54 protein-coding genes and 2 tRNA genes (1 of these 56 running past the window's edge) are annotated in these 56,204 nt (G+C 68.4%); 32 read left to right on the top strand and 24 right to left on the bottom strand.

All coding sequences use genetic code 11. The features are described 5' to 3' along the window. Positions 1–77: the 3' portion of a chorismate--pyruvate lyase family protein gene (locus tag ACX40P_RS00280; RefSeq protein ID WP_459124307.1), read on the top strand. The gene continues 391 nt to the left of window position 1, outside the view; 77 of the gene's 468 nt are visible here — the last part of the coding sequence; its start codon lies off the left edge, out of view; the stop codon is at positions 75–77. Here the strand turns inward: ACX40P_RS00280 and ACX40P_RS00275 are convergent. From ACX40P_RS00275 to ACX40P_RS00240, 8 genes are read right to left on the bottom strand one after another with little or no spacing between them, the layout of a single operon-like run. Beyond that, complete coding sequence (locus tag ACX40P_RS00275) at positions 53–445, bottom strand: hypothetical protein (protein ID WP_459124306.1); 393 nt, start codon at positions 443–445, stop codon at positions 53–55. The genes ACX40P_RS00280 and ACX40P_RS00275 overlap by 25 nt on opposite strands. A 55-nt stretch (positions 446–500) precedes the next feature. Further along, positions 501–1,499, bottom strand: coding sequence for a type II secretion system F family protein (locus tag ACX40P_RS00270; RefSeq protein WP_459125188.1), 999 nt, complete (start codon positions 1,497–1,499; stop codon positions 501–503). A gap of 18 nt (positions 1,500–1,517) precedes the next feature. Continuing rightward, complete coding sequence (locus ACX40P_RS00265) at positions 1,518–2,495, bottom strand: type II secretion system F family protein (protein WP_459124305.1); 978 nt, start codon at positions 2,493–2,495, stop codon at positions 1,518–1,520. Between the two features lie 46 nt (positions 2,496–2,541). Then, on the bottom strand, positions 2,542–3,825 hold the full coding sequence (locus tag ACX40P_RS00260; RefSeq protein ID WP_459124304.1) for an AAA family ATPase: 1,284 nt from the start codon (positions 3,823–3,825) through the stop codon (positions 2,542–2,544). 1 nt (position 3,826) lies between these two features. Continuing rightward, positions 3,827–4,456, bottom strand: coding sequence for a CpaD family pilus assembly protein (locus ACX40P_RS00255; protein ID WP_459124303.1), 630 nt, complete (start codon positions 4,454–4,456; stop codon positions 3,827–3,829). Between the two features lie 23 nt (positions 4,457–4,479). After that, positions 4,480–6,216, bottom strand: coding sequence for a type II and III secretion system protein family protein (locus tag ACX40P_RS00250; protein WP_459124302.1), 1,737 nt, complete (start codon positions 6,214–6,216; stop codon positions 4,480–4,482). A gap of 1 nt (position 6,217) precedes the next feature. Further along, complete coding sequence (cpaB, locus tag ACX40P_RS00245) at positions 6,218–7,246, bottom strand: Flp pilus assembly protein CpaB (RefSeq protein ID WP_459125187.1); 1,029 nt, start codon at positions 7,244–7,246, stop codon at positions 6,218–6,220. Positions 7,247–7,295: 49 nt separating this feature from the next. Next, positions 7,296–7,769 (bottom strand): A24 family peptidase, encoded by a 474-nt coding sequence (locus tag ACX40P_RS00240; RefSeq protein WP_459124301.1) that lies wholly within the window; start codon positions 7,767–7,769, stop codon positions 7,296–7,298. 51 nt (positions 7,770–7,820) lie between these two features. On the opposite strand from ACX40P_RS00240, the gene ACX40P_RS00235 reads away from it, so the two are divergent. Together ACX40P_RS00235 and ACX40P_RS00230 are read left to right on the top strand one after the other, a co-directional pair. Further along, a complete protein-coding gene (locus tag ACX40P_RS00235; protein WP_459124300.1) occupies positions 7,821–8,759 on the top strand; it encodes an alpha/beta hydrolase in 939 nt (312 codons plus the stop codon). Then, on the top strand, positions 8,756–9,841 hold the full coding sequence (locus ACX40P_RS00230; protein WP_459124299.1) for an NAD(P)/FAD-dependent oxidoreductase: 1,086 nt from the start codon (positions 8,756–8,758) through the stop codon (positions 9,839–9,841). Before ACX40P_RS00235 ends, ACX40P_RS00230 begins: the two co-directional genes overlap by 4 nt. Here the strand turns inward: ACX40P_RS00230 and ACX40P_RS00225 are convergent. From ACX40P_RS00225 to ispH, 4 genes are all read right to left on the bottom strand, one after another. After that, positions 9,838–10,866 carry a cupin-like domain-containing protein gene (locus tag ACX40P_RS00225; protein ID WP_459124298.1) on the bottom strand — a complete coding sequence of 343 codons (1,029 nt, stop codon included), beginning with the start codon at positions 10,864–10,866 and terminating at the stop codon, positions 9,838–9,840. The two genes, ACX40P_RS00230 and ACX40P_RS00225, sit on opposite strands and share 4 nt — an antisense overlap. A 70-nt stretch (positions 10,867–10,936) precedes the next feature. After that, a complete protein-coding gene (gene rnhA, locus ACX40P_RS00220) occupies positions 10,937–11,377 on the bottom strand; it encodes a ribonuclease HI (RefSeq protein ID WP_459124297.1) in 441 nt (146 codons plus the stop codon). Continuing rightward, the gene (gene thrB / locus ACX40P_RS00215; RefSeq protein ID WP_459124296.1) at positions 11,374–12,345 is read right to left on the bottom strand and encodes a homoserine kinase; all 972 of its coding nucleotides are present in this window, start codon (positions 12,343–12,345) and stop codon (positions 11,374–11,376) included. The genes rnhA and thrB overlap by 4 nt, the downstream gene beginning before the upstream one ends. Before the next feature lie 8 nt (positions 12,346–12,353). Further along, positions 12,354–13,307, bottom strand: coding sequence for a 4-hydroxy-3-methylbut-2-enyl diphosphate reductase (gene ispH, locus ACX40P_RS00210; RefSeq protein WP_459124295.1), 954 nt, complete (start codon positions 13,305–13,307; stop codon positions 12,354–12,356). 108 nt (positions 13,308–13,415) lie between these two features. Here ispH and ACX40P_RS00205 point away from each other — a divergent pair, with 108 nt between their 5' ends. Then, positions 13,416–14,060 (top strand): hypothetical protein, encoded by a 645-nt coding sequence (locus ACX40P_RS00205; RefSeq protein WP_459124294.1) that lies wholly within the window; start codon positions 13,416–13,418, stop codon positions 14,058–14,060. 868 nt (positions 14,061–14,928) lie between these two features. On the opposite strand, the gene ACX40P_RS00200 is transcribed toward ACX40P_RS00205, so the two are convergent. Continuing rightward, positions 14,929–16,719, bottom strand: a complete 1,791-nt coding sequence (locus tag ACX40P_RS00200; protein ID WP_459124293.1) for an ABC transporter transmembrane domain-containing protein — start codon at positions 16,717–16,719, stop codon at positions 14,929–14,931. A gap of 153 nt (positions 16,720–16,872) precedes the next feature. Here ACX40P_RS00200 and ACX40P_RS00195 point away from each other — a divergent pair, with 153 nt between their 5' ends. Then, positions 16,873–18,111, top strand: a complete 1,239-nt coding sequence (locus ACX40P_RS00195) for a polyhydroxyalkanoate depolymerase (RefSeq protein ID WP_459124292.1) — start codon at positions 16,873–16,875, stop codon at positions 18,109–18,111. Positions 18,112–18,177: 66 nt separating this feature from the next. Continuing rightward, a complete protein-coding gene (locus ACX40P_RS00190) occupies positions 18,178–18,603 on the top strand; it encodes an OsmC family protein (protein WP_459124291.1) in 426 nt (141 codons plus the stop codon). A gap of 162 nt (positions 18,604–18,765) precedes the next feature. On the opposite strand, the gene radC is transcribed toward ACX40P_RS00190, so the two are convergent. Further along, complete coding sequence (radC, locus tag ACX40P_RS00185) at positions 18,766–19,458, bottom strand: RadC family protein (protein WP_459124290.1); 693 nt, start codon at positions 19,456–19,458, stop codon at positions 18,766–18,768. A gap of 52 nt (positions 19,459–19,510) precedes the next feature. On the opposite strand from radC, the gene ACX40P_RS00180 reads away from it, so the two are divergent. From ACX40P_RS00180 to ACX40P_RS00115, 14 genes are all read left to right on the top strand, one after another. Further along, positions 19,511–22,672 (top strand): YdbH domain-containing protein, encoded by a 3,162-nt coding sequence (locus ACX40P_RS00180; RefSeq protein WP_459124289.1) that lies wholly within the window; start codon positions 19,511–19,513, stop codon positions 22,670–22,672. Continuing rightward, positions 22,669–22,905, top strand: coding sequence for a YnbE family lipoprotein (locus ACX40P_RS00175; protein ID WP_459124288.1), 237 nt, complete (start codon positions 22,669–22,671; stop codon positions 22,903–22,905). The genes ACX40P_RS00180 and ACX40P_RS00175 overlap by 4 nt, the downstream gene beginning before the upstream one ends. Before the next feature lie 2 nt (positions 22,906–22,907). After that, positions 22,908–23,297 carry a YdbL family probable chaperone protein gene (locus ACX40P_RS00170; RefSeq protein ID WP_459124287.1) on the top strand — a complete coding sequence of 130 codons (390 nt, stop codon included), beginning with the start codon at positions 22,908–22,910 and terminating at the stop codon, positions 23,295–23,297. 435 nt (positions 23,298–23,732) lie between these two features. Then, a complete protein-coding gene (locus ACX40P_RS00165) occupies positions 23,733–24,050 on the top strand; it encodes an AtpZ/AtpI family protein (RefSeq protein ID WP_459124286.1) in 318 nt (105 codons plus the stop codon). A gap of 37 nt (positions 24,051–24,087) precedes the next feature. Next, complete coding sequence (locus tag ACX40P_RS00160; RefSeq protein ID WP_459124285.1) at positions 24,088–24,873, top strand: F0F1 ATP synthase subunit A; 786 nt, start codon at positions 24,088–24,090, stop codon at positions 24,871–24,873. Positions 24,874–24,915: 42 nt separating this feature from the next. Continuing rightward, positions 24,916–25,143, top strand: coding sequence for a F0F1 ATP synthase subunit C (locus tag ACX40P_RS00155; RefSeq protein WP_459124284.1), 228 nt, complete (start codon positions 24,916–24,918; stop codon positions 25,141–25,143). A 51-nt stretch (positions 25,144–25,194) separates the two neighbouring features. Then, positions 25,195–25,686, top strand: coding sequence for a F0F1 ATP synthase subunit B family protein (locus ACX40P_RS00150; protein ID WP_459124283.1), 492 nt, complete (start codon positions 25,195–25,197; stop codon positions 25,684–25,686). Beyond that, a complete protein-coding gene (locus ACX40P_RS00145) occupies positions 25,679–26,308 on the top strand; it encodes a F0F1 ATP synthase subunit B family protein (RefSeq protein WP_459124282.1) in 630 nt (209 codons plus the stop codon). Before ACX40P_RS00150 ends, ACX40P_RS00145 begins: the two co-directional genes overlap by 8 nt. A gap of 342 nt (positions 26,309–26,650) precedes the next feature. Then, positions 26,651–27,358, top strand: a complete 708-nt coding sequence (locus ACX40P_RS00140; RefSeq protein WP_459124281.1) for a PEPxxWA-CTERM sorting domain-containing protein — start codon at positions 26,651–26,653, stop codon at positions 27,356–27,358. A 379-nt stretch (positions 27,359–27,737) separates the two neighbouring features. Then, positions 27,738–29,666 (top strand): excinuclease ABC subunit UvrC, encoded by a 1,929-nt coding sequence (gene uvrC / locus ACX40P_RS00135; RefSeq protein WP_459124280.1) that lies wholly within the window; start codon positions 27,738–27,740, stop codon positions 29,664–29,666. Between the two features lie 42 nt (positions 29,667–29,708). Beyond that, a complete protein-coding gene (locus ACX40P_RS00130) occupies positions 29,709–32,510 on the top strand; it encodes a DUF3857 domain-containing protein (protein ID WP_459124279.1) in 2,802 nt (933 codons plus the stop codon). A gap of 41 nt (positions 32,511–32,551) precedes the next feature. Continuing rightward, positions 32,552–33,280: a DNA repair protein RecO gene (recO, locus tag ACX40P_RS00125; RefSeq protein WP_459124278.1), complete on the top strand. Its 729-nt coding sequence runs from the start codon at positions 32,552–32,554 to the stop codon at positions 33,278–33,280. 390 nt (positions 33,281–33,670) lie between these two features. After that, on the top strand, positions 33,671–34,714 hold the full coding sequence (leuB, locus tag ACX40P_RS00120; protein ID WP_459124277.1) for a 3-isopropylmalate dehydrogenase: 1,044 nt from the start codon (positions 33,671–33,673) through the stop codon (positions 34,712–34,714). Next, positions 34,711–35,814 (top strand): glycosyltransferase family 2 protein, encoded by a 1,104-nt coding sequence (locus tag ACX40P_RS00115; RefSeq protein ID WP_459124276.1) that lies wholly within the window; start codon positions 34,711–34,713, stop codon positions 35,812–35,814. Before leuB ends, ACX40P_RS00115 begins: the two co-directional genes overlap by 4 nt. A 30-nt stretch (positions 35,815–35,844) precedes the next feature. On the opposite strand, the gene ACX40P_RS00110 is transcribed toward ACX40P_RS00115, so the two are convergent. Next, positions 35,845–37,083, bottom strand: a complete 1,239-nt coding sequence (locus ACX40P_RS00110) for a phospholipid carrier-dependent glycosyltransferase (RefSeq protein WP_459124275.1) — start codon at positions 37,081–37,083, stop codon at positions 35,845–35,847. Between the two features lie 47 nt (positions 37,084–37,130). Between ACX40P_RS00110 and ACX40P_RS00105 the strand changes: the two genes are divergently transcribed. The 4 genes from ACX40P_RS00105 to ACX40P_RS00090 all read left to right on the top strand — a co-directional run bounded on the left by ACX40P_RS00105 (position 37,131) and on the right by ACX40P_RS00090 (position 40,182). Further along, a complete protein-coding gene (locus tag ACX40P_RS00105; RefSeq protein WP_459124274.1) occupies positions 37,131–38,339 on the top strand; it encodes a trans-sulfuration enzyme family protein in 1,209 nt (402 codons plus the stop codon). After that, a complete protein-coding gene (gene apaG / locus ACX40P_RS00100) occupies positions 38,340–38,738 on the top strand; it encodes a Co2+/Mg2+ efflux protein ApaG (RefSeq protein ID WP_459124273.1) in 399 nt (132 codons plus the stop codon). 109 nt (positions 38,739–38,847) lie between these two features. Beyond that, the gene (locus tag ACX40P_RS00095) at positions 38,848–39,636 is read left to right on the top strand and encodes a LysR family transcriptional regulator (protein ID WP_459124272.1); all 789 of its coding nucleotides are present in this window, start codon (positions 38,848–38,850) and stop codon (positions 39,634–39,636) included. A 12-nt stretch (positions 39,637–39,648) separates the two neighbouring features. Beyond that, the gene (locus tag ACX40P_RS00090) at positions 39,649–40,182 is read left to right on the top strand and encodes a GNAT family N-acetyltransferase (RefSeq protein WP_459124271.1); all 534 of its coding nucleotides are present in this window, start codon (positions 39,649–39,651) and stop codon (positions 40,180–40,182) included. A gap of 133 nt (positions 40,183–40,315) precedes the next feature. Here ACX40P_RS00090 and ACX40P_RS00085 read toward each other — a convergent pair whose 3' ends face one another. Genes ACX40P_RS00085 through parE form a run of 3 tightly spaced genes read right to left on the bottom strand, consistent with a single transcriptional unit; the run spans position 40,316 to position 44,808 of the window. Further along, positions 40,316–41,617, bottom strand: coding sequence for a serine hydrolase (locus ACX40P_RS00085; RefSeq protein ID WP_459124270.1), 1,302 nt, complete (start codon positions 41,615–41,617; stop codon positions 40,316–40,318). A 36-nt stretch (positions 41,618–41,653) separates the two neighbouring features. Beyond that, on the bottom strand, positions 41,654–42,817 hold the full coding sequence (locus ACX40P_RS00080; RefSeq protein WP_459124269.1) for a hypothetical protein: 1,164 nt from the start codon (positions 42,815–42,817) through the stop codon (positions 41,654–41,656). Then, on the bottom strand, positions 42,814–44,808 hold the full coding sequence (parE, locus tag ACX40P_RS00075; RefSeq protein WP_459124268.1) for a DNA topoisomerase IV subunit B: 1,995 nt from the start codon (positions 44,806–44,808) through the stop codon (positions 42,814–42,816). Before parE ends, ACX40P_RS00080 begins: the two co-directional genes overlap by 4 nt. A gap of 158 nt (positions 44,809–44,966) precedes the next feature. On the opposite strand from parE, the gene ACX40P_RS00070 reads away from it, so the two are divergent. Further along, complete coding sequence (locus ACX40P_RS00070) at positions 44,967–45,809, top strand: outer membrane protein (RefSeq protein ID WP_459124267.1); 843 nt, start codon at positions 44,967–44,969, stop codon at positions 45,807–45,809. Between the two features lie 184 nt (positions 45,810–45,993). Here the strand turns inward: ACX40P_RS00070 and ACX40P_RS00065 are convergent, their stop codons facing one another. After that, positions 45,994–46,617 (bottom strand): DNA-3-methyladenine glycosylase family protein, encoded by a 624-nt coding sequence (locus ACX40P_RS00065; protein ID WP_459124266.1) that lies wholly within the window; start codon positions 46,615–46,617, stop codon positions 45,994–45,996. Positions 46,618–46,680: 63 nt separating this feature from the next. Here ACX40P_RS00065 and ACX40P_RS00060 point away from each other — a divergent pair, with 63 nt between their 5' ends. After that, a complete protein-coding gene (locus tag ACX40P_RS00060; protein WP_459124265.1) occupies positions 46,681–46,998 on the top strand; it encodes a 2Fe-2S iron-sulfur cluster-binding protein in 318 nt (105 codons plus the stop codon). Positions 46,999–47,151: 153 nt separating this feature from the next. Here ACX40P_RS00060 and rlmB read toward each other — a convergent pair whose 3' ends face one another. Both rlmB and ACX40P_RS00050 read right to left on the bottom strand, forming a co-directional pair. Continuing rightward, positions 47,152–47,910, bottom strand: coding sequence for a 23S rRNA (guanosine(2251)-2'-O)-methyltransferase RlmB (gene rlmB / locus ACX40P_RS00055; RefSeq protein WP_459124264.1), 759 nt, complete (start codon positions 47,908–47,910; stop codon positions 47,152–47,154). Further along, on the bottom strand, positions 47,907–49,514 hold the full coding sequence (locus ACX40P_RS00050; RefSeq protein WP_459124263.1) for a M20/M25/M40 family metallo-hydrolase: 1,608 nt from the start codon (positions 49,512–49,514) through the stop codon (positions 47,907–47,909). Before ACX40P_RS00050 ends, rlmB begins: the two co-directional genes overlap by 4 nt. Before the next feature lie 180 nt (positions 49,515–49,694). Here ACX40P_RS00050 and ACX40P_RS00045 point away from each other — a divergent pair. Beyond that, positions 49,695–49,780 (top strand) — tRNA-Tyr (locus tag ACX40P_RS00045). A gap of 232 nt (positions 49,781–50,012) precedes the next feature. On the opposite strand, the gene ACX40P_RS00040 is transcribed toward ACX40P_RS00045, so the two are convergent. Both ACX40P_RS00040 and ACX40P_RS00035 read right to left on the bottom strand, forming a co-directional pair. Further along, on the bottom strand, positions 50,013–50,195 hold the full coding sequence (locus ACX40P_RS00040) for a hypothetical protein (protein WP_459124262.1): 183 nt from the start codon (positions 50,193–50,195) through the stop codon (positions 50,013–50,015). A 200-nt stretch (positions 50,196–50,395) separates the two neighbouring features. Beyond that, positions 50,396–50,469, bottom strand: a tRNA-Gly gene (locus ACX40P_RS00035). Positions 50,470–50,568: 99 nt separating this feature from the next. Here ACX40P_RS00035 and hisS point away from each other — a divergent pair. From hisS to ACX40P_RS00015, 4 genes are all read left to right on the top strand, one after another. Then, positions 50,569–51,897, top strand: coding sequence for a histidine--tRNA ligase (gene hisS / locus ACX40P_RS00030; RefSeq protein WP_459124261.1), 1,329 nt, complete (start codon positions 50,569–50,571; stop codon positions 51,895–51,897). Further along, complete coding sequence (prfA, locus tag ACX40P_RS00025) at positions 51,894–52,970, top strand: peptide chain release factor 1 (protein ID WP_459124260.1); 1,077 nt, start codon at positions 51,894–51,896, stop codon at positions 52,968–52,970. Before hisS ends, prfA begins: the two co-directional genes overlap by 4 nt. Positions 52,971–53,091: 121 nt before the next feature. After that, complete coding sequence (prmC, locus tag ACX40P_RS00020) at positions 53,092–53,895, top strand: peptide chain release factor N(5)-glutamine methyltransferase (protein ID WP_459124259.1); 804 nt, start codon at positions 53,092–53,094, stop codon at positions 53,893–53,895. A gap of 249 nt (positions 53,896–54,144) precedes the next feature. Next, positions 54,145–55,083: a DUF4167 domain-containing protein gene (locus ACX40P_RS00015; protein ID WP_459124258.1), complete on the top strand. Its 939-nt coding sequence runs from the start codon at positions 54,145–54,147 to the stop codon at positions 55,081–55,083. 65 nt (positions 55,084–55,148) lie between these two features. Here the strand turns inward: ACX40P_RS00015 and ACX40P_RS00010 are convergent, their stop codons facing one another. Beyond that, positions 55,149–55,478 (bottom strand): hypothetical protein, encoded by a 330-nt coding sequence (locus tag ACX40P_RS00010; RefSeq protein WP_459124257.1) that lies wholly within the window; start codon positions 55,476–55,478, stop codon positions 55,149–55,151. 79 nt (positions 55,479–55,557) lie between these two features. Here ACX40P_RS00010 and ACX40P_RS00005 point away from each other — a divergent pair, with 79 nt between their 5' ends. Further along, on the top strand, positions 55,558–55,986 hold the full coding sequence (locus ACX40P_RS00005) for a CBS domain-containing protein (protein ID WP_459124256.1): 429 nt from the start codon (positions 55,558–55,560) through the stop codon (positions 55,984–55,986). The last annotated feature ends 218 nt before the right edge of the window (positions 55,987–56,204 follow it).

The following is a 56,204-nucleotide window of genomic DNA, read 5'->3' as shown; positions in this document are numbered from 1 at the left end:
GCGCGCTGGTCGTGCCGGCGACCGGTCGCCCGATCGCCGAAGTCATCGAGAATTATACGCGCGAGGTGCTCGACTGAGTGAAGGCGGGCCGCACGCCGGTCGTGTCGGTTCGCTCGACGGGGATGTCATCCCGCACCGCCGCATCGCGCCGCACGGTTTCGTCGCGCGTCACCGGTGCCACCGGAGCGGTTCGCGCCAGCCGTTCACGGTCCGCCTCGGCGGCGGCGATGCGGGCGTCGGTATCCTTGCGATAGGTGGCGTGCTCCGCCTCCGCCGCCTTGATCCGCGCTTCGGCTTCCTTGCGGTAGATGGCGTGCTCGGACTCCAGCGCGCGCAGCCGCGCCTTGGCCTTCTTGCCGCCGGGGTGGGTGGCGAGGCCGAACAGCCAGCCTGCCAACAGGCAGACGGCCAGGACCGCGAACTGGGTCGGGGTGGTGAACAGCATCGACGTTCCTCCTGTTACGGAGGATCAACGACCCGTCACCACGCTCCGTTCCGCCTCAGCTTCCGCTCAGCAACTGGTCGTTGATGCTGCACGCCGCGGGGCCGAGAATGACGATGAACAGCACGGGGAGGATGAACAGGATCAGCGGCACCGTCATGATCGCGGGCAGCCGTGCCGCCTTCTCCTCGGCGCGCATCATGCGTTCGTTGCGGAACTCCGCCGACAGCACGCGCAGCGCCGAGGCGAGCGGCGTGCCATACTTCTCGGTCTGGATCATGGTCGTGGTCACGCCCTTGATCGCATCCAGGTCGGTGCGTTGCGCCAGATTCTCGAACGCCTGACGCCGGTCGGTCAGGAAACCCAGCTCGATCGCGGTCAGCGAGAATTCGTCGCCGAGCTCCGGATAGGCGCGGCCCAGTTCCTTGGCGACGCGGTGGAACGCGGCATCGACGGTCAAGCCCGCCTCGGCGCAGATCACCAACAGGTCGAGCGCGTCGGGCAGGCCCTTGCGGATTTCCTTCTGCCGCTTCTGGATTTTGTTCTTCAGAAAGATGTCGGGCGCCTTGTACGACATGATGATCGTACCCGCGGCCAGGCCATAGGCCTTCATCGAGCTCCACTCGGCGAAGGTGTCGGTGCCGTAGATCAGGTAGAGCATCGGCCCGCCGATCACGATCGGCGTAACGAGCCGGCCGAAGATGACCGCGACCGCCCATTCCTTGGATCGGATGCCCGCCTGCATCAGCTTCTGCTGCGCCTGCTTGACCTGCGAATCCTGCAGCATCTTGAACGACGTCAGGAACGCGCGGATGCGGTCGGTCGCCTCGTTCTTCTGGACCAGCTTCGCGCGGCGCTTGCTGGTCGAGGCGGTGATGCCCGCCTTCAGCTGCTCGCGCCGTTCGTTCAGCGCCTTGACGCGTTTCGCCATCGGGTTGGACACCGTGGTCGCGGTATAGATCGCGAAGATCACGGCGAGCGCGGCGACGCCCGAGAGCATCGTCGCGACCCAGAGCACGTCGATGCCGAGGAGGGTCGGGCCGCCGGATGTGGTCATGGTCATGGCGCTCCGCCCTCAGATCTCGAAGTTTATCATCTGGCGCATGATGAACGCGCCGATCGCCATCCACACCATCCCGCCGCCGCCGGCGATGATGAGGCGGTCGTCCTGGAAGAAGTTCTGCATGTAGCTGCCGTTCACGAACCAGATCATGCCGAACACGATGAAGGGCAGCGATCCGATGATGTAGGCCGATGCCTTCGATTCCGACGACATCGCCTTGATCTTCAGCTTCATCTGCCCGCGCTTGCGCAGCACGTCGGCCAGATTGGCCAGCGTCTCGGCCAGATTGCCGCCCGTCTCGCGTTGGATAGCGATGGTGATGACGAAGAACTGGAATTCGGGCGTGCCCAGCCGGTCCGACGTGTCCTGCAGTGCCGCGTCCATCGTCCGGCCGATCTTCATCTTGTCGGAAACCATGCGGAATTCCTCGCCGACCGGCCCCTCGACCTCGGCGCCGACGACGCCCATCGTCTCGGTGATCGGCAGGCCGGAGCGCAGGCCGCGGACCAATAGCTCGATCGCGTCGGGAAACTTCGCGGTGAAGCGCGCGATGCGGCGATTGATGTGGAAGCCGACGACGGCATGCGGCACGGCGACGCCGATGAAGAGCCCGGCGAACAGCGCCAGCAGGATCGGCGCGCCATAGAGGGTGAGCGCCAGCGCGGCGAAGATCGCGAGCCCCGCGGTGGCCATGCCGTATTTGCCGACCGTCCAGTCCTTGCCGGTCATCGCCAGCCGCTTCTGCAACTGCGCCGGGTTGGGCAGCAGGCGGCCGACCGTCAGGTCCATCTTGGACGCGCGCGCGGTCGCGATCTTGCGGACCTGCGCATCCATCGTCTGCGTCAGGTAATCGGTGGTCAGCCGTGTTTTCATCGCGCCCAGGCGGCGCGTGCCGGCGCGCTGCGCCGACGGCCCGCTGAATGCGACCGCCACCATCACCAGCACCAGGAAGGCCCCGGCGCATATCATAAAGATCGGCACGATATCCACGGTGGACGCGGTCCTTCCAAATGCCCGGCCAGACGCCAGGACAGACTTACTTCTTCTTGCCGGGCAGCTTCGCGCCGAGCGCACCGAGCTTGGCGATCAGCGAACCGTTGGCCTTGCCCGCATCACCCGCCTTGCCGACACCGTCGTCCGACGCATCGGAGAAGGCCAGCAGCTGCTGCGCGAGATCGTGCAGCGGAGCGAGCGACTTCTGGCCCTTGCCCGCCTCCGCCAGCGGCTTGCCGAGCTTGGCGGCCTGCGCGGCGATCTTGGGCTCGAACGGGATGGCGAAATCGACCTTTCGCTCGATCGAGCCTTCGAAATCCTTGCGGGCGATTTCCTGATTGGCGGCCGGCTGCACGCGGTTGGCGACCACGATCACGCGGGCGCTCGGCGCATTCGTCTTGAACCAGGCGAGCAGGCGGATGGTGTCGCGCGCGGCAGCCAGCGTGAAGTCGGTCGCGATCACCGCGATCTGCACGTCGCCGATCAGGTGCGGGTGATTGACCAGCATCGATCGCGGCATGTCGATCACCGTCGATTCGAACGCGCTGCGCATCTCTTCCTGCAACTGGTGGAAGGCGGTGCCGTCGGTGACGATCGGCGAATGGATCGGCGCCTCCGCCGACAGCACGGCCAGCTTGTCCGACGCGCGCACCATGGCGCGTTCGATGAACAGGCCGTCGATGCGGCTGGGGTTTTCGATCGCATCGGTCAGGCCGCGGCCGGGCTCCAGGTCCAGCGCCAGCGCGCCGGTGCCGAAATGCACGTCGAGATCGAGCAGCGCGGTGGTGCGCTTGCCCTTCTCGCTGGTCAGCCAGGCGAGCGACGTCGCCAGTGTCGATGCCCCGACGCCGCCGCGCACGCCGATGACGGCGATCGAGGTGTGCGGCCGCTCGACCGCGACCTCGGCCACCTTCGGCGCGTTCAGGATCGCGTGCGCGTTGGCGAAGCTTTCGCGCACGACTTCCGGGTTGAGCGGCTTGAGCAGATAATCCTGGATACCGCTCGCGACGAGGTCGCGGTACAGGCGCACGTCGTTGATCTGACCGGCGGCGATAACGACGGTGCCGGGTTCGCACACCTCCGCCAGCGCGTTGATATCGTGCAACGGATCGCTGCTTTCCGACAGATCGACGAACAGGACGTGCGGGCTGGCCGATACGGACAGCGACTGGACGGCGTTGCGCAATCCGCCCTTGGCGATCTTGTCGGCGGTCCAGCCGAGTTCGATCACGATCGGACGGATCGCGTCGGCGGTCACCTGATCGCAGACATAGGCGGCGAAGGCTTCACGCGTGGCGCTGCGCGCCGGATTCCACGGGGCGTTCACGTTAGCGGCTCCTCGTGCTGACGGCTGGCAGACCGTTGGCCCCGGTCGGGGCGGTACGGCGCAGCGTCTCGATGGATTTATAGGCGACGTTCGGGTCGGACACGTCGGTGCCCGCCTGGCCACGGACCAGATCTTCGGGCCGGGCGATCATCGCCGCCAGATTGGCGTTGATCGCGCAGCCGTAGTTCGATTCGGTATGACCCTCCAGATCGACGCCGTTGACACGGCTGTGATCGGGACAGCCCGGCACGCTCGCGCGCATCCGCGATACGACGATGCGGGCCGTGCCCGGCGCGATCTGCCCGGTGGTCACCGGCACCTCGTCCGACACCAGCAGGCCGAAGCGTGCCGCTTGCGCCGCGACGGCCTCGCGCACGCCGGCGTCGGTCGCGCCGGCCATGTCCACCGCCACGCGATCGCCGAAGCCGAGGCGCAGCGCGTTCATCCAGCCTTGCAGCCGCTCGATCTCGCCCGACGCCAGCGCCGAACCGTCGGTCGCGACGTCGAAGGCATAGTCGGCACGCTCGACCACCGGCTGGTGGACCGATTCGAGCCCTCGATTGGGGGTGCCGCACGCCGACAGGCCGAACGCTGTCGCGGCGAGCAACAGGATACGGGCGCTACGAACCATCGTCTTGTCTCCTGCGCGGGTCATCAGTTGAAGCTGAAGCCGGGCATCGCGCCGCCGGCATCCTTCTTGTCTTTGCCCTTGCGCGCCGGGGCGGCGGCGGGCGGCATCATGCCGGCCGCGTCGTTGCGGGCTGGGGCCACCGGACCGGGTACGATCGCGGCGGGCGTCACTGCGCCGATCGACGGCGAGGGCGCGGTCGGCGTCGCCATCTGCGGCTTTGGTCGATCCTCGTCCGTCCGTCCGCTCGACAATGTGCCGAGCAGGACGCGCGACGCGTCGGTCGGCGCGCGATAGCCGTCGGTCGGCAGAACGATGTCGTTCGCGTTGACCGGCTTCACCAGATACGGCGTGATGATGATGACTAGCTCGGTCTCGTTGCGCGAGAAGGCGTTCGACCGGAACAGAGCCCCCAGGATCGGGATGTCGGCGACGCCGGGTGTCTTGCTGAAGCTGTTGTTGTGGCTGTTTTGCAGCAGGCCGGCGATCATGAAGCTCTGGCCGGAGCCCAGTTCCACCGTCGTCTCCGCGCGGCGCGTGGTGATGCCGGGGATGCGCGTGCCGGCCAGCGTCACCGCGTTGTCGAACGACAGCTGCGACACTTCCGGGCGGACGCGCAGCGAGATGCGCCCGTCGGCGAGCACCGTCGGCGTGTAGGCCAGGCTGACGCCATACTGCTTGTACTCGATCGAGATGGTGCCCAGGCCCGATGCGATCGGGATCGGCACTTCGCCGCCGGCCAGGAATGTGCCCGTCTCACCCGACAGCGCGGTCAGGTTGGGATTGGCGAGTGTCGTCACCTGACCCATCGTCTCACCGAGATCGATCGCCGACAGGATGTCGAGACCGGCCAGCTTCGTGGCGAGGCCGACCGCGGTGCGCAGCGGCGTATTGGCGAGATTCGAGAAGTCGAACTTGGTGCCCGTGTTCGGGTAGACGAAGCTGCCCGTCTGCGGATTGAACGGCAGGTTGATGGAGCCCGCAGGCAGGCCGAATTGCGACGATGCGTCGAGCAGCGGGAAGCTGGAGGTGTCGGCCGCCGTAATGTTTCCGACCGTGCGGCCACTGGCGACGTTGAACTGGAAGCCGCCGGTGGTGTCGCGCGTCTGCAGGTTGACGCCGATGTTCTTGATGAAGCTGCGGCTGACCTCGGCGAACTTCACCTGCAGGTTCACCTGCAGCGGCGTCGCCGTGCGCAGCCGGTTGACCACGCCGATCTTCAGCGGGGCGGCGCCCGAGATGTCGATGCCGGGGTTGAGCAGCGACGTGACCAGGCGCTGCGCCTCCTGCGCATCGGTCGGCGACGCGACGGTGCCGGTCAGGACGGCGAGCTGGCCGACCGTCGTCACCTTGATGTCGGCGTCCGGCATCGCGAGCTTCATCATGCGGTCGATCGACGTCAGGTTCTGGCTGACGCGGACGCTGGCCGAATAGATCACCGCGCCGCGGGCGTCGGTGGCGAAGATGGTCGCCTCGCCGAAGTCCTTGCCGAACAGGTTAATCTGGCGGGCGTTGCTGACATAGACGTCGGCGACACCCGGATTGGAGGTCCAGACCGTCGTCACCGCCGCAGGCAGGTTGACGAGCTGGCCCTGGCCGACCGACAGCTGCACCTCGGTGGTGGGGCGCTCGACGCCCGCCGGCTGACCGACGCGAACGCGGCTACCCTGCGCGGATGCCGTCGCCGGCAGAACCGTGGTCAGGACCAGCGCGGCAGAGGCTGTCGCCCCCGACAGGCGCCGGATGAGAGCGTGGCTACGCATGTTAATTCTTTCCCCCCACCGGAACCACGGTGACATCGTTGCCGCGGGCGACCCGGACGACCGGACCCTGCGGGATTGTGCTCGGCGCGCCGCCCATCGGGCCGGGCGTCATCGGGACGCCGGACAGAGCCGGCTGGCTGTTGCCAGGCTTGCCGGGCACGCTGGACCGCTGGAAGCGCGAGACGTCGGCACCGGTCGAGAAGCTGCCCTTGCTCTCCATCGGCCGCGCCGCGACGTTGGCGAGCATCGTCGCCTCCGCCTTGGTGCCGTCCGGCACGTTCAGCGCGCCGCTGGCGATGGCTTCCTCGAGCTCGCCGGCATTGTCGGCGATCGAGCGGAGCGAGAGCGAGAGCGCGCCGACCGTCTGGGCGACGGCGATCTTTTCCGCGATGGCGGGCGTCGCCTCCAGCGTGACCGTCGAATAGGTCGTGACCTGGGTGTTGCCCTTCTCGTCGACCGCCTTGTCGGTCTTCTGGTCGGTGGCGAGCACGCGGACGTTGCGCAGCATCGTCTCCGACGCCTTCAGCGGGGCGCCGTCGCCGCCGCCCGGAACCGACTGGGTCAGGATGACGTCCACGCGGTCACCGGGGAAGATGAAGCCTGCGACCGAGGTTTGCGCCGATACCGGCACGGTGACGGCACGCATGCCCGCACCCAGCGCGGCGGCCAGGAAGCCGCGATCGCCGGGCTTCACGAGCGCGCCCTGCGTCACCGGCTGGCCGGCGGGAATGGCGTAGCGGACGACGGTGCCGACCACGTTCTTCAGATCGGTGCCCTGCTTCAGGAAATAGGCGTTCTCCACCAGATCCTTGGGCCAGGGCTGATACTTCAGCGCGGTGGCGTCGATGATCGTGCCGACGGGCAGCGCCTTGGTCGCGACGAGCACTTCGGGGCCGTCGATGACGACGGGCTGGCCGGCGGCCGCGGCAACCGGTGCGGACGTGCCGCTCATCAGGCTGCGCGCCATGAATGCGGTCACGCCTGCGATCAGCAGGGCCCCTACCAGCAGGATGATCTTGCGTCCGTCCATTATCGTCACGCGCCTTTCGCAGTCGCAGCGGTTGATCTGCCCTTAAGCATCACCCAAACTGGTTAATTATTGGTTCGCGCATCCACAGCATCGCGGCGATCACGATGGCGATGCCGTACGGAATTTCGAGCGGGGCGCTGCGCCGGGCGAGCTTGTGATCGACCAGCATCACGATCGTCAGCACACCGCCGATGATCGACATCGCCACCAGCATCGCGACAAGCGCGAGCGGCGGTATCCACAGCGCCAGTGCGCCGATCAGCTTCACGTCGCCGCCACCCATCTGCCCCAGCGCGAACGCACCGACGAACAGGCCGAAGACGAGGATCGCGACGCCGACCTGCAACGCCGCATCGGGCCACGGGGAATAGCCGCTGACCCACCACCACGCCGGTGCCATTAAAGCGATGACGGCGTTCTTCCAGTTGGCGATCTCACGCGTGCGTGCGTCCTCGATCCCTGCCGACAGCAGCAGGATACCGAGCGCCCCGAGCAGGACGGCAGTGAAGATTGAATCCCCCATCAACCCTAAACCCCTAGACGCAGCCTCTTTCGAAACCGTAACCAGCCAGCGATGACCGACCGCCCCGATCCGCGCCGCAGCTATCCGGCGACCCTGCAAATCGGGGAGTGGCGCGCGCACGATGGCTGGCCGCTGCGCAGCTTCGACTGGCCGGTCGAGGGCGAGTCGCGCGGGTCGATCCTGTTCCAGACGGGGCGCGGCGATTTCTTCGAGAAGTATCTCGAGACGATGGCGCATTGGCACGACCGCGGATGGCGGGTATTCGGGTTCGACTGGCGCGGGCAGGCGGGGTCGGGGCGCACGACGCCCGCCGCGCAGGTCGGGCACATCGACGACTATGGCAGCTACATCCGCGATCTGCGCGATTTCGTCGCGGCGCAGCCGGCGATGGCAGGTCCGCGCGTTGTCGTCGGCCATTCGATGGGCGGACACCTGTTGCTGCGCGGGCTGGTCGAGGGCGCGGTCGGCGCGGATGCGGCGGTACTGGTGGCGCCGATGCTGGGGCTGCGCTCACCGGTCGGCGCACGGGTCGGCGAATCGCTGGCTGCGCTCATCGCTGGGCTCGGCGATCCGGGGCGGGCGGCGTGGAAGGGGAACGAGCGGCCGCATACGCGGATCGACCGGGCCACGCTGCTGACTGGAGACGCGGCGCGTTACGATGACGAGAAATGGTGGCAGGCGCACGACCCGCGGCTGGTGACGGGGCCGCCGAGCTGGCGCTGGCTGGCGCAGGGGTTCGCCTCCACCCGCCTGCTGCGCGAATCGGCCGCGCTGCGGGCCATGAAGGTCCCGGTGCTGATGCTGATCGCGGAGGCCGATCAATTGGTCGACCCAGCGGCGGCGCTGGCGGTCGCAGCGCGCTTGCCCGATGTGCGCGTGGTGCGGTTCGGCGCCGAATCGGCGCATGAGATATTGCGGGAGCGCGATGCGGTACGGAACCGGGCGCTGACCGAGATCGACGATTTTCTGGATGAGAGGACTGCGGCATGACCCGCTACGACATCGCCATCATCGGTGGCGGCATCGCCGGGGCGACCCTGGCTGCCGAGGTGGCGCCGCACGCGTCGGTTGTGCTGCTGGAGGCGGAGGACGTCGCCGGCTTCCACGCGACCGGGCGGTCGGCCGCCTTCTGGTCCGAAACCTATGGCGGGCCCGGGATCCAGCCGCTGACGAGCGCGTCGGAAGCGGCGCTGCGCGACGGCGGCTTCCTGGCGCCGCTGGGATCCCTGCATATCGGGCGGGCGGAAGAGGCGGCGAAGATCGATGCCTTCCTCGACGCGTTCGACGGCACCGGGGTGACGCTGGAGCGGGTCGACCCGCGCGAGCACGTGCCGGGTCTGCGCGACGACTGGGTGCTGGGCGTGATGGAGCCGAGCTGTGCCTATATCGACGTCGCCGGGCTGCATGCCGAGGCGCAGAGCCGGGCGCGGCGGGCCGGAGCGACGATGCTGCTGTCGGCGGGCGTCCGCGCGCTGAGCCGGTCGGGTGGCGACTGGCGGGTCGATACGGCGGCAGGAACGGTGTCGGCGGGTATCGTCGTGGATGCGGCGGGTGCCTGGGCCGATCCGGTCGCCATGATGGCGGGTGCGAAGGGCGTCGGCATCCAGCCCTACCGCCGCACGCTGATGCAGCTGCGCACCGATCCGCCGTGCCCCGAGGGGCTGGCGCATGTCGCGCACATCGGCCAGCAATTCTATTTCAAGCCCGAAGCCGGCGGCAAGCTGTGGCTATCCCCCAGCGACGAGACGCCGGTCGATCCGCACGACGTGCAGCCCGAGGAGCTGGACGTGGCGATCGCCATCGACCGGTTCGAGGGCGTGGTCGACTGGCGGGTGACCGCGGTCGAGCGCAAATGGGCGGGCCTGCGCAGCTTCTCGCCCGATCGCCTGCCGGTCTATGGCTTCGACCCGCTGGTCGATGGCTTCTTCTGGTGCGCGGGGCAGGGCGGCTTCGGCATCCAGACCGCGCCGGCGGCGGGCCGGGTGGCGGCTGCGCTGCTGCTCGGGCGGACGCCCGATGCCAGCATCGCCGGTATCGACCTCGAGCGCTACTCGCCGCGGCGCTTCACCTAGCAGTCGCTGCGCGAGGTGTAGAAGCTGTCGTAGTCGTTGTCCCAGGCGAAGCCGGTGAAGCTCATGCCGATGGTCGTATCCAGCCCCTCGACATAGTGGAACCAGCCGATCGGGATGAACAGCGCCTCGCCGGGTTCGATCACGACTTCCTGCATCAGCGGGCGCACGGCGTCGGGCAGCGCGGCGATGGCGTCGGGGCCGGGCCATTCGCTGAAGCAATGATGCTGGTTGCGCATCCGCGTGACCTCCCAGCTCGGCACCAGGACGACCCGCTTGCGCCCCACCACCTGCAACAGCAGGTTGTTGGTGAGGTCGTGGTGGAACGGCGTGATCGTGCCCTGCGGCCCCATCCAGAAGAAGCCGCCGTCCTGGCCGCCGTCCGACAGGATGCCGGGGATGCCGCCGACCTCGTCCCACAGAGGGGCCAGTGCCTGGCGGTTGTGGCCGCCGTTGCGGGCGGTGAGGTAGAAGTCGTTGCTGGGGCCTTCGTCGCGCAGCCGCTGAATGATCTGGCCGAGCGGCCGTTTCGAGACGAAGCGGTGCGCCTGCGTCTCGTAATTGACGTCGCTTTCGCGGTTCAGCTGCACCTCGACCTCGCGGTCGCCGAGCGTGGCGTCGAGATGGTCGAGCGACCAGAGCCGGCGGGCGGGCCAGTGGTCGATCAGGCCGGTCATCAGCACCGGGCGGTTGGTCGACCAGAAGTCGCGCAGGAAGGTCGCGCCGTCCGGGCGGTGGCGGCGTTCGATGGCGGCGAGGCGCGGCTCCATCGCCGCGGCCTTGGCGATCGCGGCCAGCACCCAGTCGCGCTTGGCGAGGCGGGCGGCGATGCGCTTCCCGCCGGCGACATAGGGGTGCTCCATCGCCATCAGCAGTTCGGCGCGGATGACTTCGGGGTCGAAGCCGTTGTCGAGCAATGTCTCAATCATCCCCTCGACCGGCGCGTCGAAGAGGATGTTCTCCGCGACCCAGCGGCGCCAGTCGTTGCAGAATTCGGTGGCGGGCTCGATCGTGGAAAGGGCGTTCATCGTCAGGCTCCGAACCGCGGCGGATTACCGCGAGACGGGGCCAAGCTGACGCATCATGGTAAAATTCACGTTAACCGCGCACCGCCGCGTCGCTCGCCAGCTTGTCCGCGCGTTCGTTGTCGGGGTGGCCGGCATGACCCTTCACCCATTTCCATTCGATACGGTGCGGCTGCGCGGCGGCGAGCAATGCCTGCCAGAGTTCGGCGTTCTTCACCGGCTTGCGATCGGCAGTCTTCCAGCCGTTCTTCTGCCAGCCGTGAATCCACTTGGTCAGCCCGTCCATGACGTAGCGGCTGTCGGTCGACAGGGTGACGCGGCACGGCTTCGTCAGCGCCTGCAACGACCGGATCGCGGCCATCAGCTCCATTCGGTTGTTGGTCGTCGGGTTCTCGGCGCCCGACATCTCCTTCTCGGTCGCACCGAACCGCAGCAGCGCGCCCCAGCCGCCGCGGCCGGGATTGCCCTTGCACGCGCCGTCGGTGGCGATCTCGACATGCGGGAGCTCGCTCATGCCAGCGTCTTCAGCTGTGCGGCGAGATCCGCATCGTACACCTTCAGTCGGCGCCAGAAGGCGAGCGGATCCTTGCGCATCACTAGCGCGTCGGGCGGGGTGTTCAGCCAGTCCCACGCACGCGACAGGGTGAAGCGGATGCACGCACCGACCGCGAGCGTCGAGAAATGGCGCATGTCCTCGTCGGCGATCGGCTGCCGCTCCGTATAGCCGGCGATCAGCGCATCGCCGACCGCTGCGTCATGATCGCGGCCGGTGGCGTCGAAACTCCACGCGGCGTGCATGATGGCGAGGTCGTAGAGGCGGTAGTCTGTGCAGGCGAAGTAGAAGTCGATCAGCCCGGTGACGTCGTCGCCCAGCATCAGGACGTTGTCTGGGAAAAGATCGGCGTGGATCACACCGCGTGGCAACTCGTCGGCTGTCGGCCAGGTCGCCAGCGTGGCACCCAGCGCGACGCCGATGTCGGCGTGGAAGCCGGGGGCGATGTCGTCGAGGCTGGTGCCGCAGCGGTCGAGCAGCGGGCGCCAGGTGTCGACGCCCATCGAATTCGGGCGGTCCTGCGTGAAGTCGGCGGACGCGCCGTGGAGGTCGGCCAGCGCGCGGCCGGCGGCGTGGGCCTGCGCCGGGGTCGGCGTGCTGAGCGATACGCCGGTAAGGAAGCGGATGAGGCACGCCGGGCGGCCGGCGAGTTCGCGGATTGCGGTGCCGTCCCGCGCGGTCATGGCGGGGGGAACGGCCAGCCCCTTACCGGCGAGGTGATCGAGCAGCGCCATGAAGTAGGGCAGGTCGCCCGCCGCGACGCGCTTCTCGTAGAGCGTCAGGATGAAGCGGCCAGCGTCTGTGTCGACGAGGTAGTTGCTGTTCTCGACCCCCTCGGCGATGCCCTTCGCCGAGACGAGGTCGCCGACGTCATAGTCGGCGAGGAAGACGCGCAGCGCCTCCGCCGACACCTGGGTATAGACCGCCATCGGAAGAGTTACGCGGCGCGCAGTTCGCGCGGCAGCTTGAAGACCAGCGATTCGCGGGTCGTCTCCACCTCGCGCTCATGCACCTCGAAGCGGGTGGCGAGCAGGTCGACGAGCTCGCGAACCAGCACTTCGGGGGCGGAGGCGCCGGCGGTGATGCCGACCGAGCCGCAGCCCTCGAGCCACGTCCAGTCGAGATCGCTCGCGCGGGCGACCAGCTTGGCGGGGGTTCCCTGCCGCTCGGCCACCTCGACCAGCCGGACCGAATTCGACGAATTGGCTGCACCCAGCACCAGCACCAGATCGACCGAGTCGGCGATCGTCTTCACCGCCGCCTGGCGATTGGAGGTCGCATAGCAGATGTCGTCGGCACGCGGTGCGACGATCGAGGGGAAGCGCGTCTGCAGAATATTCATGATCGCCGCAGTGTCGTCGACCGACAGCGTCGTCTGCGTCAGGAAGGCGAGGTTGGCGGGATCGACGGGCGTGAAATGTTCGGCATCCGACTCGCTTTCGATCAGCGTCATCGATCCTTCGGGGACCTGTCCGAAGGTGCCGATGACTTCCGGGTGTCCCGCATGGCCGACGAACAGGATGTGGCGCCCCGTCTCGACCAGCTTTTCGGCCTGGCGATGCACCTTGCTGACCAGCGGGCAGGTGGCGTCGAGATAGGAGAGGCCGCGCGATTCGGCCTTGGCCGGCACCGCCTTCGGCACGCCGTGCGCGGAGAAGACGACGGGCACGCCGTCGGGCACGTCGTCCAGCGTCTCGACGAAGATCGCGCCCTTGTCGCGCAGGCTGTCCACGACGAACTTGTTATGCACGATCTCGTGCCGGACATAGACGGGTGCGCCGTAGCGCTCGATCGCCAGCTCGACGATCTGGATGGCGCGGTCGACGCCGGCGCAGAAGCCGCGCGGGGCGGCGATCAGCAGGTCGAGCACGGGCTTTGGCTGGGTCGTCATCAGGTCCGCCTCTACGCGATTGCTTGCGCGGGGTGAAGGCGCTTGGTAGCGCGGCGAGCGCCGGGCCGCCCCGCCCGCGCGCGTATTTTCTGAAAGGTGCCTCCGCCCGTGACCGCCCGCAGCATCGTCGCCATCGCCTCTTTTGCCGCACTCGGCCTGACCGGGTGCGCCCAAACCGGCGAGATCGATGCGTCCGGCGGCATCACCGCGGTGCGCGGGGTGTGCCCGAGCGTCGCGGTGCCCGCTGCGACCGGAGACATCACGCTGTTCAACCCCGCGAACCGTACCACGGCGGACGCGATCGACGTGACCGCGGTGCTGACCAACGTGCGCTCGACCTGCAATGACGGCGTCGATCCGATCGCGACCAGCATCACCTTCGATGTGCTGGCGACGCGCACCCGCACCGACGGACCGCGTGACGTGCAGCTGCCGGTCTTCACGGTCGTCGCGCAGGGCGGCAGCGCGGTGATCGCCAAGCGCGTGCAGACGGTGACGGTACGCTTTGCCGCCGGACAGGCGCGCGCGAGCGTCGCCGGTACGTCGGCGAGCTTCGTCGATCGGGCGGCGGCGACGCTGCCCGCCGAGGTTCGCGACCAGATTACCCGCAAGCGCAAGGCAGGCGAGCAGGACGCGGCGCTGGACCCGCTGGCCGACCCGACCGTGCGCAGCGCGGTGGCGCGGGCGACGTTCGAGACGCTGGTCGGCTTCCAGCTGACCGAGGCGCAGCTGAAGTACAACGCCACGCGGTGAGGCGGGCGCGGCGCGGGCGGCCTGAGCCTGCGCCAGCAGGATCAGGACTCGCCACGTCGGGCAGCGGTGCCGGCGCAGCCGGCTCCGTCTGACGGCGTGGCGGACCGCCTCGAACGTTGACGAAGTTGAGACGTGCGCGCGCTTGCGTGGCGGGGTAGAAACGAGCGTTTTCAGCATCTTGAACAGATCCGGCGCGGGCGAACGTTGAGGCGCCGTGCGTCGATACTCAACCAGTCGGTTGAGCATGAACGTTGACGAAGTTGAGACGTGCGCGCGGTTGCGCGGCGACGTGAAACCGGTCCTTTTCAACATCTTAACCGGACCTGGCGCGGGCGAACGTTGAGATGCCGTCCGCCGATACTCAACCGATCGGTTGAGCATGAACGTTGAGAAAGTTGAGAGGTGCGCGCATGCGTCAGTGACTGGCGTGCGGTCCGAAATCACGAACGTCGAGGATGGGCGCGGGGCCGTCCGGGGACCATGATCGCGCCGATCTGCGCGCGTGCCTGCTGATGCGGGGTAGAGCAATGGCGAGCGGCCGGACATGGGCTGACTGTGCAGGCGGGACATGATGTAGGACAGCCGCTTCTGGCCCCGGCCCGCACGAGCTTTCGTGCCACGACATTTTTTAGCGGCTGCTGACGGGCCGGCCCCGGCGCGCGGCGAAGTCAGCCCCGACCGCCTCATCTGACCGACCATTGCCGGCGTAGACCGAGGCACGCGCGGCCTCGACCTTGCGCTGCACGAACGACGGAGGACCGCTTTGCATCGCGGAAACCGGTACCTCCGAATCCGCCACGTCGTCAGACGGAGCGGCTGCGCCGCACCGCTGCCCGACGTGGCGAGTCCTGATCCTGCTTGCGCAGGCTCAGGCCGCCCGCTCCCCGCCCGCGCCGAACTGCAACCCCGCCAACCGCGCGTACAGCCCGCCGCCGGCGCTCAAGTCCGCATGAGTGCCGGTTTCGAGGATGCGGCCGCCGTCCATCACGACGATGCGCTGCGCGGCGCGGACGGTGGCGAGGCGGTGAGCGATGACGAGGGTAGTGCGGTCGGTCATCAGGCGTTCGAGCGCGGTCTGGACGAGGCGTTCGCTCTCTGCATCCAGGGCGCTGGTCGCTTCGTCGAGCAGCAGTATGGGAGCGTCGCGCAGCAGCGCGCGGGCGATGGCGATGCGCTGGCGCTGGCCACCCGACAGGCGCGCGCCGCCTTCGCCGAGGAAGGTGTCGAGCCCATCAGGCAGCGCGCGCAGGAAGGTGGCGGCGTTGGCGGCCTCGGCGGCGTCCCACAGTTCCTCATCGGCGGCGTCCCAGCGGCCGTAGCGGAGGTTGTCGCGCGCGCTGGCGGCGAAGATCACGGTTTCCTGCGGCACCATCGCGATGCGCGCGCGCAGGTCTGCCGGGTCAGCCTGCGACACGGGGACGCCGTCGATGCTGACGCTGCCGGCCTGCGGATCGTAGAAGCGCTGGACGAGCTGGAACAGCGTCGACTTGCCGGCACCGGAAGGGCCGACGATCGCGACGGTCTCGCCCGGCTGTACGTCGAGGGAGAAGTCGTCGAGCGCGGCGACGTCGGGGCGGGTGGGATAGTGGAAGGTGACGGCGTCGAAGCGGATCGCGCCGCGCGGCGGCTGGGGCAGGGCGACCGGGTTGGCGGGCGCGGCGATGACCGGCTCGACCGCCAGCAGCTCGGCGAGGCGCGCGGCGGCGCCCGAGCCGCGCAGCAGGTCGCCCCACACCTCCATCAGCGCCTGGAACGAGCCGGCGACGAGCCCGCCGGTCAGCACGAAGGCGAAGATCGCGCCACCCGACATGCGCCCCCGCGACACGTCGATCGCGCCCTGCCACATCACCAGCGTGATCGCGGTGAAGATCAGGCCGATGACGGTCGCGGTCATGACGGCGCGCAGCAGGATGCGGCGCTTGGCGGTGTCGAACACGCGGTCGGTGGTGGCGACGAAGCGGCTGCGTTCGCGCGATTCTTGGCCGAACGCCTGCACGATCTTCATCGCGCCCAGCATCTCGCTGACCGTCGCGCCGACGTCGGCCACGCGATCCTGGCTGGCGCGCGAGACGCTGCGCACGCGGCGGCCGAGCAGGGCGAGCGGCACGATGATGACCGGGATGCCGAGCAGCAGCATGCCGGTCAGTTTCGGCGACAGGGTGAAGAGGTAGACGATGCCGCCGACGCCGATGATGAGGTTGCGCACCGCGATCGAGACGGTCGAGCCGACCAGCTGTTCGATGATCGTCGTGTCGGAGGTCAGGCGGCTCGCGATCTCCGACGGGCGGTTCTCCTCGAAAAAGCTGGGCGACTGGCGCAGCAGGTTCGAGAGCACGGCGACGCGCAGGTCGGCGACGACGCGCTCCCCGATCCAGGAGACGAAGTAGAAGCGGAACGCGGTCGCCACCGACATGACGACGACGATCAGTAGCAGATATTCGAACCAGCGCCCGATGTCGCCGTTGCCCGAGAACCCCCGGTCGATGATGAGGCGGAAGGACGAGGGGATGGCGAGCGTCGCCAGCGCCGCGACCAGCATCGCCGCCAGCGCCGCGGCGATATGGCCGGGATAGCGCGCGGTGATCCTCCAGACGGTGCCGAGGTTGCCCAGGCGCGGGCGGGGCGTGGCGGCAGTGGGGGAGGGTGCGGGATCGGCCATCGGCGGCCGCGTTAGCGAATGACGGGGACCGGGGGAACCTTGGCGCGAGCGGTTCGCTGCGACGATGGATAGTATTTGTCTGGAAACTTGTCGGCGTTATACCACCCTGCGAAGAGCCGCGGGCGGATCGCCCGAGCGGTGGAGGCATACCGAATGCTCTATAACGCCTATGAAGTGCAGCGCTCGATGCTGGCAGGGGCCAGCGCGCTCGCGAATTTCTCCGCCGACTGGCTGAACAATCCGGCGAACCCGTTCTCCTATTTCGGTGGCGGGCCGGTGGTATCCTCCGCGCTGTCGGTGTTCGCGCACGCCGCCGCGCCGCGCGGCAAGCCGGGGTTCGGCCTGACCCACACCGTCGTCGACGGGCGCGAAGTGGCGGTCACCGAGCAGATCGTGCTGCGCAAACCGTTCGGCCAGCTGAAGCGCTTCGTGCGCGAGGGCGTGACGGGCCAGCCCAAGCTGCTGATCGTCGCGCCGATGTCGGGGCATTACGCGACGCTGCTGCGCGGCACGGTCGAGCGGATGCTGCCGGGGCATGACGTCTACATCACCGACTGGCGCGACGCGAAGCTGGTGCCGATGAGCGACGGGACGTTCGATCTGGACGACTATGTCGACTATGTCATCGAATTCCTGGCGCACGTCGGTGCCGAGGGAGAGGGCGGCGTGCGGCCGCACATGCTGGCGGTTTGCCAGCCGTCGGTGCCCTGCTACGCCGCGGCCTGCCTGATGAGCGCGGACGACCATCCCAATCGCCCCGCCACGCTGACCATGATGGGCGGGCCGATCGACACGCGCGAGGCGCCGACCGCGGTCAACACGCTGGCGACCGAGCGGCCGCATGCGTGGTTCGAGCAGAATGTGATCGCCACCATTCCGATGTCCTATCCGGGCGCGGGACGGCGGGTGTATCCGGGCTTCCTGCAGCTCGCCGGATTCATGACGATGAATCTGGGCAGCCACATGAATTCGCACTGGGCGATGTTCAAGCATCTGGTCGCAGGCGACGGCGAGAGCGCGGATTCGACGCGCGCCTTCTACGACGAGTATCGCTCCGTCTGCGACATGACGGCGGAATTCTACCTGCAGACCATCCACGTCGTGTTCCAGCATCATAGCCTGCCCAAGGGCGAGATGATGCACCGCGGGCGCCGCGTCGATCCGGGCGCGATCCGCGACATCGGCGTGCTGGCGATCGAGGGCGAGAAGGACGATATCTCCGGCCTCGGCCAGACGAAGGCGGCGCTGACGATCGCCACCGGCCTGCCCGACGCGCTCAAGAAATATCATATGGCGCCCGAAGTCGGCCATTACGGCATCTTCAACGGCAGTAAGTGGCGGACGAGGATCGCGCCGGTGCTGGAAGAGTGGATCGCCGCCCATCCCGGCTGAGCGGGGAGCCGAACGCGTGCTGCCGCGTTCCTGCGGCTCTCCATTCCCTTCGAAAAGGCTGTTTCCATGACGACACGTACCGCATCCGCCCGCTACGAAGGCCTTGGCAAGGACGGGAAGGGTTTCGTTTCGACCCAGTCGGGCGTGCTGTCCGAGCAGCGCTATGGCTTCGGCACGCGGTTCGAGAATGAGCCTGGCACCAATCCCGAGGAGCTGATCGCGGCGGCGCATGCCAGCTGCTTCACGATGGCGCTGTCGTTCGCGCTGGCGCAGGCGGGGCATGGCAACGGCACTCTGGCAACCGATGCTGCGGTGACGCTGGAGAAGGACGGCGACGGCTTCAAGGTGACCAAGTCCGCGTTGAAGCTGACCGCGACCGTCGACGGCATCGGCAGCGAGGAGTTCCAGCGCATCGCCAACGAGGCGAAGGCCGGGTGCCCGATCAGCAAGCTGCTGAACGCGGAGATCACGCTGGATGCTACGCTGAACTGAGGATCATGGCGGATCGCAATTACGGCTCTCACCGTTCGTCCTGAGTAGCCATTGAGCGAAGTCGAAATGGCGTATCGAAGGACCGCCAGGGGTGCTTCGATACGGGTCTTCGTCTTCGCTCAGCCCCTACTCAGCACGAACGGTTCTGGGTGTAATTCCCCATCAAATCAAACCCTGCGCACGCAGGCTCGTGTGGCCGCTGGTCGCCATGATGATGTGGTCGTGGAGCGTTACGTTCAGCCGCTTGCCGGCCTCCGCGATGGCGCGGGTGATCTCGATGTCGGCGCGGCTGGGGCTGGCGTCGCCCGAAGGGTGATTGTGGACGAGGATCAGCGCGGTCGAGCCGAGCTGGATCGCGCGGCGAATCACCTCGCGAGCATAGACGGGCGCTTCGTCGACGGTGCCCTCGTTCATCAACTCGTCGCGGATCAGGCGGTTGCGGCTGTCGAGGTGCAGGACGCGGACGCGCTCGATCTGGTGATGCGCCATGTCGGCGCGCAGATAGTCGAGCAGCGACTGCCAGTTGGCGAGCAGCGGGCGATCCTGCGCCTGCGCCTTCAGGAGGCGTAGCGCGACGCCGTGCGCGGCCTTGATCGCGGCCGCCGTGGTTTCGCCCATGCCCTTCACGCGCATCAGGTCGGGCGGTGACGCCGTCATGACGCCCGACAGCCCGCCGAATTCGCGCAGCAGCGCCTTTGCCAGCGGCTTCGTGTCGCGGCGCGGAATGGCGAGCGCGAGCAGATATTCGAGCAGCTCGTAGTCGGGCATCGCTTCCCCGCCATGCGCGAGCAGGCGGGCGCGGAGCCGGGCGCGGTGGCCGGCGGCATCGTCGGGCGTGGTTGCGGGAACGTCCATCCGCCGCCAAGGTTAGGCGGAACGCACCTGTCGGTGCAATCGGGAGTGCAGCGTGACGGACGCCGAGGGCGGGACGGGATCGGCGACGGGCGGACGGCGGCGAATGCGCAAGCGCTGGCGTGCCCTGATCGCGCTGCTGATCGTGTTTGTCATCGCCGTCGTCGGGCTGTGGACGCAGCGCAAGCCGATCGCGAGCGACTTCGTGAAGCGCGAACTGGCGCGGCGCGGCGTACCGGCACGCTATGAGGTCGCGAGCATCGGCCTGTCGCGGCAGCGGCTGACCAATGTCGTTATCGGCGATCCCGCCGACCCCGATCTGGTCGCCGACTGGGTGGAGGTCGACACGCACGTCGGGCTGTCGGGCGCGTCGGTGACGGGTCTTGCCGCCGGCCGTGTGCGGATGCGGGCGCGGCTGAAGGACGGGACGCTGTCGTTCGGCGCGATCGACCGGCTGTTGCCGCCGCCCAGCGGCAAGCCGTTCGGGCTACCGAATCTCGATGCTCGATTGGAGGATGTGCGGCTGCGGGTCGAGGCGCCGCAGGGCGTGGTCGGCGTGAAGCTGAGCGGATCGGGGCGGCTCGACGACGGGTTCGCTGGGCGGATGGCGGCGGTCAGCCGGCGGCTGGATGTCGGCGGGTGCCGGATCGACGGGGCGGCGGCGGCGACCCGGGTGCGGGTGAGTGCCGGTCGTCCGACGATCGAGGGACCGGTGCGCGCCGCGCTGGTGGCGTGTGGCGAAACGAAGGTGGCGGGCGTGGCCGCGGATGCGGTGGTGACGCTGGGCGCGGCGCTGGAGCGCTGGACCGGGCGCGCGCGGGTGGCGGCGGCGTCGACGGCGGCGACCGGTGCTAGCGTGGGTCAGGCGATGGGGCAGGTGACCTTTGCCGGTACGGCGGCGGCGACCACCGGGGATGTGCGGTTGACGGTCGCGACGCCACGGTTTGCGCGCGGATCGGCCGAGAGTGCAGGGGTCGAGGGGCGCTATAAGGTCGGGACGGCCGGTGCCGAATTCGCCGGTCGGGCGCGGATCGCGCATGGCCGGGTCGATGCGGAGACGTTGGCTCGGTTGCGCGCGGATGGCGTCGGGGCGGCCACGCCGGTCGCGCCGCTGGTGCAGGCGCTGTCGAAGGCGGTCGTCGCGGCGGCGGCCGACCTGTCGGGCGAGGGTGCGCTGGAGGCGGTGCTGCGCGGCGGCGGCAGCGCGGTGCGGGTGCGCGACCTCGACCTGGCGTCCGGCAGTGGCGCGCGGTTGCGGATCGACGGCGCGCCGCTCAGGTTCGGATCGGTCGAAGTCGGCGGGCGGATCGCGCTGAACGGCGGCGGGTTGCCGGCGGCGGAGATCGTGCTGGCGCAGGCGGCGGGCGGGCTGAACGGGCGCGCGACGATCGCGCCCTATGCGGCGGGCGGTGCGCGGCTGGCGCTGACGCCGGTCACGTTCACGGCGGCGGGTGGCGCGGTGACGCGGGTGGCGACGACGGCGACGCTGTCGGGGCCGCTCGGCGACGGGCGGGTCGAGGCACTACGGGTGCCGATCGATGCGCGGTGGCGGGGCGGCCGGCTGGCGATCAATACGGCGTGTACGCCGGTCGCGTGGCAGCGGCTGGCGGTGTCGGGGCTGGTGCTCGATCCCGCGCGGCTGGCGCTATGCCCGACCGGCGCGGCGCTGGTGACGATCGATGGCGGGCGCATGGGTGGCGGTGCGCGGATCGCGGCGCCGCGGCTGGCGGGAACCCTGGGGGGCAGTCCGCTGACGCTGGCGTCGACCGGGGCGACGCTCGATGTGGGCGGGCGCGGCTTAACGCTCGGCGATGTGGCGGCGCGGATCGGGTCGCCGGGGCGGGTGACGCGGATCGACGCGGCGCGGATCAACGGGCGCATGGCGGCCGGCGGCGTCGCGGGCGAATTCTCGGGCGCGGGCGGGCAGATCGGTGCGGTGCCGCTGATCCTGTCGGATGCGGGCGGCGGCTGGCGGCTGACGGGCGGCGTGCTCGACCTGACCGGCACGCTCGGCGTGTCGGATGCGGCGACCGAACCGCGGTTCAATCCGCTGAAGGGCAACGACGTGCGGCTGCGGCTGGCGGGCGGCGAGATCTCCGCGGGCGGCGTGCTGGCGGCGCCGAAGGATGGGTCGAAGGTCGCGGACGTGACCGTTGTCCACCGCCTGTCGAGCGGCGCGGGGCGCGCGCGTCTGTCGGTGCCGGGCATCGTCTTCGACGAGAAGGGCCTACAACCGCGCGATCTGACGCCGATCGCCGACGGCGTGGTGGCCGAGGTGAACGGGCGCGTCGACGGTGTCGGCGACATCGCCTGGCACCGCGACGGCGTGACCAGCACCGGCAATTTCGGCACGGACGACACCGACCTCGCCGCCGCGTTCGGCCCGGTCACGGGGATCAAGGGACGGATCATCTTCACCGACCTGCTGGGTCTGGTGTCCGCACCCGATCAGGTCGTGACGGTGGCGACGATCAATCCGGGCATCGCGGTCGAGAACGGCACGATCCGATACCGGCTGATGGGTGGCGCGCGCGTCGCGATCGCGGGCGGGCGCTGGCCGTTCGCGGGCGGCACGCTGTCGCTGGAGCCGACATTGCTCGATTTCGACGCAACGCAGCAGCGGCGGATGACCTTCACCGTCGAGCGCGCGGATGCGGCGGCGTTCCTGCAGCAGTTCGACTTCGGCAACCTCAACGCCACCGGCATCTTCGACGGGACGCTGCCGATGGTGTTCGACCAGAACGGCGGTCGGATCGAGAACGGGCGGCTGAAAAGCCGGGCGGGGGGCAGCATCGCCTATCTGGGTGCGATCACCGAGAAGGATCTGGGCGTGTGGGGCAACATGGCGTTCCAGGCGCTGCGTGCGCTCGACTATCGCGAGCTGGACCTGACGCTGAACGGATCGCTGGCGGGCGAGATGGTGACGGCGATCCGCTTCGCCGGCGTCAGCCAGGGGGCGGGGACGAAGAGCAATTTCCTGATCCGGCGCCTCGCGAAGCTGCCGTTCGTGTTCAACATCACCATCCGCGCGCCGTTCCGCCAGCTGATGGACTCGGTGCGCAGCTATTACGATCCGGCGCGGCTGATCCAGCGCAACCTGCCCGCGCTGATGGAGGAGCGGCGGCGGCGCGAACAGGGGCTGCCGCCGACGCCGCCTTCCACCCTGCCGCCTGCGCCGCCCACCGTTCAGCGCCCCGAAAGCGAGACCATGCGATGACCGTTACCGGATTGATCGATGCGCGCGGTTGCGCAAAGGTCCGAGCCATGAAGAAGGCGATGATGCTGAGTGCGGCGATGGCCGGAATGGTGGCAGGCGGCGGGTGCGTGACGGTGAACGCGCCCGACAAGCCTATTGTCATCAACCTGAACATCTCCATCTCTCAGGAAGTCGTTTACCGACTCGATGGCGAGGCGAAGTCGCTGATCCAGAGCAACCCCGGGATATTCTGACCATGAAGACGTTCCATATCGCATTGCTGATCGCCACCGGCGCGGTGCTGGCGGTGGGTGCCTTCGCGGCGACGAGCGCCCATGCCCAGCGCGATCCCGCCTATGCCGCCGCGCGTGCAGCAGGACAGGTTGGGGAGCAGCCGGACGGCTATCTCGGCATCGTCGGCGATCCGACTCCGGCGCTGCGCGCGGTCGTCAACAACATCAATATCCAGCGGAAAGCGGCCTATACCCGCCAGGCAGCGAACGGCGCGACGATCGAGCAGATGGCGTTCGTCGCCGGCTGCAACCTGATCGCGCAGACGTCGGCGGGGGAGAAGTACCAGACGCCCGGCGGCCAGTGGCTGACCCGTGGTGCTGGCGCCCCGACCCGCGACCCGCGCTGCGTGTGAGGGATTGAAAAACGATAGTTTCTGCTATAGATACAATGCACGGTTTCTGGCTCAGAAATCATCTCCGAACCCCGGTCGTTGCAGCGGCCGGGGTTCTTTCGTTTGGAGGCCGGGTTGCAGCCCGACCTCCGCCCGCCGCTACTTGGAACGGGCTACCTCGATGATTTTCAGCACCAGGGTAGTGAAAGCCACCATCAGCATAGCAGTGCCGATGATGGTCGTTACGGTCTCATGGCTCAAAAGGGATCACCTCCTTTGCGCCGCAGGATGCGGTCGCGCGAGTTTGATGGCATAGCGATGCGCCGATCGGAAGCCGATCCCACCGCCAGGCTGGGATTTGGTTGACTCGGCAAACGCCTCTTTCTAAAGCGCGCCTGCCTTGGCGGGCTTGCCGCTCGGCCATTCGTGTCGCCCGCAAATCGTGGGAGAATGCGCGTGGCGGAGAACGAGCCCGGACTGGACCCCATCGCCGAAGACGCACGACTGGCCTCGCTCGACGAGCGGCTGGAACGGGCGAAATCGGACGAAGCGATCCGCAGCGGCGAGGCACGGGATGGATCGGAGGCGAGCTATCGCCTCGGCAATCGCGTGCTGGCCGAGCTGATCGGGGGAATGGTCGGAGGAGCGCTGATCGGGTGGGTACTCGACCGGTTGCTCGATACCTCTCCCGGGTTCCTGATCGGCCTGCTGTTCCTGGGAATCGCGGCCGCTTTCAGGAACATCATCAGGATTTCCAGCGGACGCCCGAAGTGATTTTCGGGCGTCTGTCTTAATTTCGGGAAACGCGCGCGTGTCAGCAGGTTCCGGCAAGATCGATCCGATGCACCAGTTCGAGGTGCAGTCGATCTGGGACGGCTTCCAGATCGGCGGCCACCAGATCGCCTTCACCAACTCGGCCGCGTGGATGTGCGTGACCGTGGTGGTGCTGTGGGCGTTCATGCTGGGCGGGATGAAGCGCCAGGTCGTGCCCGGCCGCTGGCAGATGATGGTCGAGGGCTTCACCGGCTTCGTCAGCTCGCTGCTCACGCAGAACATGGGCAAGGCGACCGGCGCCAAGTACCTGCCCTACGTCTTCTCGCTGTTCATGTTCATCCTGTTCGCCAACGTCCTCGGCCTGATGCCGCTCGGCGTCGTCGGCGTGCATCCCTTCACGCTCACCAGCCACTTCACGGTGACCGGCGTGCTCGCCGTGCTGAGCTTTTCGATCGTGCTGATCGTCGGCTTCTGGAAGCATGGCCTGCATTTCTTCAGCCTGTTCGTGCCCGCCGGCACGCCCATCGCGATGATCCCGGTGATCGCGCCGATCGAGTTCGTCTCGTTCATGGTGCGCCCGTTCTCGCTGGGCCTGCGACTGTTCGTCGCGATGACCGCGGGGCACGTGCTGCTGAAGGTGCTGGCCGGGTTCGTCATCAACGCGGCCAATGCCGGTGCCGGATACGGCCTGCTGGTCAGCGTTCCCGCCTTCACCCTGATGATCGGTATCTCGGCGCTCGAGCTGCTGGTCGCAGGCGTGCAGGCCTATGTCTTTGCGCTGCTGACGTCGTTGTACATCAACGACGCCGAGCATCTGCACTGAGTTTCGTTTCCAACCACAGATAAACACGCAGGAGTTACTACTATGGACGCAGAAGCAGCAAAGGCGATCGGCGCCGGTCTGGCCGCCATCGGCGCGGGCCTCGCCGCCCTCGGCGTGGGCAACGTGTTCGCCAAGTTCCTCGAAGGCGCCTTGCGCAATCCAGGCGCTGCCGACGGCCAGCAGGGCCGCCTGTTCATCGGCTTCGCGGCCGCCGAGCTGCTCGGCCTGCTCGCGTTCGTCGTCGCGATGATCCTGCTCTTCGTCGCGTAACCCTTGCTTTGGCGGGCGCGGGGCCGCGTGGCCCCCGCCCGTAGGATTGCCATGCCCCAGATCGCCCAACTCAGCGCCACATGGGCCAGCCAGGCCTTCTGGCTGCTCCTGACCTTCGGCATCGTCTACCTGGTCGTCGGCCGGGGGATGGTGCCCAAGGTGCAGCAGACGATCGATTCGCGCGATGCGTCGGTCGCCGCCGACCTGACCGCGGCCGAAGCCGCGCGCCGCGAGGCGGATGCGCAGGAAGAGCGCTGGCGCGTCCAGGAAAATGCGGCGCGCGAGCGTGCCCGCAGCCTGCTGGGCGACGCGGGCGCACGGGCGGCGGCATCGACCGAGGCCACGCTGGCCACGGCGGGTGCGCAGGCGCATGCGCAGATCGCCGACGCCGAGGCCCGCATCGCGGCCGCTTCGGCAGCGGCGATGGCGGAGATCGAGGACGTGGCGGCGGATGCCGCCCAGGCGATCGTGGGTCGCCTGTCGGGCGCCGACGTCAGCAAGGCAGAGGCCGCTCAGGCGGTGAAGGCGGCACTTCATGGCTAATCTTTCCGCAGGCTCGGCCGAGGTCGCGCAGAACCTGTCGAACGCCGACCATGCGCAGGGCCTGCCCGATACGGGCGGCAAGGCGCTGACGGTCGAGCACGCCGAAACCGGTGGTGCGGCGCATGCCGATCCGTCGGTGTTCGGGCTCGACGCGACGGTGTGGGTCTCGCTCGCCATGATCGGCTTCCTGGCGATCCTGATCGTCAAGAAGGTGCCGACGCTGATCGCGGCGGGGCTGGATCGCCAGATCGCGGCGATCCGCCAGCGGCTGGAGGAAGCCAAGCAGCTACGCGCCGAGGCCGAGGCGCTGCGCGACGAATATGCGCGCAAGCTGGGCGACATCGAGGCGCAGACGCGCGAGATCGTCGCGCATGCCGAGGACGAGGCGAAGGCGCTGGTCGCCAAGGCCGAGGTCGATGCCGCCGAACTGGTCCGTCGTCGCGGCAAGATGGCCGAGGACAAGATCGCCGCGGCAGAGCGCACCGCGCTGGCCGAGGTACGCGCCAAGGCGGCCGATGCCGCCACCCGTGCGGCGGCGAGCCTGATCGCGGCGCGGCACGATGCCGGCATCGATCGTCCGCTGGTCGATCGCACGATCGCCGGGATCGGCCGTCCGAACTGAGCCGTCGCACGGGACATCCGTGCGTCGCTATCGAGATGCAGGGCGGCGGGCAGATGTCCGCCGCCTTTCGTTCGTGTGCCGGACATCGCGTCGAGTGATTCGAATTTGTCGAGCATCGCAGCGAATCAGACGATTCGCGGCTCAGCGCCCGACCCGCCGGATCGGTCAAAACCTCATTCTGTGCCGTGCAGCCGGGCGATACGCTGGAAAAGGTGACATCAGTCCCGATTTGTGACATTGGTAACCAACCTCTTCACGAGACTTTGTTCGCACAACAGCGGTATCAGGGGTCATCGAGAGTGGCGGCGCGGGGGCGTCGCAGCAGTTTTGTTGGGGGTTACCATGTTCACCAAGGTCATCGGCACTGCCGCGATCGCCGGCGCTATGCTGGCCACCGCACCGGCGCAGGCGGGCACGCTCGTCCTGACGTCGTCGACGAACAGCTCGGATTGGGATGCAACCAAGGTCGGCACGAGCTGGTCGATGGGCACCGTCGACGGCGCCACCGTGACCGCGAGCGCGTGGTCGACGAGCAGCCTGACCGCCAGCCCGGTCGCGGCCTATCTGGGCCGTTACCAGAACGGCCTGGGCGTCACCAACGCATCGACAGATGGCAGCCACACCATCGACAACGTCGGCTATTACGACTTCGTCATGCTGACCTTTTCGAAGGCGGTGCGGCTGACCGACATCTCGCGCTACGGCTATGACGTCGATGGTTCGCCGAACACGATCTCGACCGACGCCTGGATCAGCTATGGCAGCAGCGCGTTCAACACGTCCACGCTGTGGGACGGTTACATCAATCGCGGCGTGAACGTCGGCGCGACCCTGGGCGGTGTCAGCAACAATTTCGGGACGGTGTGGCTGGTGGGCGCGGCGCGCACCGCGACCAGCCGCGACGACGGCTTCAAGCTGACCTCGATCACCGTGACGACGGTGCCGGCGGTTCCGGAACCGGCCACGTGGATGATGATGATCCTCGGCTTCGGCGCGGTCGGCGCGACCTTGCGTCGTCGTCGTGCGGCGGCACGGGTCACCTTCGCCTGATAGCGTCGGGCGGTCATTCCGCCCGGACGAACAACGAAACCGCCGTCCCGGCCAGTGTCGGGGCGGCGGTTTCGCGTTTCGGGCGGGGCGACCGAGGGCCTCGGGTCGCACGGTCGTCGGGTAGCCGCGACGAATGTATTCGCGGTGCTCCCGCGCAGGCGGCAGCCTGGAGTGGCAGGCGTTGTCCTTCGTAACCCTGGGCTCCCGCCTGCGCGGGAGCACGGATAATGGCGGTCGACCGTGCCGCGATCCACATGAGTGGCGAGGGGCAGTCCCGGATCAAGCCCGATGAGCGTTCAGTCGCGCGAGGCGGGCGTGTGGCTCCGGCATCACGTGCCTCCCGTTGTGAAGACCGTCGCCGGACCCTAGATCGAGCGCGATGTCGCGTCCCGATGCTCCCGATCGTTTCAACGAGGAAAAGTCCACTTACACCGTACGGGGCAGCGATGCCCCCGATCTGGAGGCGGGGGTCGCGGCGATCCGCAACGTCGTGCAGACGCTGCCGGTGCGGCCCGGCGTCTACCGCATGCAGGATGCCAAGGGCGACGTACTGTACGTCGGCAAGGCGCGCGCGCTGAAGAACCGGGTGACGAACTATATCCAGGTCCAGCGGCTGTCGAAGCGGTTGCAGCGCATGGTCGCGCAGACGCGGTCGATGACGATCGTGACGACGAACAACGAGGCGGAGGCGCTGCTGCTCGAGGCGCAGCTCATCAAGCGCTATCGCCCGCCGTACAACGTGTTGTTGCGCGACGACAAAAGCTTCCCCTTCATCCTGCTGCGCGCCGATCACGCGTTTCCGCGCATCCAGAAGCATCGCGGCGCGCGGCGGGCGAAGGGCGACTACTACGGCCCGTTCGCGAGCGCGGGCAGCGTGAACAACACGCTGAACGCGCTGCAGAAGCTGTTCCTGCTGCGATCCTGCACCGACGGCTTCTTCAAGACGCGGGACCGGCCGTGCCTACTGTACCAGATCAAGCGGTGCTCGGCGCCGTGCGTCGGGCGGATCGACCGCGAGGGCTATGCCGAACTGGTCAGTGATTCGAAGAACTTCCTCGCCGGCAAGGCGACCGACGTACAGGCGAAGCTGGGTGCCCAAATGACCGCGGCGGCCGAGGGCATGGACTTCGAGCTGGCGGCGGTGATCCGCGACCGGCTCCGCGCGCTGACGTTCATCCAGGGCACGCAGTTCATCAATGCCGAAGGCGTCGGCGACGCCGACATCTTCGCGCTGGCGGCGCATGAGGGGGTGATCGGCATCCAGGCGTTCTTCATCCGCGGCGGGCAGAATTGGGGGCATCGCGACTTCTTCCCCGCGCACACCGCGGAGGTGTCGGAGGACGAGGTGCTGATGCAGTTCCTCGCGCAATTCTATGAGGACGTGCCGCCGGCGCGGACGATCCTGCTTGACCGCGAGCTGGGCGAGGGCGAGCTGCTGGCGCAGGCGCTGGGCGATGCGGCGGGGTACAAGGTCGCGCTGTCGGTGCCGCAGCGGGGGACGCGCAAGCGGTTGATGGAGCAGGCCAGCCGCAACGCGCGCGAGGCGCTGGAGCGGCGGCTGGCCGAGTCGACGACGCAGGCGCGGCTGAACCGCGAGGTGGCCGAGCTGTTCGGGCTGGCCGAGCCGCCGCAGCGCATCGAAATCTACGACAACAGCCATATCCAGGGCACCAGCGCGCTGGGCGCGATGGTCGTCGCCGGGCCCGAAGGGTTCAGGAAGGGGCAGTATCGCAAGTTCAACATGAAGCGCGCCGATACGATCGCGGGCGACGACTACGGCATGATGCGCGAGATGCTGGGCCGACGGTTCGGCAAGCTGGTCGGAGACGGTGCGGAGGCGGATCGCGATTCGGGCGACTGGCCGGACCTGGTGCTGATCGACGGCGGGCGCGGGCAGCTGAATGTCGTAAAGGCGGCGCTGGAGGAGTTGGGCATCGAGGACGTGTGCCTGGTCGGCGTCGCCAAGGGGCCACACCACGGCCGCGACGGGCGCGAGGTTTTCCACATGATGGACGGGCGCGAGCTGATGCTGCCGGTGAATTCGCCGGTGCTGTTCTACCTGCAACGCCTGCGCGACGAGGCGCATCGCTTCGCGATCGGCGCGCACCGGGCGAAGCGCGCCAAGGCGATCGGCGCGAGCCCGCTGGACGAGGTGCCGGGCATCGGGCCTGCGCGCAAGAAGGCGCTGCTGATGCACTTCGGCACCGGCCGCGCGGTGCGCAACGCGAGCCTGAACGACCTGCAGAAGGCGCCCGGCGTATCGGCGGCGGTCGCGCAGCAGGTGTATGACTTCTATCACGCGAAATGATGCGCTAGCGTCGGTCCCTGGGGCGAAATGCGGGGGCAGATGATGCGGAAGACGGCTGTGTTGGCGGTGCTGATGGCGAGCACGATCTCCAGCAATGCACAGGCCGGCGACACGCCGCGCTATGGCCCGGTGCCGGCCTGGGTCGTGGCGGCGCCGCCGCTCGATCCGGCGAAGCTGCCCGCCGACGCGCCAATCCTGCTGGTGTTCGACAACCAGCAGCGCCTGTCGGACGGCACCGTCTCGGTCTACACCGAGACGACGATGCGGATCGCGACGCCCGAGGTGCTGGGGCAATCAGGGACGATCGCGTTGCCGTGGATGCCGGACAAGGGCGACCTGACCATCCATTCGGCCGAGATCCTGCGCGGCGGCGAGACGATCGACCTGTTGAAGGGCACGACGAAATTTTCGGTGCTGCAGCGCGAACAGGCGCTGGAGCAGCGCATGATGAACGGCATGCTGACTGCGACGATGGCCGCGGAGGGGCTGCGTATCGGCGACCTGCTGCGCGTCCGCCTGACCGTCACGCAGCGCGACCAGGCGTTGAAGGGGCAGATGCAGACGATGGCGCCGGTCATGGCCGCGCCGTTCCGCGCGGGCTTTGCGCGCGTGCGGATGTCCTGGCCGGTCGCCGATGCCGTGCAGGTCCGCAGCTATTTCGATGGCACGGCGCCAGTGCCGCGGACCGAAAACGGCTTTCGCGTCGTCGAGCTGACCATGCCCGTCGCCAAGCAGCCCGACCTGCCCGGCGACCTGCCGATGCGGTTCCAGCGCCCGATGCTGATCGACGCGGCCAGCTTCGGCGGGTGGAGCGATGTCGCGAAGACGATGGCGCCCATGTACGCGACCGACGGGCTGATCGCACCCGGCAATGCGCTGGCTGGCGAGGTCGAGCGCATCGCCAAGGCCGAGACGGTGCCGCTGCGCCGCGCGGCGAAGGCGCTGCAACTGGTGCAGGACGAGGTCCGCTATCTGCTGATGGGCATGAATGGCGGCAACTACCTGCCCCAGTCCCCGGCGCAGACGTGGTCGCTGCGTTATGGCGACTGCAAGGCGAAGTCGCTGATGCTGCTCGCCATGCTGCGGTCGCTGGGCATCGAGAGCGAGGCGGTGCTGGCATCGGCGCAGGGGATGGACCTGGTCAGCCGGCGCCTGCCGATGCCGGGCGCGTTCGACCATGTGATCGTCCGCGCCTTGATCGACGGCAAGGACTATTGGCTCGACGGGACCAGCGCCGGCACGCGACTGGAGGATATCGGCGATGCGCCGCCGTTCCGCTTCGTCCTGCCGCTGCGCACCGCTGGCGCCGAGCTGACCCCGCTGCCCGTCCATGCCAACGCCCGCCCCAATGTGACGGTGACCACCGATTACGACCAGCGCGCGGGCCTGTCGTTTCCGAGCGTGTTCCGCACCACGATGCGGTTCCGCGGACCGATGGCGGCGATGCTGAACGCCGGTGCGGCACAGGCATCGGCGCAGCAGAAGATCGACATGATCCAGGGGATGGTCACCGAAAGCATCGGCGAGGCGCAGCTGGCCGATTCGTCGTTCGCCTATGATCCCGCGTCGGGCACCGCGACGGTCGAGGCCACCGGCATCGTGACGACGCCGTGGCGGCGCGAGAACAAGCGGATGCGCTGGGGCGTCGACAAGGCGGTCGACGCGATCGGCTTCGCGCCCGATCGCTCGCGGCCGGCGTGGCGCGAGATGCCGGTCGCGACGGGCGTGCCGGAGAGCATATCCTATCGCACTACCGTGTCGCTGCCCGCCAAGGGCAAGGACTTCGCGCTGGAAGGCGACAATGCGCTCGGTGCGACGATCGCGGGCGTGGCGGTGACGCGCAAGGCGAGCCTGCAGGACGGCGTGGTGACGCTCGACGAGCGCAGCGACCGGACCGGCGTGGAGATCGCGCCTGCGGACGTCGCCGCCGAACGTCAGCGGCTGGCACTCGCGCAATCGCGGGCGTTGCGGATCGTCGCGCCGGCAATCGTGCCGCCGCGCTGGCAGGACGTGAAGACCGCCAAGGCCGAAGGTCGCTTCGCCCCGATCGAGGCGGTGCTGGCCAAGGCGATCGCGCGCGAACCGAGCGAGCCGACCGGGTACGAAAGCCGGGCGAGCTTTCGCGCAGGCATCTACGACCGTCGCGGCGCGATCGCCGATCTGACGAAGCGGATCGAGCTGGGCAACGAAGGGTCGTTCCTTTTGCGGCGGTCGGGGCTGTATCGCGACCTGGGCGAACTCGACAAAGCCTATGCCGATGCAAAGGCGGCGCTGACGCTCGATCCGGGATCGGACGTCGCGCTGGTCGCCGTGGCCGAGCGCGAGGCGGATCGGGGCGCGGCGAAGGCCGGTATCGCCCTGTTGCAGGAGCGGATCGACGTGGGTGGCAAGGACCGGTTCGGCTTCATCGCAACCAAGGCAGGGCTGCAGGCGGACGCAGGCGATGCGGATGGCGCGATTGCGACGCTGGACGCGGCGCTGACCGAACGGCCGGGCGATCCCGACCTGCTCAATGGCCGTTGCTGGATCAAGGCGACGCACAAGCTGAAGCTCGATACCGCGCTGAAGGACTGTACCAAGGCGATCGAGCTCGCCGACCATCCGGCGGCCGCGCTCGACAGTCGGGCGATGGTGTATTTCCGGCTCGGCCGGACGGAGGAGGCGCTCGCCGATCTGGAGGCGGCGCTGGACGCGGTGCCCGATCAGCCGAGCAGCCTGTTCCTGCGCGGCATTATCCGCAAGGCGGCGGGCGATGCGGCCGGCAGCGCGTCCGATCTGGAAGGCGCGCGCATCATGTCCCCGCGCATCGACGGCGAGTACAAGCGCTGGGGCATCACCGCCTGACGCCCCTCCCCGCCGGCAGGCGGGTCTGGTAGCGTCGCGGGATGCACCTGCGCGCGCCCGCCATCGTCCTGTCGATCCGTGCGCATGGCGAGCATGGCGCGGTGGTGCGGGCGTTGACGCCGGATGACGGCGTGCAGCCGGGCTATGTCCGCGGCGGGCACGGGCGGCGGTTGCGGCCGGTGTTGCAGCCCGCCAACCGCGTGCTGGGCGAATGGCGGTCGCGCACCGACGATGCGCTGGCGGGGCTGACCGTCGAACTGCTCGACAGCCGCGCGGCGCTCTATGCCGAGCCGCTGGCGGCGGCGGCGCTGGAATGGGCGACCGCGCTGACTGCGGCGGCGCTGCCCGAGGCGCAGCCCTATCAGCGGCTGTATGCTGCGCTGGACGGAGTGATCGCGGCGATCGAGGCGGCGCCGGGCGCGCGCGGCTGGGCGGTGGCGCTGGTACGGTACGAGTTGCTGTTGCTGGCGGAGCTGGGATTCGGGCTTGATCTGACGACCTGCGTAGTGACGGGAGCTGGCGACGAATTGGCGTTCGTCAGCCCGAAGAGCGGTGGGGCGGTGAGCCGGGCGGCGGCGGTCGGGTATGAGGCGCGGTTGCTGCGGCTGCCGCCGTTCCTGATCGCGGGCGGCGAGGCGGAGTGGGGCGCGATCGTCGACGGGCTGGCAGTGACGGGCCACTTCATCGCGCGTGACCTGCTGCACGGACGCGCGGCGGATGCGCTGGCGGCGCGCGAGCGGCTGGTGGATAGGATCGCGCGGGCGGTGTGACGTTGTGTTCGTACGGCTTTTTGCCGGTGCTCGCGCGCAAGCCGGAGCCCAGAGTCACAAACATCGCCCTTTACGACTCTGGGCTCCCGCCTGCGCGGGAGCACGGTGTTTGTCGTCGAAGAGCATGGCGCCAGCTTGTCGACGTGGGGGCGAGCTGACCGGAGGCACGTGCATCGCCTGCCCCATGCCGACCCACCCCCGGCCCCTCCCTTGACCAGGGAGGGGAGGGCTTTTGCTGTCCGGTGACCGGATCGCGCGGGCGGTCTCTTGACACTCCCCTCCCTGACAAGGGAGGGGGCGGGGGTGGGTTGGCCCGAGGCATGCGCATCGACCGCCCCACACCGACCCACCCCCAGCCCCTCCCTCGATCAGGGAGGGGGGAGTCTGCCGATGCCCTTGATCGCCCTGCTGCCCGGAGACGGGATCGGACCCGAAGTCGTTGCCGAGGCGCGGCGGATGCTCGATGCGCTCGATCTCGACTTCACCTATGAAGAGGGGCTGGTCGGCGGCGCGGCCTATGCGGCGACGGGGCATCCGTTGCCGCCAGAGACGCTGGCGCTGGCGGATCGCGCGGATGCGGTGCTGTTCGGGGCGGTGGGCGATACGCGGTTCGACAACCTCGAACGCGCGCTGCGGCCCGAGCAGGCGATCCTCGGGCTGCGCAAGGCGTTGAACCTCTATGCCAATCTGCGCCCGGCGAAGCTGTTTCCGGGGCTGGAGGATGCGTCCGCGCTGCGGCCCGAGGTGGCGAGCGCGATCGATCTGGTCATCGTGCGCGAGCTGACGGGCGACGTGTATTTCGGCGAGAAGGGGCGGCGCGAGACGGCGGACGGCCTGCGTCAGGGCTATGACATGATGGCCTATGACGAGGCCGAGGTGCGGCGCATCGCGCGCGTCGGGTTCGAGACGGCGCGCGGGCGGACGGGCAAGCTGTGCTCGGTCGACAAGGCCAATGTGCTCGACACCTCGCAGCTGTGGCGCGACGTGGTGATCGAGACGGCGGCGGACTATCCCGACGTCGCGCTGACCCACATGTACGTTGACAATGCCGCGATGCAGCTGGTGCGCAATCCCGGCCAGTTCGACACGATCGTGACGGGCAACCTGTTCGGCGACATATTGTCCGATCAGGCGAGCATGTGCGCGGGGTCGATCGGGATGCTGCCGTCCGCGTCGCTCTCCGACGGGGGCAAGGGGATGTACGAGCCGATCCACGGCTCCGCCCCCGACATCGCCGGCACGGGCAAGGCCAATCCGTGCGCGACGATCCTGTCGGCGGCGATGATGTTGCGCCACTCGCTCGATCGCGCCGACGTCGCCGACCGGATCGAGGGTGCGGTGATCGCGGCGCTGAAGGGCGGGGCGCGGACGTTCGATCTGGGCGGTACGCTGACGACGCGGGCGATGGGCGACGCGGTGATCGCGCGGCTGTGAGCGATTTGCTGGAGATCGCTGTTGTCGTCCCCGTCTTCAACGAGTCGGCGAACGTCGCGACGTTGGTCGCGAAGCTCGACGCGGCGCTGGCCGGGCGGCGGTGGGAAGCGATCTTCGTCGATGACGATTCGCCCGACGGTACCGCGGATGTCGCGCGGGAGCTGGGCCGGATCGATGCGCGGGTGCGGGTGATCCAGCGGATCGGGCGGCGCGGCCTGTCGTCGGCGTGTATCGAGGGGATGTGCGCGACCGCGGCGCCGGTGGTGGCGGTGATCGACGGCGATCTGCAGCATGACGAGACGCTGCTCCCGCAGATGCTCGACACGCTGGCGGGCGATGCGGCGCTCGATCTGGTGATCGGGTCGCGTTTCGTCGACGGCGGCGGGACGGGGGACTGGGACCGGGACCGGGTGGCCAAGTCGGCGTTCGCGACGCGGCTGTCGCGGCGGGTGCTGAAGGCGGAGCTGAGCGACCCGATGTCGGGGTTCTTCGCGATCCGTACCGAGCGGTTGCGCGAACTGGTGCCGGTGCTGTCGGGGATCGGGTTCAAGATCCTGCTCGACATCATGACGGCGAGCCCGCGACCGCTCGCCTTCCGCGAGCTGCCCTATACGTTCCGCGTGCGCGAGGCGGGGGAGAGCAAGCTCGATCACGTCGTGGCGATGGAGTATCTGATCGCGCTGTATGACCGGATGTTCGGCAAGGTCATCCCCGTGCGCTTCGCGATGTTCAGCGGCATCGGCGCGGCGGGGGCGGCGGTGCATCTGTCGATCGTCTGGTTCCTATACCGCGCAATCGGGACGGGCTTCATCGCGGCGACCGTGGTGGCGACGATCGTGGCGATGACGTTCAACTTCTTCCTGAACAACGCGCTGACCTATCGCGACCGGCGTCTGAAGGGGGCGAAGGTGCTGTTCGACGGGTGGGTCAGCTTCTGCCTGGTCTGCGCGGTGGGCGCGGCGGCGAACGTCGGCGTGGCGGCATTCCTGCACGACGCGCAGGACGGCGGCTGGGCGGTGTCGGCGCTGGCGGGTATCTTGGTGGCGGCGGTGTGGAATTTCGCGCTGTCTTCGCGGTTCACGTGGGGGCGGTACAAATAGGGGGGGAAGTGACCGCCTGACGTCTACCTTCTACCGCCAGCTCCCGAACCACATCCACCGATTGAACCCCTGCGCATCCGGCAGGGCGGCGGCGGAGATGATCGGGTAGAAATAGGCGAACAGCCCGATCACCGCGCAGGTGAAGAGGAAGATGGCGTCGTCGCGTCGCCCCTTCGCGCGGATGTGGAAGGCGGCGGCGATCGCGATGGCGAGCCAGATGCCGCTGAGGTGGTAATAGTAATAGAAGCCCAGGCTCTTCGGGATCGCCGCCCACATCGCGAGGCTGGCGATCCAGAGTAGCGCGATGCTGCCCGCCTTCCGGTCGCGTGTCGACCACCAGCGATCCGCCAGCCAGATCACCGCGACCAGCCCGCCCCACATCACCGCCGGATTGCCGACGTAGAGGATGCCGCGCACCGCGCCGTCGACGGGTTCGTAGAGATACCAGATCGGCCGGATCATCAGCGGCCACGTCCACCAGTCGGACTGATAGGGGTGGGGGGCGAGCACCTGCGTCTGGCGCTCGTACATCTCCCACTGGAACGGCAGCAGCCGCGCAAGCGTCAGCGGCTCCTCGGCATAGGCGAAGGCTGGAGCGAATGTCAGGAAATAGGCGAGGATGCTGACACCGCCGAGCGACAGGATCGCATTGCGCGGGCTCAATCCCGGCCAGAGGTCGGGGCGTCTGTGGCAATTCGCCAGGAAGGCGATGGCGGCAAACGCGATATAGGGCGCCGCGGTCCATTTCACCGCGGTCGCGAACCCGAGCAGCGCGGCGCCGAGCATCCAGCGCCACAGCACGTCGCGCGGGGCGCTGCGCATCGACCACAGCAGCGCGGCCACGCCCAGCGTGACGAACGCGCCCAGGAACGGCTCCAGCATCGCGATGCGTGCATGGACATAGAGCGTGATGTTCAGCATCGCGAACAGCGCGCCGTACCCCGCCGTGCGCGCCGATCCGAACAGCAGCAGCAGGATCGCAAAGACGCCCAGCACCGTCGCGGTCCCGGCCAGCGTCGACATCGCGCGCCAGCCGAGCGGCCGGTCGCCGATCGCCTGGATCCCCCAGCCGATCAGCGTCTTGCCGAGCAGCGGATGTTCGATGTTCACCGGTCGCTCCCGCGCGATCAGCGTGCGGGCGGCGGGGACGTAGTGGACCTCGTCGAACACGGGCTTCGACGGGCGCGCGACGTTGACCGAGAACAGCAACTGGGCGGCGAGCGCGATCAGCAGCGCGAGCAGGGCGGGGCGGCGGATCAGCGTCGACATCGCCCGCATGGTTGCGTCAGGCGAGTGCGTCCGGCAAGGCATATGACATGAAACGCCGTACCGGACAGGACCCGTCGATCACCCGCAACTGGCGCCCGGCGACGCGCGCCGTGCGCGGGGGCACCGCGCGCAGCGAGTTCGGGGAGACGAGCGAAGCGCTGTTTCTCACCTCGGGCTATGCCTACGACTGCGCCGGCGACGCCGCGGCGCGCTTCGCCGGCGAGCAGCAGGGCATGACCTACAGCCGACTGCAGAACCCGACGGTCGAAATGCTGGAACAGCGCATCGCCCTGATCGAGGGGGCGGAGGCGTGCCGGACGATGGCATCGGGCATGGCGGCGATGACGGCGGCGCTGCTGTGCCAGCTGGAACAGGGCGACCATGTCGTCGCGGGCCGCGCGGCGTTCGGGTCTTGCCGCTGGCTGACCGACACGCTGCTGCCGAAGTTCGGCATCGCCACGACGATCATCGATGCGCGCGACGCCGACCAGTTCGCGGCGGCGACGCAGGATAACACGAAGCTCTACTTTTTCGAGACGCCGGCCAACCCGACGATGGACGTGGTCGACCTTCGTGCGGTCTGCGGCATCGCGCGCGAGCGTGGCATTCGCACCGTCGTCGATAACGCCTTCGCCACGCCGGCGCTGCAACGTCCGATGGAGTATGGCGCGGACGTCACCGCCTATTCGGCGACGAAGATGATGGACGGGCAGGGCCGCGTGCTGGCCGGCGCGGTGTGCGGAACCGAGGATTTCATCACCAACACGCTGTTGCCCTTCACCCGCAATACCGGTCCGACGCTCAGCGCGTTCAATGCATGGGTCGTGTTGAAGGGGCTGGAGACGCTCGACCTGCGCATCCGGCGGCAGAGCGAATCGTCGCTGACGGTGGCGCGCTTCCTGGAGGGGCGCGTGCCGGAGGTGCTGCACCCCGGCCTGCCGAGCCATCCCCAGCACGCGCTCGCCATGTCGCAGATGGACATGGCCGGGTGCATCTTCGCGCTGCGGCTCGATGGCGGGCGCGCGCAGGCGCACGGCCTGCTCGATGCGCTGCAGCTGATCGACATATCGAACAATATCGGCGATTCGCGCTCGTTGATGACGCATCCGTCCTCCACCACCCATTCGGGCGTGAGCGAGGAGAAGCGGCTGGAAATGGGCGTGACCGAGGGGATGCTGCGGCTGAACATCGGGCTGGAGGATCCGCAGGACCTGATCGACGACCTCGACCAGGCATTGCAGGCGGTCGGGCTCTAGATGGACCTGCTGTTCGGCCATGCGGCGGAGACCGACGGCGTGGTCGTCCGCGTCGCCGCGAGCTATCTGGCCGACCAGTCGGAGCCGGGGCGCGGACGCTGGTTCTGGGCCTATCATATCCGGATCGAAAACGGATCGGCGCGCACCATCCAGCTGCTGACCCGCCACTGGATCATCACCGACGGCCGCGGCGCGCGCCATTCGGTAGAGGGCGAGGGCGTGATCGGCGAGCAGCCGGTGATCGCGCCGGGCGCCAGCTACGACTATGTCTCGGGCTGTCCGCTCTCCACTCCGAGCGGCACGATGCAGGGCAGCTATCGCATGATCGCCGAGGACGGCGAGCGCTTCGACGTGGCGATCCCGAAATTCGCGCTGCTGGCGCCGGCGGTGGGGGCGTGAGTGTGTCACCCTCACCCTTCCGGCGCTGCGCGCCTCCCTCCCTCTCCCAATGGGAGAGGGAAGAGGCCCGCCCGGCGCAGCCGGGTGGGAAGGGTGAGGGTGACAGAACATGAAGCGTACCCACCTTCCCCTCAACGGCCTGCGCGTGCTCGATGCCGCCGCGCGCCACCTGTCGTTCACGCGCGCGGCCGACGAGCTGGCGGTGACGCCGGCGGCCGTCGGCCAGCAGATCCGCGCGCTGGAGGATACGCTGGGCACCGTGCTGTTCCGGCGCACGACCAAGGGGCTGGAGCTGACGCCCGAGGGTGAGGCCGGGCTGGTCGCGCTGCGGTCCGCGTTCCTCCAGTTCGAGGAAGCGGTACGGGCGATGCAGGCCGGCCAGTCGTCGAAGGCGCTGACGATCGCAGCACCACGCGATATCACCGCCAAGTGGCTGATGCCGCGACTGACCGCGCTGACCGCCGCCGATCCCGACCTGCGCTTCCGCATCGTCGGCGACGAGGATGTCGACTTCGCGCAGGCGAACCTCGACCTCGCGATCCGATGGGGCGCGGGGCCGGGCGAGCATGAGGGCGAGGGACTCGAATCGGACGGGATGGTGACCGTCGCGGCGCCGGCGGGCGGGCGCGACGTCGCGATCGGCTGGCCGGGCTGTCCGGGCGAGGACGAGGCGGCGACGGTCGCGGTCGCCGATGCGGGACTCGCGGTCGACGCCGCGGCGGCGGGACTGGGCCGGGCGTGCGTGCCCGAACTGGTTGCGCGCGCCGACATCGCCGCCGGGCGCGTGGTGGTGATCGGCGAGCCGACCGCCTCCGCCCACGGCTATTGGCTGGTCGCGCCGTTGCCGCAGTGGCGGCAGAAGAAGGTGAAGGCGCTGGTCGACGCGCTTGCCCAATGATGGGGCGTCTTGATGCGTGACCTGTCCGACGTTCGCTTCGCGAGCGAACGGCTGCGGATGCGAAAACAGGCGCCCGAGGATGCCGCCGCGCTGTTCGAAGCTTACGGCGACGAAGGGCTGATGACCTGGTGGTCGAGCGGGCCGCATGCCGACATCGCCGAGACGCGCGCCTATCTGCGATCGCGCGGGCCGTCTGCGGGGTGGTGCGGATGGGTGATGGCGACGGCGCGCGATGGGCGCATCGTCGGTTCGCTCGCGGCGCACGAGACGCGGCCGGGGGTGTGCGAGATCGGCTATATGGTGCTGCGCCGCGACTGGGGCCGGGGCTTCGCGCGGGAAGGCGTCGGGCGGCTGATCGACCTGCTGTTCGCCGAAGGGGCGCGGCGGATCTATGCCGATACCGACCCGGACAACGACGCGTCGAACGGGCTGCTCCGCCGGCTGGGCTTCATGCAGGAGGGGCGGCTGCGCGCCGAATGGGAGACGCATATCGGCGTGCGCGACAGTTTGATCTGGGGGCTGCTGAAGGACGAGTGGCGGCGGTAGGGCTGCCTATTCCTCATCCTTACTTGCCTGCCCCATTTCCCTTAAGTGCTGAGCGCAGTCGAAGCACCTGACGGGAAAATGCCCTTCGACTTCGCTCAGGGCGAACGATTAGGTGATCGATCGGCACGCCGCATCACCGCGCCGCGGCGAGGTCGGCGGCGCGCTGCATCAGGGCGGCGAAGCGTGTTTCGTCGACGGGCTTCGCCGGATCGTTCCAACTGCCCGACAGCGCATACCAGCCGCCGTCCTGCGCCTGGAGCGGCCAGCTCATCGCCATCACGCCCGGCTCCGACCCGCCCTTGTAACCGATGTAGCGCCATTTGGCGGCGGTGGCGGGCGGCAGCGCGGGGTTGATCGAGAGGATCTTGCGGATGTCGGCGGCGGGGCCGGCCTCGGTGTTGCGGCGAATCCAGTCGAGCGTGCGCGCGACGTCCATCGGCGAGAAGAACCATTCGAGGCTGTCGATCCGCACCGGCTTGCCGTCCGCGAACAGGCCGGTCGCGACGATGAGCGGCGTGCGGGCGATGTCGCCGGCCAGCAGCGCGCGGCGCCCGGCGTCGTCGGCGGCGAGATATTTGTCGGCTAGCGCCGGTACCGCCTTCAGCTTGAACAACTCGCCGGTCGAGAGGAACGGGCGCGACCGCGCCGGCGCGGCGATGCCGACCGTCGTCATCATCCCCTCCACCTCGCGGCGGCCGAGCGTGTCGAGCAGGATGTCGGTGGCGCTGTTGCCGCTGACCGAGATCATCTTCGCGGCGAGATCGCGTAGCGACACCTGCGTGCCCTTCGCCGCGGTCGACCAGCCGCCGGCGGGGCGCATCGCACCGTCGAGCGTCACCATGTCCTCGAGGCGGCGCCTGCCCGCGGCGAGATCGCGGACGAGCGTGGCGAGGATGACGAGCTTGAATTCGGAGCCGATCGCGAATTGACGGTCGGCGTTGCGGGCGACCAGCGGTTCGGGCTTCGGTCCGCCTAGGCGGGTCAGGAGAAGGCCGGTGGTGCCGGGAAGTGCGGCGAGCGCGGCGTCGATCGCAGGCAGCGTCGCTTCCGCGGTCGACACGCCGACCAGCCGCAGACCAATGATCCGGTGAGGCGCCGCCGCGTCGAGCGCGATGACGAAGGATGCGGTGGCGCGTTCGTAGCGGATGTCGATCGATCCCGCGAACGGCGCGCTCGCGGTGACGGCAGCGACCGCCAGCGGCTGTCCGGCACCGGCAACGACCTGTGCGCGAACCGCGTCGAATGCCGGCTTCGGCACCTGCGCGCGAAACGTATCGGCGAACAGCGCGTCGTAATCGCCGCCGCCTTTCAGCACGGCGAGCAGGTCGTCGGCTCGGGCGCGTAGCTCGGTCGACGCCGCGGGTGCTGTGGCGGCGACGGGTGGCGTCTGGGCGAGATTAGCTGGGGTCGCGGTGGTCAGGGACAGCGCGATCAACAGGGTTTGCATAACGGTCGATCTGTTCGTTGCAATTTAGGTCGCAGATGGCGGTGTGGGCTCGGGCGTCAGGTCGAGCGACACGATCCGCCCGATCGGTGATCGTGTTGGAATGCGCGTTTCTTTTTTCGAGATTACGCCGAACACCATCGAGAATCGTTCGGTACGACGGAGCAGCGCGGGATCCGTTGCCGCATCGATCGGCGCATACCGCCGCCCGGCAAGCGCCCTATACACGCGATCTGGCCAGGTGCCGCTAACCGTATCCGTCCTGCGCAGCGTCTCGATCTCGCCGACTTTGCCGTCGCGCCCGATCTTGAACGTCACGTCGATGAACTGCGGTCGCGCCTCGCCCGTTAACTGCACGTTTCCCGACTTCGAGCCCTGCGCCTTGTCCAGCTCGATCGCCGGCGCGAATACGAGCATGGGCCGCCGAAACGGTTTGGCGGCCATACTTTCGATCTCTCGGTCGAGCGCTTTCATATCGCCGTCCAGAGCGGCAATGTGCGCCCGCAGCAGCGGCATCGCTTCCCTGAACGGTGCGAGCGCGGGATCTGTGGTCGCGTCGATCCGGGCGATGCGCTGGCGCGCGGCGCTGCGATAGGCGGGATAGGTTTTGGCTATCGCGCTATACAGCACTGCCTGGCGCAGCATCGCGGTCCCCTGGATCGCCGGCAGTTTCGCCATAACTGCCTGTCGGGCAATCTTGTCATACATTGCGGTGCCCGTGTGGATACGGCCTTGCCGCACGAATTCGTCTGCGACGAGCAGTCGTTGGGCGAGGACGCGACCATCGTCGGCGGTCAGACCGGCCTTCAAAGCGTCGAGAGAGTCGATCTGTGCGATGCGGGACGAATCCAGACGTCCATCGAATGCCGACATTCGTGCATAGGCACGTGCCAGGTCGCCGACCGGCACCGGGAGCTGTGCCGCAAACCGCATGTTGCGGCCGCGCGACTGGCCGAGCGTATGGCGGGCGCCGGCATAGTCGCCGGCGATGAATTGATTTTCCGCATGGACGAGGCTCGCCTCGATATCCTCTGCGGACGGGCATTTGCGGGCGAGGCACGCCTCCAGCTCCCGCGCCGTCTGCGCCGTGCTGCGTGCGGTGACGACGATGACCTTGTCGTTCCCTGCCGCGCCACTCTGCTGGGGCGGCGGGGCCAGAATCGAAAGCGCCAGTGCGGCCCAGCCCATCACGCGTCGATCGCCTCTTCCTCGATCCGCGCCGCATTCTCCTGAATGAAGGCGAAGCGGTGTGCGGGGTTGGTGCCCATCAGCCGGTCGACCAGATCCTTCACACCGGCGCGTTCTTCATATTCCTGCGGCAGCATGATGCGCAACATGCCGCGTGTCTTCGGGTCCATCGTGGTTTCGCGCAGCTGTGCCGGGTTCATCTCGCCCAGTCCCTTGAAGCGGGCGACGTCGACCTTCTTGCCCTTGAAGATCGTGCGTTCGATCTCGGCGCGGTGGGCGTCGTCGCGGGCGTAGAGCGACTTGGCGCCGACGGTCAGGCGGTAAAGCGGCGGCTGCGCAAGATAGACGTGCCCCTGCCGCACGATGTCGGGCATCTCCTGAAAGAAGAAGGTCATCAGCAGGGTCGCGATATGCGCCCCGTCGACATCGGCGTCGGTCATGATGACGATGCGTTCGTAGCGTAGCGTGTCCGCCCGGCAATCCTTGCGCGTGCCGCAGCCGAGCGCCTGGATCAGGTCGGCGATCTCCTGATTCGCGCCGATCTTCGCCGCGGTGGCCGACGCGACGTTCAGGATCTTGCCGCGGATCGGCAGGATCGCCTGCGTCTTGCGGTCGCGCGCCTGCTTGGCCGATCCGCCGGCGGAATCGCCCTCGACGATGAACAGTTCGGTGCCCCTGGGGTCGTCGGCCGAACAGTCGGTCAGCTTGCCGGGCAGGCGCAGCTTGCGGCCCGAGGTGGCGGTCTTGCGCTTGACCTCGCGCTCCTGCTTGCGCCGTAGGCGGTCGTCCATCCGCTCCAGCACATAGCCCAGCAGCGCGCGACCGCGGTCCATGTTGTCGCTGAGGAAATGGTCGAAATGGTCGCGGATCGCCTTTTCGACCAGGCCGGTCGCCTCGGGCGAGGTCAGCCGGTCCTTGGTCTGCGACTGGAATTGAGGATCGCGGATGAAGACGCTGAGCATCAGCTCGCTGCCGGTCATCACGTCGTCGGCGGTGATGTCCTTCGCCTTCTTCTGCCCCACCAGATCGCCGAAGCCGCGCAGGGAGCGCACCAGCGCCTGGCGCAGCCCCTGTTCATGGGTGCCGCCGTCGGGGGTCGGGATGGTGTTGCAATACCAGCTGTAGCTGCCGTCCGACCACAGCGGCCAAGCGACCGCCCATTCCACCCGGCCCTGCGCATCCGGGAAGTCCTGACGCCCGACGAAGAATTGCGCGGTGGCGCATTCACGCGCCCCGACCTGTTCCTTCAGGTGATCGGCGAGGCCGCCGGGGAACTGGAACACGGCTTCCGCTGGCGTATCGTCGGTGACGAGCGCGGGATCGCAGCGCCAGCGGATCTCGACGCCGGCGAACAGATAGGCCTTGGAGCGCGCGAGGCGGTACAGCCGTGCGGGCTTGAAGTGCATCTCCGGCCCGAAGATCTCGTCGTCTGGGGTGAAGGCGACCGAGGTCCCGCGGCGGTTGGGCGCGGCGCCGACATGTTCGAGCGGCCCGAGCGTCAGGCCTTTCGCGAACCGCTGGCGATAGAGTTGCCGGTCGCGCGCGACCTCGACCACCGTATCCTTGCTGAGCGCGTTGACGACGCTGATGCCGACGCCGTGCAGGCCGCCCGATGTCGCATAGGCCTTGCCGGCGAACTTGCCGCCCGAATGGAGCGTGGAGAGGATGACCTCCAGCGCCGACTTGTCGGGAAACTTCGGGTGTGGATCGACCGGGATACCGCGGCCGTTGTCGACGATCGTCAGGCGATTGCCCACCTCCAGCGTCATCTCGATCCGCGTGGCGTGGCCGGCGACCGCTTCGTCCATCGCGTTGTCGAGCACCTCGGCGGCGAGATGGTGGAGCGCGCGCTCGTCGGTGCCGCCGACATACATGCCGGGCCGGCGGCGGACAGGCTCCAGCCCCTCCAGCACCTCGATCGACGAGGCGTCATAATCGGTGGCCGGGGTCGGCTGGCCAGCGGCGAACAGATCGGACGACGGGGGTGGGGACATGACCGGGACTATAGGAACATCCGGGGTACGCTGCCAAGGCGGCGCAGATGTTGCCGGAATGTCACTGATTTGAATCATTGTGCGGTGCAGTGGATCGACTGCGGCCATCCGCCGTTTGCGCATCCGACATCGAACAGAACACGCAAAAGGGTCGCATCATGTTGAAGTTGAAGTACGTCGCGCTGCTGGGCGCTAGCATGGCCGTCGCCGCACCGGCGCTCGCGCAGGACACCACCGAGGGCCGCTTCAACGGCATCTACGTCGGCGCTTCGGGCGGTTACGACGTGCAGCCGAACGATCGCGACTCGCGCATCGTGTTCGATCGCAACCTCGACGGTCGCTTCGGCGACACCGTGACGACCACGACCGGCGCCAACGCCTTCTCGCCGGGCTTCTGCAACGGCGCGGCGACCGCGACCGGCAACACCGCCTGCCGCAATGACAAGGACGGCTGGACCTACAACGGCCGCATCGGTGCCGACGTGCAGTACGGCCGCATCGTCGTCGGTGCGCTGGGCGAGTTCGGCAAGAGCAACATCCGCGACAGCGTCTCGGCCTTCTCGACCACGCCCGCCCGCTACGAGATGAGCCGCAGCGTCGAGTGGGAAGCCAACGCCCGTGCCCGTCTGGGCTATGTCGCCGGCGACAGCACGTTGTTCTACGGCACCGGCGGTGTCGGCTATGCCCGCATCGAGCGCGAGTTCTTCACGAGCAACGCGCAGAACGCATTCACGGGCCGCGGCGACAAGAATCGCTGGGGCTTCGTCGGCGGCGGCGGCATCGAGCAGCAGCTGGGCGAGAGCGGCGTGTCGATCGGCGTCGAGTACACCTATCACCAGTACAACGACGGCGACTATCGCGTCCGCGCAACGCAGGGCACGGCGCCTGCCGCCACAAACCCATTCATCCTGGCGCCGAACACGGCCGGCACCGATTTCGCCCGCAGCGACGACAAGTTCCGCTGGCACAGCCTGCGCGCGACGGCGGCGTTCCGCTTCTGATCGCGACGCCCTCGGGCAAGGACGAGCGGCGGCCGGGGCGACCCGGCCGCCGTTTTCTTTTGCACGGCGTTCGGATCAGACCATGCTCGCGCGCAGGCGGAAACTCGACGTTATTCAGGACAGCGCTTTGTAACTCTGGGCTCCCGCCTACGCGGGAGCACGCCGGTGTCTTGCCTGTGACACCTCAAATCACCGCCATATCGACGCGATAGTGATGCCACGTCATGATCGCCGCCGCCCCGCGATGCGGGCGCCAGCGTTCGGCAAGCGCGCGGACCGCTTTCTCCGAAGGGCGCTCGTCATGGCCGAGGATGCGGCCGATCTCGATCTGGACGGCCAGGTCGCCCGCCGGCCAGATGTCCTGCCGGCCTTCCGCGAACAGCAGGTAGATTTCCGCCGACCAGCGTCCGATGCCCTTGACCCGCACGAGTTGCGCGATCGCTTCCTCGTCATCGGCGGGCAGGTTGTCGAGGTCGAGCCGGCCGCTGGTGATCTCGTCGGCCAGGCTGCGGGCATAGCCGGCCTTCTGCCGCGACAGGCCGGCGGCGCGGAGCTGTTCGTCGCTGGCGGCGGCGACGACCGTCGGGTCGGTCAGGTCGCCCAGCGCGGCTTCCAGCTTGTTCCACACCGATGCCGCGGCGGCGACACTCACCTGCTGCCCGATGATCGTGCGTAGCAGCGTGGCATAGCCACGCTCGCTGACGCGCGGCGGCGGATAGCCGGCACGGTCGATGGCGGCGGCGAAGCCGGGTTCGATCGCCGCCAGCGCGTCGAGCGAGGTCTTCAGCTGGTCGGCGGTCAGGCCCATCGGCGATCCTTGAATTCATGGCGGCGGCGCGGCATGGCCGGGCGCGCAACAGGAGAGTATCGGATGCCCACCCTTATCGTCACGACCCGCGAGGGGGAAGAACGCGCCGTTCAGGGCGATGCCGGCCTGTCGGTGATGGAGGTCATCCGCGACAATGGCTTCGACGAGCTGCTCGCGCTGTGCGGCGGGTGCTGTTCGTGCGCGACCTGCCACGTGTTCGTCGACCCGGCGTTCCTCGACCGCCTGCCGCCGATGACCGAGGACGAGGACGACCTGCTCGATTCGTCGAGCGACCGCAACGCGACCAGCCGGTTGTCGTGCCAGCTGCCGTTCGAGGACGCGCTGGACGGCCTGCGCGTCACGATCGCGCCGGAGGACTAGGCGTATCGACATTCAGCCCAGACGGGCCTGCAAAGCGCGGTTCTGCTGCGCTTCGGTGCTCACCTACCTGAAGTACGCTGCGCTCCGATGCTCGCAGAACCACCCTTTTCGACTCCGCCTGAACTTAATGTCGATACGCCTAGGGGCGGGGCATTACCCCGCCGCCGACGCCACCGCGTAGAGTGCGATCGCCGCAGCATTCGAGACGTTGAGGCTTTCGACCTTGTCGGTGATCGGCAGCTTCGCCAGCTGGTCGCAATGCGCTTCCGTGTTGGCGCGCATGCCTTCGCCCTCTGCGCCCAGGACCAGCGCGACCTTGCGGGTGCCGAGCGCCTGCGCCAGCGTTTCCTCGCCCGTGCCGGTCAGACCGATGCGCCAGTAGCCGGCCTCGGCGATCTCCTCCAGCGCGCGGGCGAGGTTGACGACGCGGACCCATGGCACGCTCTCCAGCGTGCCCGACGCCGAGCGCGCGAGCGCACCCGATTCGGGGGGCGCGTGCCGGTCCTGCGTGACGAGGCCGAGCGCGCCGAACGCGGCGGCCGAGCGCAGGATCGCGCCGACGTTATGCGGATCGGTGACCTGATCGAGCACGACGAGCGGGCGGTTGTCGCCGACCCCCTGTGCCAGCAGGTCGCCCAGCCAGATATCCTCCAGCGGATCGACCTCGATCACCAGCCCCTGATGCGGCGCGTCGGAGGGGACGAGGCGGGCGAGGTCGGCAGCCTCCGCCACCGTCACGACGATCTTTTCGGAAACCGGCCCCAGCGCGCGCAGCGCGTCGTGGGTGCCCCACAGCTTGCGCACCACGCGTTCCGGATTGGCGAGCGCCGCCATCACCGGGTGGCGCCCCCAGAAGCGAGGGCGCGAGGCGGATTGCTTCGAGGGCCGTTGGCCGGCGCCGCGGCGGCTCAACGCTCTTCGTCCGGATCGGTGTAGGCGAAGGGATCGGTCACCTTGGGCTGCTGCGGCAAGGCGCGCGGCAACGGCTTGTCGGCGTTCGCGGCCTGCAGCAGCATGCCCGCGAGCACGATCGACCCTTGGCGCAAATCGTCCGCCTTCATGTGATCGAACGTGTCGATCGACGAATGATGGACGCGGCTTTCGTAGTCGAGCGGATCCTGGATGAACTGGTAACCCGGGATGCCGACCTGCTGCATGAAGACGTGATCGGTGCCGCCGGTGCGGCTGATGACGACGTTGCCCGCGCCCATCGCGGCGAAGGGCGACAGCCATTCGCGGAAGACCGGCACGACGGCGGGATTGTTCTCCGCATAGAGGCCGCGCAGCTTGCCCGAGCCGTTGTCGATGTTGAAATAGGCGGCGAGCGAATCATAGCCGGGCCGCGCCGTCACCGGCCAGCGGTTCGACCAGCCGTAGAAGCGGGCCAGACCCGTCTGCGCATTGGCGCCGTTGCCGCGGGTGGCGAGGTTGCGCTCGACATAGGCGAGGCTGCCGAGCAGCCCCTGTTCCTCGCCCGCCCACAGAGCGAAGCGGATCGTGCGCTTCGGCCGGACGCCCAGCTTCGACAGGATGCGCGCGGCCTCCATCACCATGACCGACCCGGCGCCATTGTCCGACGCGCCGTCGCCCGCGACCCAGGAATCGAGGTGCGCGCCGGCCATGACGTAGCCGGCCTTCGGATCGGTACCGGGGATTTCGGCGAGGATGTTGTACGCCTGACGATCGCTGTCGTCGAAGCGGACGTCGCTGTTGATCTCCAGCGTCGGTGCCTGGCCCATCTTGGCGAGGCGCGCGAGGCGGCGGTAATCCTCTGCGGCGATCTGCACGCCCGGCAGCGCCGGCGTGTCGCCCGCGCCGAACAGATAGCCCTCACCGTGGACCAGCTTGCCGTCGCGGTAGCTCTGCGTCGCATAGGCGACCGCGCCCTCGGCCTTCAGGAAGGCGTCGAGCTTCTTGGCGAAGTCGAGCCGCTTGATGCGGCGGTCCGACCCTTCCGGATCGTAGCGCGGCTGGCGGAAGGTATCGAGCTTGGCGATGTCGTCGCCCGACAGGCGCTCGAACGGCGCCTCGCTCGGCTCGGAGCCCTGGCTGGGGAGCGAGATCATCACGATCTTGCCGCGCAGCTGCCCGCGCCATTTGTCGAAATGCCGCTCCGCACTGATCGGCGCGACGATGACGGGCGCGCTGATCGGGCCGTTGGTGGCGGGCGTCCAGGCGATCGGGATCGCGGTCAGCTGGATCGGGCGGGGCGTGACCATGCGCACGCTCGACGACACGATCGACCAGCCGCGGCCGAAGTCGAACCCCTCCTTGTGGATGTTCTTCAGGCCCCAGTCGCGGAACTTGTCCTGCGTCCACGCTTCCGCCTTGCGCATCCCCGGCGAGTTGGTGAGGCGCGAACCGATCACGTCCATCATATATTGTGCGGTGACGACCGCCTCGGACTGGTTCGTGCCCTCGTCGATGATGCGGTTGATCTGCGCGCGGTCGACGGTCTGCGCGGTGGCAGGCGTCGCGAGCGCGATGACGGAGGCGGCGAGAAGGAGGTGGCGCATCGATGTCCCCTGACGATAGCGTGGATGAAGACACTGCTATTGGGCGCGCACGGTATGGGCAAGGGGCGCGGGCGGGCAGGACGGTAATTGACAGCGCGGGTGCGCTTGGGCATTGGGCGCCCTCGCTTCCGTTCAGGAGGCGGACCGTTCGCGTGCCCACGATGCGGACGACGACCCTGGGGACAGGTGGCCGAGTGGTTAAAGGCAGCAGACTGTAAATCTGCCCGTGCAAGCGTACGCTGGTTCGAATCCAGCCCTGTCCACCATCCTTCCCGACGATGTTCGATATGCCCGCGACGCCGCTCCTATCGGCGACATTCAAGATTTCAGTTGAGCGTGAATGTTGAGAAAGTTGAGACGTGCGGCGGCGTGCGTGCGAGAGTACACGGCTTCGCAGGTATGGAGCGACGTTTCGGCCATGCCCGGATCACAGCAGATCATAGCCGTGTAGGACAGCCACCCCGGCGATACGAACCCGCCATCAGCCGCGATGGTGGATCAGGCGGGCTTGGCTCCCGGCGTGCCGCATTTCGCGAACTTGCCGTTCAGCTTGCAGCGGACCGGCTTCTTGTCCGGGCATTTGATGAACTTGCCCTTCGCGTCCTTGCATGGGGCGGCAAGGGCGGCGGGCGCGCCGGCGATGAGGGCAAGGCCGGCGGCGGCGAGGATCAGGTGGCGCATGGAGTGCTCCCGGAGTTGGTAGGGGGAGGATGCGCCGGTCTGGCATGGGGTGCAAGGGATGGGAGAGCGCCGCTCCGGGAGTGGGGAGCGTGGATGGCGGGTGGCGCCGCGGCGGAGCCGCGTCGTCGGTCCTCGGCGGGACCGAGGCCGGCCGGGCCTTCGCTAATCGCGAATTAGCTCCGCTAATTCTTGGCGAAGGCTGGAGCGGGTAGCGGGAATCGAACCCGCGTATTCAGCTTGGAAGGCTGCTGCACTACCATTGTGCTATACCCGCATCGCGGCCCGGTTAGCGCGGGGCGCGGGGCGGTTCAAGTCGCCAGTCATCTTCGGCCTCCATTGCATCCGCCGCGTTTCCGAATAAAGCCCCGCCGCTATGGCGCGCATCCAGACACCCCAACGCATTCGTGGCACGCAGGACATCTTCGGCGAAGAGCAGCGTCGCTTCGCGCATGTCGTCGACGCGTTCGAGCGCGTGCGGCGGCTCTATTGCTTCGACCGGGTCGAGGTGCCGATCTTCGAGGATACGCAGGTGTTCGCGCGGTCGATCGGTGAGACCACCGACGTGGTGTCGAAGGAAATGTACACCTTCCCCGACCGCGGCGGCGATTCGCTGACGCTGCGTCCCGAGTTCACCGCCGGCATCGCGCGGGCGTTCATCGGCAACGGGTGGCAGCAGCATGCGCCGATGAAGCTGGCGACCAGCGGCCCCGTCTTCCGCTACGAACGCCCGCAGAAGGGACGGTATCGGCAGTTCCACCAGATCGACGCCGAGATATTGGGCGCGGCGGAGCCGGCGGCGGACGTCGAGCTGCTGGCGTTCGCTGACCAGCTGCTGAAGGAACTGGGCATCGAGGGCGTGACGCTCCAGCTCAACACGCTGGGCGATGCGGCGACGCGCGATGCGTGGCGCGCGGCGCTGGTCGAGCATTTCCAGGGCGCGCGCGGCGACCTGTCCGAGGACAGTCTGGCGCGACTGGACAAGAATCCGCTGCGTATTCTCGATTCGAAGGATCCGCGCGACCGGCCGATCGCCGACAGCGCGCCGGGGATCGACGGGTTCCTGACCAGCGAGGCGAGCGATTTCTTCGGCGCCGTGACGGCGGGTCTGGATGCGGCGGGGGTCGCGTGGACGCGCAACGACCGGCTGGTGCGCGGACTCGACTATTATCGCCACACCGCGTTCGAGTTCGTGACCGACCGGCTGGGTGCGCAGGGGACGGTGCTGGCGGGCGGACGCTATGACGGGCTGGTCGAGAGCCTGGGCGGCGCGCCGACGCCGGGGGTTGGCTGGGCGGCGGGGGTCGAGCGTTTGGCGATGCTGGTGGCGGAGCCGGCGGGGCCAGATATCGAGATCGTCGTGATCCCAGCAGATGCATCTGCGTTGGATGTGGCAACAAGCCTCGCGGCGAGCCTGCGCCGTTCTGGCATTAACGTAGATATGGCCTACCGCGGCAACCTAAAGCGTAGATTGTCCAAAGCCGACGCTCAAAATGCGTATATGGCTATCATCGTCGGCTCGAGCGAAGTCGAAAGCCAGTCATATACGCTAAAGCTGCTGCGTGACGGTGGGCAATTATCTATTCCTCAGCGAAAGTTTGCTGACGTGCAGCGCGCCGTGCGGGAAAACGCATGGAAGCAGAATAAGGGCGCTTCTGTCGGCACAATGCTGATTGATGCCTTGCGCATCGGCGATAGTGAATGACCCGCATCCCCGCCGACCGCATCCGCCAGATCGAAGCGCGGCGTGACGAATTGTCGGCGCTGATGGCGTCGGGCGAATTGTCGGGCGAGCGCTTCGTCGCGGTGTCGAAGGAATATGCCGAGGTCGAGCCGGTCGCGGTGGCGGCCGCCGAGGTGCGGCGGCTGCGCGCCGAGGGTGAATCGCTCGCGTTCATGGCGCAGGACGGTGATGCCGAGCTGCGCGCGATGGCGGTCGAGGAGATGCGCGACAATGCGGCGGCGCTGGAGGGGGCGGAACGCTCGCTCGCGCTGTCGCTGCTGCCGCGCGATGCCGCCGACGCGCGCCCGGCGATGCTCGAGATCCGCGCCGGCACCGGCGGGGACGAGGCGGCGCTGTTCGCGGGCGACCTGATGCGGATGTACCAGCGCTATGCCGACGGACAGGGCTGGCGGGTCGAGCTGATCTCCGCCTCCGCCAGCGATGCGGGCGGCTACAAGGAGGTCGTCGCGTCGGTGACGGGGACCGGCGTGTTCGCGAAGCTGAAGTTCGAAAGCGGCGTCCACCGCGTGCAGCGCGTGCCCGCGACCGAGAGCGGCGGGCGCATCCACACCTCCGCCGCGACGGTCGCGGTGCTGCCCGAGGCCGAGGATATCGACGTCCATATCGACGAGGCGCGCGACCTGCGCATCGACGTGTACCGGTCGTCGGGACCGGGCGGCCAGTCGGTCAACACCACTGATTCGGCGGTGCGGATCACGCATCTTCCGACCGGGCTGGTCGTCATCCAGCAGGACGAGAAGTCGCAGCACAAGAACAAGGCCAAGGCGCTGAAGGTGCTGCGCACGCGGCTCTATGAGGCGGAGCGCGAGCGGCTGGCGGCCGAGCGATCGGGCACGCGCAAGGCGATGGTGGGATCCGGCGACCGGTCCGAACGCATCCGCACCTATAATTTCCCGCAGGGGCGGGTGACCGATCACCGCATCAACCTGACGCTGCACCGCCTGCCGGAGATACTGGAGGGCGAGATGGGCGAGCTGATCGCGGCGCTGTCCTCGCAGGACGAGGCGGACCGGCTGGCGGCGTTGAATGACTGATGGCGATAAGCCCTCTCCCCCCTGGGGAGAGGGTTTGGGAGACGGGCAGGCCGGGGACGTCGATCTCGGTGAGACACCGCCCCCTCTCCCAACCCTCTCCCCGAGGGGAGAGGGCTATTCCGTGCTGCACGCCCTTGCCCACGCCGCCATCCGCATAACTTCCGACACCCCCCGCCTCGATGCCGAACTGCTGATGGCGCATGCGCTGGGCGTCTCTCGCGATGTGATGCTGCTGTCGCGGCTCGACGATCCCACGCCCGCCGGGTTCGCGGTGCTGGTCGAGCGGCGGCTGGCGCAGGAGCCCGTCGCGTACATCACCGGCACGCGCGGGTTCTGGACGATCGAGCTGTCGGTCGGGCCGGGGGTGCTGGTGCCGCGCGCGGACAGCGAGACACTGATCGAGGCGGCGGTGGCGCATTTCGCGGGGACGGCAGGGCCGCAGTCGGTGCTGGACCTGGGGACGGGATCGGGCGCGCTGCTGCTGGCGGCGCTGGACGAATGGCCGGCGGCGGTGGGGATCGGCATCGACGCCTCCAACGATGCGATCGACATCGCGCGGGAGAATGTGCGGCGGCTGGGTTTCACCGCGCGCGCGACGATATTGCATGGCGACTGGACCGGACATGGCGGGCCGCACGACCTGATCCTGTGCAACCCGCCTTATATAGAGTGTGACGCCGTGCTGCCCGCGCAAGTGCGGGACTGGGAGCCGGCGTCGGCGCTGTTCGCAGGCACGGACGGGCTCGACGATTACCGCGGACTCGCGCCGGTGCTGCGCGCGCAGCTGGCTCCGGGGGGGGTGGCGTGCGTCGAGATCGGGTCGACGCAGGCGGATAGCGCGGGTGCGTTGTTCGCGGCGGCGGGCTTTGCGGTGGCGGTGCGGCGGGATCTGGCGGGGCATCCGCGCTGCCTCGTCCTGACGTGATGCGTCACGCGATATAAGGACTTGGCGTCATGTGCTGCACCCGCTAAGGGTCGGGCGGGCAGGCGCCGCCAATCCGACAGCGGACCGGCGCCGACCCGATCACGCTACAGAGCCGCTGAATGTCGCGCGGCCAAGGCGGGGCGATCCGCGGCGGTGCCGGGGACACGCCCGGGGGATGTCACACGTCGCACGGCTGCTCATGATGTTCGCGCCCGGCGATGCCAGAACAGGACAGGACCGATCACGTTGATGAACAATCGTCAGGCCGGCCGCCGTCGCGGACGTGGCGGCCAGCGCCCGGGGGGCAACCCCGGCCGCACGGATAACGGCAATCGTATAGACAATCGTGCGCGCGGCAATGCCGCCCAGTTGCTCGAGAAATACAAGAGCCTCGCCTCCGACGCGCAACGCAGCGGCGACCGGGTGACCACCGAATATTATCTGCAGTTCGCCGACCATTATTTCCGCGTGCTGAGCGAAAGCCGCGCGCGGATGGAGGAGAACCAGCAGGGCCAGGGCCGGCGCCATCATTCCGAGGAGGATGACGGCGACGACTTCGGCTTCGAAGGCGAGATCGGCTCGCCGGCGAACTTCGGGCAGCAGTCGAACCGCAACGACAGCCGCAACGACGACGGCGACGAGGACGGCAACGTCCGCGAGGAACGGCGCCCGCGCCGCGACCGCGAACAGCGCCCGCCCCGCGCCGAGGCCCGCAGCGACAACCGCAACGATGCGGATGACGAGCGTCGCGCGCAGCGTAACGGCAACAGCAATGGCAACGCCGCCTATGTGCGCGGCGATGCCGGCGAGGATGCCGAGCGGCGGCCGCGTCGGAGCGAAGGCAATCCGCCCCGTAGCGAGAACCGCGCCGAGAACCGTTCCGATGTGGGCGAGGACGGCGATCGTCGTCCGGCGCGAAGCTACGCCCGGCCCGAGACGACGGACGAGGATCGTCCGGCTCCCGCGAACGACGAGGTCCAGGCCGAGCGTCCGCGCCGTGGCCGTCCGCGCCGTGCTGCCCCGGTCGAGGTTGAAAGTGACGACAGCGGCTTCGACGCCACCGTCCTGCCGCCCTCCATCGCACCGGTCGCAGCGGCGAGCGACGACGAGACGCCGGCCGAGCGCCCGCGCCGCGGCCGTCCGCGCCGGGTGCGCACCGACGACGAGGCGGTTCCGCCGGCCGCCTGATCGGTCGACGACGTTATAGAAGGGGCCGGTTCCGCCAGTGTGGGACCGGCCCTTTTCGTTTGCGGCTATCGCTCGCGGTCGCGCCAGGCGGGGGCGTCGGCATTGAGATCGGCGCGCTCGACCGCCTCGTCGTGACCGCTGCCCGAACTCATGAACATGAGCCCCATCAGCGCGGCGGCGAGCAGGATCGATAGGCCGACGCCCAGCGCGGTCGCGATCGCCATGTGGATGGGGAGCGGCCCGACCATATGCCACAGCAGCGCCACCGCCCCGATCGCGGCCAGCGCCGACGCCAGCGCCATCCACCGCATGATCCGCCGGAACCGCGCCCAAACGAACGCCGCATGAGCGGGATCGTCGAGCGGACCGGCGCGATCATGGCTGGGCTTCGTCATGGCACTTTCCATTGTCGGCGGATGGTGGGATGTTCAACGCCGGAGACGCCCCGGAGGGCGCGCATAGGGAGAGAAGGCGATGACGATCGCGGCCATCCTGAAGGGCAAGGGCACCGACGTGGCGACCATCCACGCCGATGCGACGGTGGGCGAGGCGGTGACGCTGCTCGCCACGCGCGGCATCGGCGCGGTGCCGGTGATCGACGGCGACCGCGTCGTCGGCATGTTTTCCGAACGCGATGTGATCGGCTGCCTGACCGAACATGGCGGCAAGGCGCTGGACGGCCCGGTCCGCGCGGCGATGACGGCGCCGGCGCATATGGTGGCGCCCGACCAGCCCGTGCTGGGCGCGCTGTCGGTAATGACGCAGCGACGGATCCGCCATTTGCCGGTGCTCGTGGATGGCGAGCTCGGCGGGATCGTCTCGATCGGCGATCTCGTGAAGTTCCGTATCGACCGGATCGAGGCGGAGGCTTCGGCGCTGCGCGACTATATCCAGCAGGCGTAGGGGCGGTTCCTCCAGGAACGGATGTCGCAACGCGGCGATCTTGGATCGGGTCGGATGGCGATTCACCCTCGAAACAGCTGAATCGGAGGGCTGATTCGGCCTGATTCGGTTCCGGCATCTGGAGCGAGGCGGCATCAGCGCCGGATAAAATCATTTATTTCCAGGTTGTTACGAACAACCTGACACAAATCTGCAAAAACTGTTTGACCGTTTTGGAG

This window comes from Sphingomonas sp. RS2018, from assembly GCF_054489605.1.
Note: the sequence above shows the minus strand (reverse complement) of the source record. Positions and strands in the feature narration are given on the sequence as shown.

Bases quoted from the DNA above. Each gene is read 5' to 3' on its own strand.
- ACX40P_RS00275 (WP_459124306.1), bottom strand. From the start codon at position 445: ATGCTGTTCACCACCCCGACCCAGTTCGCGGTCCTGGCCGTCTGCCTG.
- ACX40P_RS00270 (WP_459125188.1), bottom strand. From the start codon at position 1,499: ATGACCACATCCGGCGGCCCGACCCTCCTCGGCATCGACGTGCTCTGG.
- ACX40P_RS00255 (WP_459124303.1), bottom strand. From the start codon at position 4,456: ATGGTTCGTAGCGCCCGTATCCTGTTGCTCGCCGCGACAGCGTTCGGC.
- ACX40P_RS00250 (WP_459124302.1), bottom strand. From the start codon at position 6,216: ATGCGTAGCCACGCTCTCATCCGGCGCCTGTCGGGGGCGACAGCCTCT.
- cpaB (WP_459125187.1), bottom strand. From the start codon at position 7,246: ATGGACGGACGCAAGATCATCCTGCTGGTAGGGGCCCTGCTGATCGCA.
- ACX40P_RS00240 (WP_459124301.1), bottom strand. From the start codon at position 7,769: ATGGGGGATTCAATCTTCACTGCCGTCCTGCTCGGGGCGCTCGGTATC.
- ACX40P_RS00235 (WP_459124300.1), top strand. From the start codon at position 7,821: ATGACCGACCGCCCCGATCCGCGCCGCAGCTATCCGGCGACCCTGCAA.
- ACX40P_RS00230 (WP_459124299.1), top strand. From the start codon at position 8,756: ATGACCCGCTACGACATCGCCATCATCGGTGGCGGCATCGCCGGGGCG.
- ACX40P_RS00225 (WP_459124298.1), bottom strand. From the start codon at position 10,866: ATGAACGCCCTTTCCACGATCGAGCCCGCCACCGAATTCTGCAACGAC.
- rnhA (WP_459124297.1), bottom strand. From the start codon at position 11,377: ATGAGCGAGCTCCCGCATGTCGAGATCGCCACCGACGGCGCGTGCAAG.
- thrB (WP_459124296.1), bottom strand. From the start codon at position 12,345: ATGGCGGTCTATACCCAGGTGTCGGCGGAGGCGCTGCGCGTCTTCCTC.
- ispH (WP_459124295.1), bottom strand. From the start codon at position 13,307: ATGACGACCCAGCCAAAGCCCGTGCTCGACCTGCTGATCGCCGCCCCG.
- ACX40P_RS00200 (WP_459124293.1), bottom strand. From the start codon at position 16,719: ATGGCCGATCCCGCACCCTCCCCCACTGCCGCCACGCCCCGCCCGCGC.
- ACX40P_RS00195 (WP_459124292.1), top strand. From the start codon at position 16,873: ATGCTCTATAACGCCTATGAAGTGCAGCGCTCGATGCTGGCAGGGGCC.
- ACX40P_RS00190 (WP_459124291.1), top strand. From the start codon at position 18,178: ATGACGACACGTACCGCATCCGCCCGCTACGAAGGCCTTGGCAAGGAC.
- radC (WP_459124290.1), bottom strand. From the start codon at position 19,458: ATGGACGTTCCCGCAACCACGCCCGACGATGCCGCCGGCCACCGCGCC.
- ACX40P_RS00175 (WP_459124288.1), top strand. From the start codon at position 22,669: ATGACCGTTACCGGATTGATCGATGCGCGCGGTTGCGCAAAGGTCCGA.
- ACX40P_RS00170 (WP_459124287.1), top strand. From the start codon at position 22,908: ATGAAGACGTTCCATATCGCATTGCTGATCGCCACCGGCGCGGTGCTG.
- ACX40P_RS00155 (WP_459124284.1), top strand. From the start codon at position 24,916: ATGGACGCAGAAGCAGCAAAGGCGATCGGCGCCGGTCTGGCCGCCATC.
- ACX40P_RS00150 (WP_459124283.1), top strand. From the start codon at position 25,195: ATGCCCCAGATCGCCCAACTCAGCGCCACATGGGCCAGCCAGGCCTTC.
- ACX40P_RS00145 (WP_459124282.1), top strand. From the start codon at position 25,679: ATGGCTAATCTTTCCGCAGGCTCGGCCGAGGTCGCGCAGAACCTGTCG.
- ACX40P_RS00140 (WP_459124281.1), top strand. From the start codon at position 26,651: ATGTTCACCAAGGTCATCGGCACTGCCGCGATCGCCGGCGCTATGCTG.
- uvrC (WP_459124280.1), top strand. From the start codon at position 27,738: ATGTCGCGTCCCGATGCTCCCGATCGTTTCAACGAGGAAAAGTCCACT.
- ACX40P_RS00130 (WP_459124279.1), top strand. From the start codon at position 29,709: ATGCGGAAGACGGCTGTGTTGGCGGTGCTGATGGCGAGCACGATCTCC.
- recO (WP_459124278.1), top strand. From the start codon at position 32,552: ATGCACCTGCGCGCGCCCGCCATCGTCCTGTCGATCCGTGCGCATGGC.
- leuB (WP_459124277.1), top strand. From the start codon at position 33,671: ATGCCCTTGATCGCCCTGCTGCCCGGAGACGGGATCGGACCCGAAGTC.
- ACX40P_RS00110 (WP_459124275.1), bottom strand. From the start codon at position 37,083: ATGTCGACGCTGATCCGCCGCCCCGCCCTGCTCGCGCTGCTGATCGCG.
- ACX40P_RS00105 (WP_459124274.1), top strand. From the start codon at position 37,131: ATGAAACGCCGTACCGGACAGGACCCGTCGATCACCCGCAACTGGCGC.
- apaG (WP_459124273.1), top strand. From the start codon at position 38,340: ATGGACCTGCTGTTCGGCCATGCGGCGGAGACCGACGGCGTGGTCGTC.
- ACX40P_RS00095 (WP_459124272.1), top strand. From the start codon at position 38,848: ATGAAGCGTACCCACCTTCCCCTCAACGGCCTGCGCGTGCTCGATGCC.
- ACX40P_RS00090 (WP_459124271.1), top strand. From the start codon at position 39,649: ATGCGTGACCTGTCCGACGTTCGCTTCGCGAGCGAACGGCTGCGGATG.
- parE (WP_459124268.1), bottom strand. From the start codon at position 44,808: ATGTCCCCACCCCCGTCGTCCGATCTGTTCGCCGCTGGCCAGCCGACC.
- ACX40P_RS00070 (WP_459124267.1), top strand. From the start codon at position 44,967: ATGTTGAAGTTGAAGTACGTCGCGCTGCTGGGCGCTAGCATGGCCGTC.
- ACX40P_RS00065 (WP_459124266.1), bottom strand. From the start codon at position 46,617: ATGGGCCTGACCGCCGACCAGCTGAAGACCTCGCTCGACGCGCTGGCG.
- ACX40P_RS00060 (WP_459124265.1), top strand. From the start codon at position 46,681: ATGCCCACCCTTATCGTCACGACCCGCGAGGGGGAAGAACGCGCCGTT.
- ACX40P_RS00050 (WP_459124263.1), bottom strand. From the start codon at position 49,514: ATGCGCCACCTCCTTCTCGCCGCCTCCGTCATCGCGCTCGCGACGCCT.
- ACX40P_RS00040 (WP_459124262.1), bottom strand. From the start codon at position 50,195: ATGCGCCACCTGATCCTCGCCGCCGCCGGCCTTGCCCTCATCGCCGGC.
- hisS (WP_459124261.1), top strand. From the start codon at position 50,569: ATGGCGCGCATCCAGACACCCCAACGCATTCGTGGCACGCAGGACATC.
- prfA (WP_459124260.1), top strand. From the start codon at position 51,894: ATGACCCGCATCCCCGCCGACCGCATCCGCCAGATCGAAGCGCGGCGT.
- ACX40P_RS00015 (WP_459124258.1), top strand. From the start codon at position 54,145: ATGAACAATCGTCAGGCCGGCCGCCGTCGCGGACGTGGCGGCCAGCGC.
- ACX40P_RS00010 (WP_459124257.1), bottom strand. From the start codon at position 55,478: ATGACGAAGCCCAGCCATGATCGCGCCGGTCCGCTCGACGATCCCGCT.
- ACX40P_RS00005 (WP_459124256.1), top strand. From the start codon at position 55,558: ATGACGATCGCGGCCATCCTGAAGGGCAAGGGCACCGACGTGGCGACC.